The sequence below is a fragment of the Marinobacter sp. ELB17 genome (assembly GCF_000169375.1).
Lineage (GTDB): Bacteria > Pseudomonadota > Gammaproteobacteria > Pseudomonadales > Oleiphilaceae > Marinobacter.
On the sequence record NZ_AAXY01000003.1, the window covers coordinates 230,687 to 286,872 of the forward strand.

Annotated in this window: 58 protein-coding genes and 2 pseudogenes (2 of these 60 running past the window's edge); 20 read left to right on the forward strand and 40 right to left on the reverse strand. The window is 55.7% G+C overall.

Translation table 11 applies throughout. The features are described 5' to 3' along the window. The 3 genes in view from MELB17_RS25395 to MELB17_RS25405 are tightly spaced (each overlapping or abutting the next) and all read right to left on the reverse strand, a layout consistent with a single transcriptional unit that may run on beyond the window. Positions 1 to 136, reverse strand: partial view of a GGDEF domain-containing protein gene (locus MELB17_RS25395; protein WP_007349196.1) — the start only. The gene continues 689 nt to the left of window position 1, outside the view; 136 of the gene's 825 nt are visible here — the first part of the coding sequence; the start codon lies at positions 134 to 136; its stop codon lies beyond the left edge, outside the window. After that, on the reverse strand, positions 136 to 801 hold the full coding sequence (locus MELB17_RS25400) for a PAS domain-containing protein (protein WP_007349197.1): 666 nt from the start codon (positions 799 to 801) through the stop codon (positions 136 to 138). Before MELB17_RS25400 ends, MELB17_RS25395 begins: the two co-directional genes overlap by 1 nt. Beyond that, on the reverse strand, positions 768 to 1,673 hold the full coding sequence (locus tag MELB17_RS25405; protein ID WP_007349198.1) for a cache domain-containing protein: 906 nt from the start codon (positions 1,671 to 1,673) through the stop codon (positions 768 to 770). The genes MELB17_RS25400 and MELB17_RS25405 overlap by 34 nt, the downstream gene beginning before the upstream one ends. Before the next feature lie 350 nt (positions 1,674 to 2,023). On the opposite strand from MELB17_RS25405, the gene MELB17_RS05700 reads away from it, so the two are divergent. Both MELB17_RS05700 and MELB17_RS05705 read left to right on the forward strand, forming a co-directional pair. Beyond that, positions 2,024 to 2,542: an Hcp family type VI secretion system effector gene (locus MELB17_RS05700; RefSeq protein ID WP_007349199.1), complete on the forward strand. Its 519-nt coding sequence runs from the start codon at positions 2,024 to 2,026 to the stop codon at positions 2,540 to 2,542. 132 nt (positions 2,543 to 2,674) lie between these two features. After that, positions 2,675 to 3,382, forward strand: a complete 708-nt coding sequence (locus MELB17_RS05705; protein WP_198136451.1) for a hypothetical protein — start codon at positions 2,675 to 2,677, stop codon at positions 3,380 to 3,382. A gap of 10 nt (positions 3,383 to 3,392) precedes the next feature. Here MELB17_RS05705 and MELB17_RS05710 read toward each other — a convergent pair whose 3' ends face one another. Together MELB17_RS05710 and MELB17_RS05715 are read right to left on the reverse strand one after the other, a co-directional pair. Next, positions 3,393 to 3,797, reverse strand: a complete 405-nt coding sequence (locus MELB17_RS05710) for an NINE protein (RefSeq protein WP_007349201.1) — start codon at positions 3,795 to 3,797, stop codon at positions 3,393 to 3,395. Positions 3,798 to 3,889: 92 nt separating this feature from the next. Next, complete coding sequence (locus tag MELB17_RS05715; protein WP_007349202.1) at positions 3,890 to 4,711, reverse strand: class II glutamine amidotransferase; 822 nt, start codon at positions 4,709 to 4,711, stop codon at positions 3,890 to 3,892. 167 nt (positions 4,712 to 4,878) lie between these two features. Between MELB17_RS05715 and MELB17_RS05720 the strand changes: the two genes are divergently transcribed. Together MELB17_RS05720 and MELB17_RS05725 are read left to right on the forward strand one after the other, a co-directional pair. After that, positions 4,879 to 5,337, forward strand: a complete 459-nt coding sequence (locus tag MELB17_RS05720; RefSeq protein WP_007349203.1) for an NfeD family protein — start codon at positions 4,879 to 4,881, stop codon at positions 5,335 to 5,337. Positions 5,338 to 5,339: 2 nt separating this feature from the next. Next, positions 5,340 to 6,374, forward strand: coding sequence for an SPFH domain-containing protein (locus MELB17_RS05725; protein ID WP_007349204.1), 1,035 nt, complete (start codon positions 5,340 to 5,342; stop codon positions 6,372 to 6,374). A gap of 28 nt (positions 6,375 to 6,402) precedes the next feature. Here the strand turns inward: MELB17_RS05725 and yfbR are convergent, their stop codons facing one another. Continuing rightward, entirely contained in the window at positions 6,403 to 6,996 is a 594-nt protein-coding gene (gene yfbR / locus MELB17_RS05730; protein ID WP_007349205.1) for a 5'-deoxynucleotidase, read from the reverse strand. Between the two features lie 5 nt (positions 6,997 to 7,001). Further along, the gene (locus MELB17_RS05735) at positions 7,002 to 9,737 is read right to left on the reverse strand and encodes a DUF748 domain-containing protein (protein WP_007349206.1); all 2,736 of its coding nucleotides are present in this window, start codon (positions 9,735 to 9,737) and stop codon (positions 7,002 to 7,004) included. Between the two features lie 155 nt (positions 9,738 to 9,892). Here MELB17_RS05735 and pdxH point away from each other — a divergent pair, with 155 nt between their 5' ends. The 4 genes from pdxH to MELB17_RS05755 are packed head-to-tail and all read left to right on the forward strand — an operon-like array spanning position 9,893 to position 12,117. Next, on the forward strand, positions 9,893 to 10,540 hold the full coding sequence (pdxH, locus tag MELB17_RS05740) for a pyridoxamine 5'-phosphate oxidase (RefSeq protein ID WP_007349207.1): 648 nt from the start codon (positions 9,893 to 9,895) through the stop codon (positions 10,538 to 10,540). After that, complete coding sequence (locus tag MELB17_RS05745; RefSeq protein ID WP_157133247.1) at positions 10,541 to 11,302, forward strand: 4'-phosphopantetheinyl transferase family protein; 762 nt, start codon at positions 10,541 to 10,543, stop codon at positions 11,300 to 11,302. It begins immediately after the preceding gene. A 57-nt stretch (positions 11,303 to 11,359) separates the two neighbouring features. Then, positions 11,360 to 11,665 carry a DUF6482 family protein gene (locus tag MELB17_RS05750; protein WP_007349209.1) on the forward strand — a complete coding sequence of 102 codons (306 nt, stop codon included), beginning with the start codon at positions 11,360 to 11,362 and terminating at the stop codon, positions 11,663 to 11,665. Further along, complete coding sequence (locus tag MELB17_RS05755) at positions 11,662 to 12,117, forward strand: DUF3429 domain-containing protein (RefSeq protein WP_007349210.1); 456 nt, start codon at positions 11,662 to 11,664, stop codon at positions 12,115 to 12,117. The genes MELB17_RS05750 and MELB17_RS05755 overlap by 4 nt, the downstream gene beginning before the upstream one ends. Before the next feature lie 106 nt (positions 12,118 to 12,223). Here the strand turns inward: MELB17_RS05755 and MELB17_RS05760 are convergent, their stop codons facing one another. From MELB17_RS05760 to MELB17_RS05770, 3 genes are all read right to left on the reverse strand, one after another. After that, complete coding sequence (locus MELB17_RS05760; RefSeq protein WP_007349211.1) at positions 12,224 to 13,684, reverse strand: aspartate kinase; 1,461 nt, start codon at positions 13,682 to 13,684, stop codon at positions 12,224 to 12,226. 194 nt (positions 13,685 to 13,878) lie between these two features. Continuing rightward, positions 13,879 to 14,394, reverse strand: coding sequence for a diaminobutyrate acetyltransferase (gene ectA, locus MELB17_RS05765; RefSeq protein ID WP_007349212.1), 516 nt, complete (start codon positions 14,392 to 14,394; stop codon positions 13,879 to 13,881). Positions 14,395 to 14,716: 322 nt separating this feature from the next. Beyond that, positions 14,717 to 16,120: a sodium:solute symporter family transporter gene (locus MELB17_RS05770; protein ID WP_007349213.1), complete on the reverse strand. Its 1,404-nt coding sequence runs from the start codon at positions 16,118 to 16,120 to the stop codon at positions 14,717 to 14,719. A gap of 87 nt (positions 16,121 to 16,207) precedes the next feature. Between MELB17_RS05770 and MELB17_RS05775 the strand changes: the two genes are divergently transcribed. Next, positions 16,208 to 16,687, forward strand: coding sequence for a MaoC family dehydratase (locus tag MELB17_RS05775; protein WP_007349214.1), 480 nt, complete (start codon positions 16,208 to 16,210; stop codon positions 16,685 to 16,687). A 184-nt stretch (positions 16,688 to 16,871) separates the two neighbouring features. On the opposite strand, the gene MELB17_RS05780 is transcribed toward MELB17_RS05775, so the two are convergent. After that, positions 16,872 to 17,852 (reverse strand): radical SAM protein, encoded by a 981-nt coding sequence (locus tag MELB17_RS05780; protein ID WP_007349215.1) that lies wholly within the window; start codon positions 17,850 to 17,852, stop codon positions 16,872 to 16,874. A gap of 109 nt (positions 17,853 to 17,961) precedes the next feature. Beyond that, entirely contained in the window at positions 17,962 to 20,112 is a 2,151-nt protein-coding gene (locus tag MELB17_RS05785) for an FAD-dependent oxidoreductase (RefSeq protein ID WP_007349216.1), read from the reverse strand. 208 nt (positions 20,113 to 20,320) lie between these two features. Between MELB17_RS05785 and MELB17_RS05790 the strand changes: the two genes are divergently transcribed. The 3 genes from MELB17_RS05790 (at position 20,321) to MELB17_RS05800 (ending at position 21,604) form a co-directional block, all read left to right on the forward strand. Next, positions 20,321 to 20,941 (forward strand): RNA polymerase sigma factor, encoded by a 621-nt coding sequence (locus MELB17_RS05790; protein WP_007349217.1) that lies wholly within the window; start codon positions 20,321 to 20,323, stop codon positions 20,939 to 20,941. After that, on the forward strand, positions 20,935 to 21,195 hold the full coding sequence (locus MELB17_RS05795; RefSeq protein ID WP_007349218.1) for a zf-HC2 domain-containing protein: 261 nt from the start codon (positions 20,935 to 20,937) through the stop codon (positions 21,193 to 21,195). The genes MELB17_RS05790 and MELB17_RS05795 overlap by 7 nt, the downstream gene beginning before the upstream one ends. Positions 21,196 to 21,292: 97 nt before the next feature. Next, a complete protein-coding gene (locus MELB17_RS05800; protein WP_007349219.1) occupies positions 21,293 to 21,604 on the forward strand; it encodes an EthD family reductase in 312 nt (103 codons plus the stop codon). Positions 21,605 to 21,659: 55 nt separating this feature from the next. Here MELB17_RS05800 and MELB17_RS05805 read toward each other — a convergent pair whose 3' ends face one another. From MELB17_RS05805 to MELB17_RS05815, 3 genes are all read right to left on the reverse strand, one after another. After that, positions 21,660 to 22,604 carry a DUF3179 domain-containing protein gene (locus MELB17_RS05805; protein WP_007349220.1) on the reverse strand — a complete coding sequence of 315 codons (945 nt, stop codon included), beginning with the start codon at positions 22,602 to 22,604 and terminating at the stop codon, positions 21,660 to 21,662. Positions 22,605 to 22,667: 63 nt separating this feature from the next. Beyond that, a complete protein-coding gene (nrtS, locus tag MELB17_RS23180) occupies positions 22,668 to 22,994 on the reverse strand; it encodes a nitrate/nitrite transporter NrtS (RefSeq protein ID WP_007349221.1) in 327 nt (108 codons plus the stop codon). Positions 22,995 to 23,007: 13 nt separating this feature from the next. After that, complete coding sequence (locus MELB17_RS05815) at positions 23,008 to 23,403, reverse strand: hypothetical protein (RefSeq protein ID WP_007349222.1); 396 nt, start codon at positions 23,401 to 23,403, stop codon at positions 23,008 to 23,010. Positions 23,404 to 23,551: 148 nt separating this feature from the next. On the opposite strand from MELB17_RS05815, the gene MELB17_RS05820 reads away from it, so the two are divergent. Together MELB17_RS05820 and MELB17_RS05825 are read left to right on the forward strand one after the other, a co-directional pair. Continuing rightward, positions 23,552 to 23,917 carry a hypothetical protein gene (locus MELB17_RS05820; RefSeq protein WP_007349223.1) on the forward strand — a complete coding sequence of 122 codons (366 nt, stop codon included), beginning with the start codon at positions 23,552 to 23,554 and terminating at the stop codon, positions 23,915 to 23,917. 129 nt (positions 23,918 to 24,046) lie between these two features. After that, positions 24,047 to 24,802, forward strand: coding sequence for a YiiX/YebB-like N1pC/P60 family cysteine hydrolase (locus MELB17_RS05825; protein ID WP_036183660.1), 756 nt, complete (start codon positions 24,047 to 24,049; stop codon positions 24,800 to 24,802). Between the two features lie 37 nt (positions 24,803 to 24,839). Here MELB17_RS05825 and MELB17_RS05830 read toward each other — a convergent pair whose 3' ends face one another. From MELB17_RS05830 to MELB17_RS05855, 6 genes are all read right to left on the reverse strand, one after another. Next, positions 24,840 to 26,978 (reverse strand): putative bifunctional diguanylate cyclase/phosphodiesterase, encoded by a 2,139-nt coding sequence (locus tag MELB17_RS05830; protein WP_007349225.1) that lies wholly within the window; start codon positions 26,976 to 26,978, stop codon positions 24,840 to 24,842. A gap of 198 nt (positions 26,979 to 27,176) precedes the next feature. Next, positions 27,177 to 27,860: a cytochrome c peroxidase gene (locus MELB17_RS05835; protein WP_007349226.1), complete on the reverse strand. Its 684-nt coding sequence runs from the start codon at positions 27,858 to 27,860 to the stop codon at positions 27,177 to 27,179. Positions 27,861 to 27,890: 30 nt separating this feature from the next. Next, positions 27,891 to 28,724, reverse strand: coding sequence for an NRDE family protein (locus MELB17_RS05840; protein ID WP_007349227.1), 834 nt, complete (start codon positions 28,722 to 28,724; stop codon positions 27,891 to 27,893). Positions 28,725 to 28,727: 3 nt separating this feature from the next. Further along, positions 28,728 to 29,291 carry a DinB family protein gene (locus MELB17_RS05845; RefSeq protein WP_007349228.1) on the reverse strand — a complete coding sequence of 188 codons (564 nt, stop codon included), beginning with the start codon at positions 29,289 to 29,291 and terminating at the stop codon, positions 28,728 to 28,730. Between the two features lie 88 nt (positions 29,292 to 29,379). Beyond that, a complete protein-coding gene (locus MELB17_RS05850) occupies positions 29,380 to 29,691 on the reverse strand; it encodes a hypothetical protein (protein WP_007349230.1) in 312 nt (103 codons plus the stop codon). Positions 29,692 to 29,776: 85 nt separating this feature from the next. Then, on the reverse strand, positions 29,777 to 32,200 hold the full coding sequence (locus MELB17_RS05855; protein ID WP_157133248.1) for an amylase: 2,424 nt from the start codon (positions 32,198 to 32,200) through the stop codon (positions 29,777 to 29,779). An 892-nt stretch (positions 32,201 to 33,092) separates the two neighbouring features. Here MELB17_RS05855 and MELB17_RS05860 point away from each other — a divergent pair. After that, on the forward strand, positions 33,093 to 33,983 hold the full coding sequence (locus MELB17_RS05860; protein WP_007349233.1) for a haloalkane dehalogenase: 891 nt from the start codon (positions 33,093 to 33,095) through the stop codon (positions 33,981 to 33,983). On the opposite strand, the gene MELB17_RS05865 is transcribed toward MELB17_RS05860, so the two are convergent. Continuing rightward, complete coding sequence (locus MELB17_RS05865) at positions 33,949 to 34,884, reverse strand: YeeE/YedE thiosulfate transporter family protein (RefSeq protein WP_007349234.1); 936 nt, start codon at positions 34,882 to 34,884, stop codon at positions 33,949 to 33,951. The genes MELB17_RS05860 and MELB17_RS05865 overlap by 35 nt on opposite strands. A 147-nt stretch (positions 34,885 to 35,031) precedes the next feature. Between MELB17_RS05865 and MELB17_RS24480 the strand changes: the two genes are divergently transcribed. Continuing rightward, positions 35,032 to 35,199, forward strand: a complete 168-nt coding sequence (locus MELB17_RS24480) for a hypothetical protein (RefSeq protein WP_007349235.1) — start codon at positions 35,032 to 35,034, stop codon at positions 35,197 to 35,199. A gap of 257 nt (positions 35,200 to 35,456) precedes the next feature. Here the strand turns inward: MELB17_RS24480 and MELB17_RS05870 are convergent, their stop codons facing one another. Further along, a complete protein-coding gene (locus MELB17_RS05870; protein ID WP_007349236.1) occupies positions 35,457 to 36,557 on the reverse strand; it encodes an NADH:flavin oxidoreductase in 1,101 nt (366 codons plus the stop codon). Positions 36,558 to 36,604: 47 nt separating this feature from the next. Then, positions 36,605 to 37,258 (reverse strand): cysteine hydrolase, encoded by a 654-nt coding sequence (locus tag MELB17_RS05875; RefSeq protein WP_036183663.1) that lies wholly within the window; start codon positions 37,256 to 37,258, stop codon positions 36,605 to 36,607. Between the two features lie 740 nt (positions 37,259 to 37,998). Between MELB17_RS05875 and MELB17_RS05880 the strand changes: the two genes are divergently transcribed. Both MELB17_RS05880 and MELB17_RS05885 read left to right on the forward strand, forming a co-directional pair. Then, complete coding sequence (locus MELB17_RS05880) at positions 37,999 to 38,523, forward strand: flavodoxin family protein (protein WP_007349238.1); 525 nt, start codon at positions 37,999 to 38,001, stop codon at positions 38,521 to 38,523. A gap of 264 nt (positions 38,524 to 38,787) precedes the next feature. Beyond that, complete coding sequence (locus MELB17_RS05885) at positions 38,788 to 38,991, forward strand: hypothetical protein (RefSeq protein WP_036183665.1); 204 nt, start codon at positions 38,788 to 38,790, stop codon at positions 38,989 to 38,991. A 33-nt stretch (positions 38,992 to 39,024) separates the two neighbouring features. Here MELB17_RS05885 and MELB17_RS05890 read toward each other — a convergent pair whose 3' ends face one another. The 7 genes and pseudogenes from MELB17_RS05890 to MELB17_RS25415 all read right to left on the reverse strand — a co-directional run. Beyond that, entirely contained in the window at positions 39,025 to 40,005 is a 981-nt protein-coding gene (locus MELB17_RS05890) for an NHL repeat-containing protein (RefSeq protein ID WP_007349240.1), read from the reverse strand. 15 nt (positions 40,006 to 40,020) lie between these two features. Continuing rightward, positions 40,021 to 41,007 (reverse strand): transporter, encoded by a 987-nt coding sequence (locus MELB17_RS05895; protein WP_227498808.1) that lies wholly within the window; start codon positions 41,005 to 41,007, stop codon positions 40,021 to 40,023. Next, positions 40,937 to 41,254 carry a heavy-metal-associated domain-containing protein gene (locus MELB17_RS05900; RefSeq protein ID WP_007349242.1) on the reverse strand — a complete coding sequence of 106 codons (318 nt, stop codon included), beginning with the start codon at positions 41,252 to 41,254 and terminating at the stop codon, positions 40,937 to 40,939. Before MELB17_RS05900 ends, MELB17_RS05895 begins: the two co-directional genes overlap by 71 nt. A gap of 74 nt (positions 41,255 to 41,328) precedes the next feature. Continuing rightward, a complete protein-coding gene (gene merA / locus MELB17_RS05905; protein ID WP_007349243.1) occupies positions 41,329 to 42,732 on the reverse strand; it encodes a mercury(II) reductase in 1,404 nt (467 codons plus the stop codon). Between the two features lie 5 nt (positions 42,733 to 42,737). Next, positions 42,738 to 42,977: a mercury resistance system transport protein MerF gene (merF, locus tag MELB17_RS05910; protein WP_007349244.1), complete on the reverse strand. Its 240-nt coding sequence runs from the start codon at positions 42,975 to 42,977 to the stop codon at positions 42,738 to 42,740. A 2-nt stretch (positions 42,978 to 42,979) separates the two neighbouring features. Then, positions 42,980 to 43,183 (reverse strand): annotated as a pseudogene (locus tag MELB17_RS25410) (cation transporter); the annotation flags it as partial. Beyond that, positions 43,165 to 43,338 (reverse strand): annotated as a pseudogene (locus tag MELB17_RS25415) (mercuric transporter MerT family protein); the annotation flags it as partial. The pseudogenes MELB17_RS25415 and MELB17_RS25410, both read right to left, overlap by 19 nt. 73 nt (positions 43,339 to 43,411) lie before the next feature. Here MELB17_RS25415 and merR point away from each other — a divergent pair. Beyond that, positions 43,412 to 43,840, forward strand: coding sequence for an Hg(II)-responsive transcriptional regulator (gene merR / locus MELB17_RS05920; protein WP_007349246.1), 429 nt, complete (start codon positions 43,412 to 43,414; stop codon positions 43,838 to 43,840). 362 nt (positions 43,841 to 44,202) lie between these two features. Continuing rightward, positions 44,203 to 45,843: an acetolactate synthase large subunit gene (locus MELB17_RS05925; protein ID WP_036183801.1), complete on the forward strand. Its 1,641-nt coding sequence runs from the start codon at positions 44,203 to 44,205 to the stop codon at positions 45,841 to 45,843. 272 nt (positions 45,844 to 46,115) lie between these two features. On the opposite strand, the gene MELB17_RS05930 is transcribed toward MELB17_RS05925, so the two are convergent. From MELB17_RS05930 to MELB17_RS05970, 9 genes are all read right to left on the reverse strand, one after another. After that, complete coding sequence (locus tag MELB17_RS05930) at positions 46,116 to 46,814, reverse strand: SDR family NAD(P)-dependent oxidoreductase (protein WP_007349249.1); 699 nt, start codon at positions 46,812 to 46,814, stop codon at positions 46,116 to 46,118. Positions 46,815 to 46,942: 128 nt separating this feature from the next. After that, positions 46,943 to 47,605, reverse strand: a complete 663-nt coding sequence (locus MELB17_RS05935; RefSeq protein ID WP_007349250.1) for an ATP-binding cassette domain-containing protein — start codon at positions 47,603 to 47,605, stop codon at positions 46,943 to 46,945. Further along, the gene (locus tag MELB17_RS05940; protein ID WP_007349251.1) at positions 47,572 to 49,248 is read right to left on the reverse strand and encodes an ABC transporter permease; all 1,677 of its coding nucleotides are present in this window, start codon (positions 49,246 to 49,248) and stop codon (positions 47,572 to 47,574) included. Before MELB17_RS05940 ends, MELB17_RS05935 begins: the two co-directional genes overlap by 34 nt. Before the next feature lie 29 nt (positions 49,249 to 49,277). Continuing rightward, positions 49,278 to 50,480 (reverse strand): ABC transporter substrate-binding protein, encoded by a 1,203-nt coding sequence (locus MELB17_RS05945; RefSeq protein WP_007349252.1) that lies wholly within the window; start codon positions 50,478 to 50,480, stop codon positions 49,278 to 49,280. Between the two features lie 58 nt (positions 50,481 to 50,538). Then, the gene (locus MELB17_RS05950; protein ID WP_007349253.1) at positions 50,539 to 51,618 is read right to left on the reverse strand and encodes a phosphotransferase; all 1,080 of its coding nucleotides are present in this window, start codon (positions 51,616 to 51,618) and stop codon (positions 50,539 to 50,541) included. Then, positions 51,615 to 52,685 (reverse strand): radical SAM/SPASM domain-containing protein, encoded by a 1,071-nt coding sequence (locus MELB17_RS05955; RefSeq protein WP_036183669.1) that lies wholly within the window; start codon positions 52,683 to 52,685, stop codon positions 51,615 to 51,617. Before MELB17_RS05955 ends, MELB17_RS05950 begins: the two co-directional genes overlap by 4 nt. Before the next feature lie 276 nt (positions 52,686 to 52,961). Further along, positions 52,962 to 53,582, reverse strand: a complete 621-nt coding sequence (locus tag MELB17_RS05960) for a phospholipid-binding protein MlaC (protein ID WP_007349256.1) — start codon at positions 53,580 to 53,582, stop codon at positions 52,962 to 52,964. A gap of 16 nt (positions 53,583 to 53,598) precedes the next feature. After that, positions 53,599 to 56,025 carry an efflux RND transporter permease subunit gene (locus MELB17_RS05965; protein ID WP_007349257.1) on the reverse strand — a complete coding sequence of 809 codons (2,427 nt, stop codon included), beginning with the start codon at positions 56,023 to 56,025 and terminating at the stop codon, positions 53,599 to 53,601. A gap of 33 nt (positions 56,026 to 56,058) precedes the next feature. Beyond that, positions 56,059 to 56,186 carry the 3' portion of a VacJ family lipoprotein gene (locus MELB17_RS05970; RefSeq protein ID WP_007349258.1) on the reverse strand. 547 nt of this gene lie beyond the right edge of the window, so only the last 128 of its 675 coding nucleotides appear in the window; its start codon lies beyond the right edge, outside the window — the gene reads right to left on this strand; its stop codon occupies positions 56,059 to 56,061.

Here is a 56,186-nt window from a genome sequence, read left to right on the forward strand (position 1 = left end):
CTAAGGTATAGTTGCAATCGTCATTATTGATCGACACAAGATCAAAGAAATTGGCCGGTTTAATGATTTCACGTATTCCCAAAAGTTGCAGTGCGGCGTTATTGGCGTAACGGACGGCGCCGGCGTTATCAACCATCAGCACGCCCTCTTGCAGCACACCAATAATACTCTGCGCTGCTCTTCCTCCAGGGCGCTGGCCACGGCCAACTCTTGAGTAATATCCCGCATAGCGGTAATCGTACCCAGGGTGCGCTCGTCGGTTTCGATCACCGCCGACATCATGTCAATCCACAGACCATCTTGCCCGTCAAACGCCTCCAGACGCACCCGGCCATGAAACGTTTTTCTCTCATAGATATCACTCTGCCAGCCGGTAATTAACGTCTTCCGGTCGCTATTTTGCAGGTAACCCATTATCGGCGTGTCAATTAGCTCTGCGGCCGGACGGCCAAGAATCACCTCCAACGCAGGGTTGGCAAACTCAATGCGGCCAAGTACGTCGGTTTGGGCAATGCCAATCGGTGCGCTTTCGGTCAGCGAACGGTAAAAAGCCTCGCGTTCTACCAACGACAGCATCGCGCTCTCACGCTCGATCATCAACGTATTGAATGTAGTGGCTACGCGCTGAATTTCGATGCTGCCGGGAATGGCAACCGGCTGCGAGCGTAAGCCCAGGTGGCGATCCTGTACCTGCTCACCCAGCAGTTTCAACGGGCGCATCAGCATGCGAAAACGCCAACCGGCAATGGGTACCAGCACCAATAAAATCAACAACAGCGTCCAGGCCAGCCCACTGCCCATGCGGCCAATCGGCCAATCGGCGCAAAAGCTTCCTTCGCAGGCCAAACCGCGGCTACAAACCAAGGGGCCTGATCCAGTTGCCGCACCGACATAATGGTTACGTCGCCATCGCCGTTGTCGGTTTTTGCGGTTCCCTCGAATCCATCCATGGCTTGTATCAGTATCGGATTCTCCGATCGCAGGGGCACCATAAACTGCCCGATACGCCCGTTTACCAACGTTGTACCACTGCGGGTAGCAATGCCAATATAACCGGTTTGCGCAAAGCGGATGTTTCCGAATTTCTTCAGAATATGTTCGCCCTCAAGCAGCATAACGCCGCCAATCATCCCGATAAAACGCTGATCATGGTTGAACACCGGCGCACCAATCATAACGGCAGGTTTACCCTCGTAAGAAGATATGTAAGGCTCGCTGATGATCGGCGTCATCAGCGTGGATATGCGTTCAAAATACTCGCGGGTGCTGAGATCCAGCCCCTTGGGCAGGCCAGGGGGCTGGGTTTCCGCCTGCAGAAAGCCGTCAGCATCGAGAATGAACAAGCCATCGAACAGGTAAGACAACGCGGCCTGGCGCGCCAATAACAACTCAGCCCGGTCACGAAACACCCGTTCGGTCATGGTCAGGTTTGTTGCCAAGTGGCTGACAATACTCAGGCGCATGGACAATTTATCGTCCAGTTCGTAGGACACTAAAGCGGCGATGGACTCAACCTGTTCCTCTGCCTGCTGCTCCAGTTCCCGCTGGCTCAGCAGCCCACCCACCAGCATGACCGTCAGCGAAACCACTAGAATCACGACAACGACCAAAGCGGTCGCACGGTCCACCAGACTGCTTAACCAGCGTTTAATCAACACGGTGATATTTTGCACATTTTTGAATGACCGGCACTCATGACCCCATGATCACAGCGTGTTTGTACACGGCACTCAGTTTAACAGACCCGTACACCCACAAAATACATGGAATACTCTTATAACCGCACAGCAGCCCGCGCGTGGCGGCAATACTCATTACACGCTGGCAACAACTTGCCTGGGCCGCAATAACTGGCCCGGACCGCGGGCAGCTCTTCGCCCTGAATATCTTTTGAACCTAACAAAAAACTATAAGCCACTGATATTAAATGACATTAACAATCTGGCACAAGGTTTGACTAGAATGCTGGGTCCACGTTAGGACAGCAGGAATGCCAACCTTTAAACACGTCACGGAGCAGACAATGCCAACTCCTTGTTATATCAATATCGAAGGCCAAACCCAGGGCCACATCACTGCCGGTGCTTTCACCGCCGATTCTGTCGGCAATATTTATGTAGAAGGCCACGAAGATGAAATTCTGGTGCAGGCATTCAGCCACATCGTTACTGTACCTACCGACCCCCAATCCGGCCAACCCTCCGGCCAGCGAGTGCACAAACCGTTCAAGTTCACCTCGGCCCTGAATAAAGCCACACCGCTGATGTACAACGCTCTGGCGTCTGGTGAGATGTTGCCAAAAGTGGAACTGAAGTGGTACCGGACCTCGGTAGAGGGCAAACAAGAGCACTTCTTCTCAACCATTCTGGAAGACGCCACCATCATTGACATCAGCTGCAATATGCCCCATTGCCAAGACACCACCAGCTCAGACTTCACCCAGCTGGTTACCGTGTCGCTGTCATACCGCAAAGTCACCTGGGAGCACGGCGTGGCCGGCACTTCCGGCGCTGACGACTGGCGCACGCCGATCGAAGCCTAGTCCGGCTTTGTAAGTCGCTAATGCCCTGCAGCGAATAACATGCAGCCGCTGCAAGGCACTGGCAAACTGGCCATTGCCCTCATAATCTTGTAAAACTTGCTGTGAATTCATTGCAACGCGCTGCCACTCGTAATGACGACATCTATTTCACAGTATCAGGCCATAAACCTTGGCCGACTTATGTGCCAGGCTACCGACCAAATTTTGTGGCAACCCGCTGCTGGCTGGATTAATGCTCAAGGCAAGGCAAAGTCACTGCTATGCCGTGTGGGGTCCGGGCAGGCTACCTATCACCGTTACGACACCCGCAGCCATACGCATGTCATCAACTACGGACAACGCATGATTTTGGCCAAATACCAGCCGGAAACCGCCGTTGGCTGGTTGTCGGCGCGGGAAATTCGAAAAAGGGGTTATTTTGACGGTGAGGTAAGCCCGCTTAATCTGCTGGCCCATACCTGTTGCCACGAGTTTGCCCATCTGCTGCAACAGGTAGCAGGTCAGCGCCACTTTGGTTCAGTGCACAATCGCCATTTTTACGACATTCTGGACCAGCTGCATAATAGCGGCGCAGCCCAGGGTGCCCGAGTATTTTTACAGGAGAAGGCGAGCGAGCGCGAGCTAAGCCTGCCTGCGCAGCCATTCTCGCCAATCCACGCCGAAGCCGAGGTGTCGCAGCGCCAGTGGCAGGTAGGTGAATGTGTGAGTTTTGGCGTAGGGCAGCGCCAGCGGCAGGGCATTATTATCAGGGTGAATCGCAAGACCTGCACAGTGAAGGGCACTGGTGTCAGCCGCGGGCTGCTCTACCGGGTACCCAAGGTTATGCTGAACGCTCGTTAAAGGACGGCAGTCAGTGAAGCAGGCTGCCGCGATTGCGCTCTGAAATCTGAGTGTTCAATGTCCAAAAATCGTACAGAACACCCACCAGAAAAAGGCCGCCGGTAAGCAGGTAAAGAACTCCGGTTATCCATTTCCCCATGTACATCCGATGCAGACCCAGCAAACCGGTAAACGTCAGCAGTAACCAGCTTATATTGTAACTGACGGGGCCTTCGGCAAAGCGGTAATCGGCTTCTTCATCCATACTTGGAATCAGGAAAAGGTCGACGATCCAGCCCACCAGAAACAGACCAAATGTGAAAAACCAGATGGTGCCGGTAATCGGCTTGCCGTAATAAAAACGGTGCGCGCCCAGAAAGCCAAAAATCCAGAGCAGATAGCCAAAAAATCTACTGTGTGTATCCGGTTTTTGCATAGCGTTCTCGATAGATAGTGCTTTAGACAGCGCTCTAGCAAGCGCTCTCAACAGTGGTCTAAATTGGCATGAACGCTTGATGCCTCGCCCAGTTATGACTCTACATGTGCCTGAGTTGGTGCCGAATCAACCCCCGCCAGAGCAACCACACCGCTCTGGATGACTTCTCCCTTGCGCCACAAACGCCACTCTCCGGGCTGATACACATCCCACTGTTCATCAGAGGTCAGAGGTTCGGTGACCACCACGCTAACGATGTCATTGGGGGTGGTCTCTGCTTCAAAGTCTACGGTCACGTCGGTGTCTTTCAGGCGCGCCGGCCCAAAAGGTGCACGACGGGTAATGCTGGCCATTTTGGTGGAGCAAAAGGTGAACAGCCAATCGCCGTTGCTGAGCAAAAGATTGAATACGCCTTGGCGGGCGTAGGCTGCCGACAGCTGAACCAACTGGTCCACCGTATCCTGCTCGGTGCTGTGGCGGTCGCTGTTATTGCGCAAATGATTTAGTAAATCACAGAACAGGGCTTCACTGTCGGTACTGCCAACGGCCTCATAAAACCCCGGCTTCGCGCTAAAATCCGACAGCTGGCCATTGTGAGCGAACACCCAGTAACGGCCCCAGAGTTCACGCATGAACGGGTGGGTGTTGGCCAGGCAAATGTCACCCACATTCGCTTGGCGAATATGGCACAGTGCCACTTCGCTTTTAATGGGATGGGTTTGTACCACCTCGGCAATGCGGGAATTGGCACTGGCGTCTACATCGTGAAATGCCCGTACGCCCTTGCCTTCATAAAAAGCCACGCCCCAGCCATCTTTGTGGGGCCCGGTGTCGCCGCCACGGCGGGTCAGGCCGGTGAAGCTGAAACACAGATCAGTCGGGGTGTTGGCACTCATCGCCAGCAGTTCACACATAACGCAGTTTTACCCTCGGCAAATCAGACATAATTCAAATATACAGCGTTTGGGCGGCACGCGTCCTGCGAACCCCAATTCATTCCATGGCAGCAGCTCCCAATTTGGGTACAATTAAGACTGATTTACGAATTTACGCTCATAACGCATACCCCACGGAACTCACTATGGAATGGAGTATTACCCACCTTTGGCTGATTCTGGCGCTCTTGCTGGGCCTGGCCGAGCTGACATCCGGCGTTATGGTGCTGTTGGCCCTGGCGATTGCCGCTGCATTTACGGCGGTACTGGCGTTTTTCGGCTTTTCCCTGGAGTGGCAATTGTTGGGAATGGGCTTATTTTCGGGCATCCTGGTGCCCGTTGTCGTTCGCTGGCTGAAGCCGCGTTTCTCGCCTAAAGGCGTAGCCTACGGCACGACCGGCACTGGCGTAGATCAGGGAAAGCAATTCAGCAGTTTGCGCCGTGATTTTGACGACGCCACCGGCATAAAAGTCAACGGTGACTTCTATCGCTTGCGGGTACAATCGGGCGGACAAACCGAACTGCCAGAGGGCACAGCACTTATTTTTGACCACTTCGATGGCACCACCGCCATTGTTGAACTTGCAACCCCCAAGGACCTGTAACTATGGAACAGTTTCTAACCCCCGGGCTGGTTATCAGCCTGATTGTTGTCGCCATTGGCATTTTTATCATTACCAAAGGCTTGGTGATTGTGCGCCAGTCTGAAGTGATGGTGATCGAGCGCTTGGGCTCTTTTAACCGGATTCTGGAAAGCGGCGTGAACATTATTATTCCGTTCATCGAACGGCCGCGCGCCATCACCATGATCCGCTATTTGCGCAGCGGCCAAGATTACCAGGCCGTGATGAGTGATGAGGCACGCATCGACCGGCGCGAAACCGTGATGGATTTTCCCGGCCAGCCGGTGGTCACCACTGACAACGTAACCGTGTCGATCAACGGCGCCCTGTATTATCAGATTATCGATCCGCGCCGCGCCGTGTATGAAGTAGCCAACATGAGCCAGGCGGTGGAAGTGTTGGCCAAAACCACCCTGCGTTCTGTGGTGGGCAAAATGGAGTTGGATAAGCTGTTTGAGTCCCGCGCTGAAGTCAACAACGCCATTCAGGCCGAAATGGAAGAGCCTGCGTCCAAATGGGGGGTAAAACTGACTCGGGTAGAAGTGCAGGACATCAGCATGCCCGAAGAAGTAGAAGAGGCCATGCGCCTGCAGATGGCCGCCGAGCGTAAACGTCGTGCCACGGTGACCGAAGCCGAGGGTGAAAAAACTGCCGCCATCGCCAAGGCCCAAGGCCAGCGCGAAGCGGCCATCCTGAACGCCCAGGGCGACAAAGAATCCGCCATTTTGCGGGCCCAGGGCGAGCAGGAGTCCATTCGCCTGGTGTTGAGCGCCATCGGCGACACCGAAGACAACAAGCAAACCGTTATCGGCTATTTACTGGGGCAAAGCTACATCAAGGTGTTGCCCAATATGGCCAAAGACGGCGAGCGGGTGTTCGTGCCTTACGAGTCATCTGCGCTGCTGGGCTCTATGGGCATGTTCCGCGACCTGGCGGGCAGCCCGGAAGATGCGGTGCGTAGCTCCCTGAAAAAGGATGGCCTGCGCGCCGGAATGCTGGGATCCTCTGGCCAGGCCTGAGGTTTTGTTGCACTTGACTTGTTGGGCCTTAGCCCAGCAGGTTGTCTAACGGCTGGTCGTAGCTGGGGGCAAATACTTCCAGAAAATACGCCACTTCGGGCAAGGTTTCTTCCGTCAGCCGCCGGTGTATCTGCGCCGCGGCTGGCTCGAACTCGCGATTTCCTGCCGCCACTTCCGCGCGGCATTTTAGCCACGCCGATAACCGGTCTGCGGCTTTGATCAGCTTTTTCTCTTCCTCACCTAAAGCAGATTCCTGCACATAGGGCGCAAACACCTTTTGTAAATGTGGCGGCAATAACGCCAGCAGTTCGGCCTCAGCTTTGTGCTCAATGTCTCCAAACGCCTGGCGCATCACCTTCGAGTGGTATTTTACCGGTGTCGGCAAATCCCCGGTAATCACCTCGGTGGCATCGTGGTAAAGCGCCGCCGCCGCAATACGGTCGGCGTTCACCGAACCACCAAACTGTTCATTACGGATCAACGCCAGGGCGTGGGCCAGAGTCGCGACTTCCCAGGAATGGGTAGCGACGTTTTCATCAATAGCGTTACGCATCAAGCCCCAACGCTTTATCCAGCGCAGGCGGGAAATATAGGCAAAAAAGTGGCTCACAGGGCGGTTCATATTGGCTAGCGGGCGTCCAGAGTGAAATTTACGGCAATATTGCCATTGGCATCCACGCTGGCATCGGTTTCGGGTGCGCGCACGAAGATCTGTTTCGGGTTTACACCGTGAGTATTCACCAGTAACTGGCGCAAAGCCATGGCGCGGCTGTCAGCAAGGGCGCCAGGTGACTGTGCACCGGCGCCGGTGTCGACCTCAGGCGCTACTGCGCCGCGAATACTCAGAATAAGCTCTGGTTTCTGGTTCAAAACCTGCGCCAATGCCGCCAGCTTTTGGGTGCTGGCCTCGGTCAGCTCGACACCACCCGGCGCAAAGCTGACCTGTTGCATCTGTTCACCACCCAGACCGGCAATATCTGCCAACGTGCCTATCAGTGCAAACGGCGAGGTGGCCGCTTTTGTCAGCACGTTGACAAAGGCACGCATCATTACCTTGCCCATCTGAAATTCGGGGTCTGCCAAATCGCCGTTTACCGGCACGTTTAATTCAATCACATTATTGCCGTCGCGCAGCAACGCCAGCCCCAGCTTGATGGATACGCCAACCGCCTGCTCGCTGGGCATGGGTTGGCCCAATTCCAAACGGTTCAAAATAATCTGATTTGAGGCATTAATACGGGTGCCCTGTAGCTGATAGTCCAGCTTAAGATCCAGTTTGCCGCCGGCTATGCCGTACCCCAGATAACGGCCGGAATAGGGTGACAGGCGCGGCAACTCCAAGTTTTCCAGATTTAACACCAAGTCACTTTGCTGGTCGGTACCCAATGTGGCGATAGAGCCGCTCATATCGAGATTGCCCACCTGATTAACCTTACCTTTTAAGCTCACCCTGCCCTGCTGTGGCGGAATATTACTCAAACCACTGAGGTTGCCCTGAAGCTGCCCGAAGCGGGTAGTCAGTTCGGGTTTCAGAGTGCGGTCGGTGTAGTCCACATCGGCGTTGTCTAACTGCAACTCGCCAATTCGAAATATGAAGCCCTGGTTTTCATTAGCATCCGCAGCAGCCGGCTTGCCTGCCGGAGCCAGCGTTAACAGATTGGTGATGTCGTGACTGCCATCGTCGTTGCGAATGATGTTCGCGGCAAGGTCGATCAGCGTTACGCGGCCAATTTCCAGGCGGGCCGGGTTCACGTTGTACTCAATGGGCGCCAACTGCAGCGTCTGCCAAGCCAGCAGTGGTTGGCTATTGCCGGGCAACCGGGTTTCCAGACCGGTCACCGAAGCACTGCCGTTAAAAGTGCCGGTCAGAGGTAAACGTTGCTGGTCCAGATTCAGGCTGCCATCGACTGACAGCAGCCCCGCCGGTAACTCTAATGCCATGCGCTGTTGCACGTAAGGCGCGAACGCAGGCAGTGCCAACTCAGTGCCCACAATGGCCATTTCCAGATTAAATGGCCGCGTGGTGAACTGGCCATTCACCTCCAGACTACCGCCGCTGGCCAGAACGGCTTCTGCACGGTAATTTACCGGCTCGTCAAAGCGGTCCGTAAATGGCCCCAGGCTCAGGTTCAGGCCATTCAGTTGCAACTCTGCAGCATTAGCAGGCACTTGGTCGCGCCAGCTTAACTGACCATCGCGAATGTCCACTCCGGCCACCAACCAGCGAAATCCCGGGCCGCTGTCGTACTGCCCAGAACGGCTAGCCAAGCCGTCGCCCGCGGGCCGGACGCCAGCAACCAGCCAGTCGATGTCACCGTTGGCGCTGCGGTTCAGGCTCAGTTCCGACCCGTCGAACTCGATCTTGCCTGCCTTTATTCGCCTGGCGGCAAGATCAAAACGAATCTGGTCGACAGTAAGGGCACCGCTGCGGAAGGCTACTTCACTAGGCTCGGCCGCTAAAGCCAGGGTCGCATCATCAAAAGTTAGCTTGCCGTGCTGGGTCAGCAACTCCATGGGCTGCGCTGCCTGCCATTGGTAATCGGTACTAAGGCTGATTCGGCCGGACCGCAACTGGTAGGGCATATAGGGCGCTAGCAGGTAAGACAGCACGCCCGGCCCCAGGTTATCAATACTCAGACTGCCGCGGGAATACATCGGGTCTACCTCAAAACTGCCCTGCCAGCTCAACGCTTGTTGGTCCAGCACGGCCTCCAGCCGATATTGGCCAATATCGCCGGGCCGGACCCAGGTCGCCAAATTCTGCAAACTGAAGGTAAGCGGTGTTATGCGAAACTCAACGCTGTCGTTCTGGCTGTTGTTTTGACTAAAGTCACGCAACACCAGCGTGCCCGCACTCAAGTCACCCTGCTGCAAATAGATGCGAAGACTGCTCGGCCCGGTATCGCTCTGAATATCAGGAGTGTCTGCCGGCTGCCCGGCGCGGGCTGGAGCTTGTTGCCAGTCACGCAGCAGGTTCAACTGCCCGCTTGCCAACACATCCAGCCGCAACATGGGTTGTTCCAGCTCGACAGCCTGAAAACCGGTGGTACCGTTAAACAGGTCAAACGCGTTCAGATTCACATAAAGCCGCTGAAAGGCCAGCACTGGCTCGCCGCTTGCGTCGTTGGCCTGAAGATTCTGCAGCTCTGCACTGAACGTAAAGGGATTGGCGTGTACCTCGCCTACCGTTGCCTGCCAGCCCAGCTGCTGCTGGGCGTAGTGCGGCAAGTTTTTCTGCACCCACCAGGGCAACAGCAGAAAACCGCCCAGCGCGTAACACAGCAACAGAACGATCAACACAACCACAGCCAACCTTGGCCACAGTCTGTGTTGACGAATCTGGCGAACAGGGCGCTCGGCCACAGAGGTCTCCTTGAAAGAAATTCGATGTATTGGAAGGATAGACGCCAAACAGGTCCTTTGTCAGCTCTCGTGAACCCGATAAGGTCCCGTTTCGTATACGTCCTGCGATATAATGCCGGCAAGGCACACGCACACACGCCAAATGAGGAAGGTTGATGGACATCGGAGATATGCGCCGGGATTTCGAAAGCGACGGTCTGGATCGGGACCAACTGGATGACAACCCTATCCAACAGTTTCAAATCTGGTTTGAAGATGCTCGGAAAGCTGACATTCTGGAACCCAATGCCATGTCGCTAGCCACCGCCGGCAACGATGGCCTGCCCGATTTGCGTACCGTGTTGCTGAAATACTTCGACGACAGCGGTTTTGTATTCTATACCAATTATGGCAGTCGTAAGGCTCGTGAAATGGAGCAGAATCCACAAGCTGCCCTGTTGTTTCCTTGGTTGGGCCTGAATCGCCAAGTGCGCATTCAGGGCAAAGTCGAAAAAGTCAGCAAAACCGAGTCCTTGCGTTATTTCGCCTCGCGCCCCCGCGGCAGCCAGATTGGCGCTTGGGTGTCAGAGCAAAGCAAGGCCATTACCTCCCGCGGGCTGCTGGAGCAGAAAGTCGCGGAAATAAAACGCAAGTTTAGTGACGGTGAAGTGCCACTGCCTAATTTTTGGGGTGGTTTTCGGGTGGTGCCCCACAGTATCGAGTTCTGGCAGGGTCGCCCCAGCCGCCTTCACGATCGGTTCGAATATAACCGAACTGAACAAGGCGGTGATAAAACTTGGACCATCGAAAGGTTGCAACCCTGAGTGACACCGACTGTATGGCTGTGCCATCAAACCACCAGCACTCACCTGGAACTGCCATCTTGGTTAAATGCCGGTGAATATAACAGGGCTGTGCATTGTAGCGACGCTCGGCGTGCCGAGTTTCTCAGTAGCCGTTGGTTGATTCGTCAGGCACTGGCGGGTGCCAGCGGCGAAACGCCTAGTGCGTGCTCCCCATGTATGGGGCGACCTACAGAATCGCAGTACCCTCCTGAATGGCGGCTGTCGCTCAGCCACAGCAACGGAATAGGGGCCTGCGCGACCAACCTGCAAGGAGAGGTAGGCCTGGACATTGAGCCCTGTCAGCGCCGCCCAAACTGGCAGAAAGTCGTGCAGCGCTGGTTTTCACCGGTTGAACAGGAATGGCTGCTGGCCCAAGACGACGCCTTGGAATTTCTGAAAGTATGGACGCTGAAAGAAGCCTGGCTAAAAGCCACCGGCCGCGGCATTGCCGGCAATCTGCAAACCCTGGAGGTGCGCCGCGGGTTCGAAGTTTACGGCGACCGGTGCGACAACACTCGGCCATGGCAGGCCTGCTGCATCTATGTAGACGGCTTTTTGGTCACTCTGGTGTATCGCCGATTGGCGGTAGAGGCACCTGAAACGCCCCTTACCTGGCCTCCCATCCTCTTGCTGGAACCGCCCCTGGATGACTACAGGCTCACGCCGGCCGATACTTTGGGCTCCATCTGGGAACCCCTGCTCCAGCGCCCAATACGTTCTATGGCGTCTCGCGGCAGCTGATCTTAAACAACTGATCCTGCGTATCTAATCCGGAAAGAAGTAAACCGGAGAGTCACTTTGCGTATTACCCTAGAACAACTGAAAAATCGCAACAATGCTAGCATCGAGCTGATGGAAATACTTTCGCTGGAAGGCCAGAGCTACATGGCTCGGCTTACGGTAGATGACCAACAAATGATTCTGTCTGATGAGCGCGGCACCACCATGCAGTTTCGCAGCACGTGGCACGCCCAGGACATACTGGGCAGTTTCCACATACTTGAAACTCAAGTGGTTCATGTATCGGCATACAATGAAATGGTGGGCATGGAACCTAGCAGCGCTGAACCGCTGAGGGTTCGGGTACAGAGGCAAAAGCCGTGATTGCGGTGGCCCGACTGGCCATCTTTGTTGGCTTGGCCGGCCTGGTTCCTTTCATCAGCGCGGTTCTGGCGCTGTTTTTTATGCCCCATCACAGCCTATTGGTCAGCAGCTGGTTTTACATGTATAGCGCCGGGATATTGGCCTTTATGGCGGGCGTTTACTGGACAATCGCGCTGCAGCGTGAAGATCGCTGCTACCCGATGTCGCCGTTAGTGTCGATGTTATTCAGTCAGATATTTTTTATTGCGGCAGGCGTGGGTTTATTAGTGTCCTCGCCGTGGAAAGCGGTACTGTTCACACTGGCATTTTTGGGGTTGTATCTGGTAGACGCACGCTGGATGAAGATTTACTGGCCAGCGTGGTATCTTCGCTTGCGCTTGGGGCTAACGCTGACAGTGGTGGTATGTCAGGTGATCGTAGCCACCTGGTTCTTCGCCGTGCATTACGGCTAATTTCCCAGAACCAAGTGGTTCACTTCGCAGAAAAAGATCTGCGCTAACTTTCTCATCAACCCGGGGCACACTTTAACTCAGAGCATATTTTAACCCACAGCGCACTTTAACCGAGAGCGCACTGCTCGGCCGAGGCAATCGCGTATTCGTGATTATGCGGTTCTATCAACGCAGCATGCAGCGCCACAATAGTAGCCTTATAGTTGTCTTCATCAATCACGAATTGAATATCTACCTGGCGCATGCACTGGTGCAACGCCAGCACACTGATTTCTGCATCGGCCAGCGCTTTTACTGATCGCGCCAGAATGCCAAGCGCTTTCATGTCGCTGCCAATGGCCGATACCAGCGCCACTTTGCGAGTATGCACCTCAGCATTGGGAAAGGTCTCTTTCAGCGCGTTCACCACCCGCTTTACGTGTTTCAGCGTGGTACTCACGTAATGGGTAATGGTGTTAGCGTTGGTGTCTTTTGACACAAAGCGCACCTTAAAGCGGGTCAGCACGTCCAAAATCTTGCGGTCTGAACCTGGCTCGCCCTGCATGTCTTGATCAAACAATTCAATAGCAAAGATGCCCTTGGCACCGGCGATAATTTCTACCTGAGATTTTTCACTAACGTAGTCCTTAGTGATCAGAGTACCGGTATGTTCCGGTTCAAAGGTGTTCATCACCCGCAGTGGAATATCATTCTGACGCAGGCCTTTACCGGCACGTGGATGAATGGCTTCCATACCCAGGTTGGCCAGTTGGTCGGCCACGTCGTAGTTGGTGCGGCCCAAAGGTACTACCTTATCGGCACCCACAATGTTGGGGTCGGCCGAGCTCAAATGGTATTCCTTGTGAATAACGGCTTCACGGGCCTCGGTGATCACCGCCACCCGGCTGAAGGTCATTTCACTGTAGCCGCGATCAAAGGTACGCATCAGGCCTTCCTTGCACTGCGCATAACCGGTAGCAATGGGCAGTTCACGGCTGAGGTCTACCGCATCGAACGCCTGTTTAAGCTTTTCATCCAGCGGCAACAGTTCTGCATCGCGCCAGCCGGTTAAGTCTACAAAGCGGGCGTTGATACCTTCCTGCTGCAGTTTCAATGTCGTGTTGAACGCACTGTGGGCTTCGCCGATACCGGCCAGCATCTCACGCACCGTCAGCAAGTGTTCTTCAAGCTGAAACTGACCATAGGAACACAAGCGCTGCAGGTCGATCAGGCAGCCTCGCACGCCTTCAACCCGATCAATAATGAACTGGTCGGCTTGCTGCTTTAACATCGAGTCTTCAAACATCTCGCCGTTGATGTTGGTAAGAAAGCGCACCAGCTTGGTGAGATCGTCGCCCCAGGCCCAGTCCGATTCCGCATCGGCGAACAAGGCGTAAACGCCCGGCTCACCCGTTTTTTTATGCTCTAGTAACTCGTTGGTGACACCTGCGTAGGCCGACACCACAAAGATGCGCTGATACAGCTCGTCTTTGCTGCGATTACCAATAATGATGTTGTCGCGTACGGCCTCGTAGTTGGTCATGGAGGTGCCGCCGATTTTTTCAACGGTATGTAATTGCGCAGTCATAATTTCGCCTTTGCTATCGGTTCTTTGGTGCGATTACAAACCCGTGAAAGCACGGCTATAGACACGCGCTTCAGATTCGACGGTTTTGAATAATCCCATGATTTTACCTCTTTGCACGTCAGATTTCAGACGGCACGCTGTGGCAAGCTCATCCATTGGCTTGTCGGCTAGCGCATTTACTCGGGCCTTCGGGCTCAGCCAGGCTTGGTAAAGGGCCCAATGCGCAGCAAAATTTCGGAGTCGTGCTGACCGCCAAAGTGCACGTCTTTTGTGAAGTGCTCCTCAAAGGTCAATTCGGCGCCCATGTCGCGGGCAAACGAGCGGAACAGCGCCCAGGAAGCGTCGTTATCAGCGGTAATGGTGGTTTCCATATGGCTAATGTGGCTAAGTTCTTGCCGTGCAACAATCGCCTTCAGCATACGCTTGGCAAGCCCTTGACCTCGACCTTTCTCGTGGACCGCAACCTGCCATACAAATACTGTTTCCAGCTTCTGGGGGGGGATATAACCGGAAATAAAGCCTACAAGATCGCTGTCTTTCTCCGCAGCCACTGCCGTGTCGGCAAAATCGCTGCACTGCAAAAGATTGCAGTAAATTGAGTTCGAATCCAGCGGTGGACATTCCGTTACCAGCTGGCTCAGCCCGAAGCCATCATCCTTCACAGGTTTGCGCAGGTTAATGGCGGTGGTATTCGATCCTTCTGATGTCATAACGAATCTGTTTACCTTGAAAATTTAGGGTTAAATTATATAGACCACAAATTAAATTTCAAGTTTACTCAAAAGATGACAGGGGAATTGGCGACTTAAAACAGCATAATCCATCAGAATAATAGCCGTCAATACCGAGATTCAACAACAAGTTTTGATTACTTTTTGTACGGAATTGACGGACTCGGGAGCTTGACGGTGCGCCAAGGCAAAAAGCTCCAGAAAAAATCGCGGATGGGTTTTGAAAACACATTCTTAGGCCTCGAAAGACCCATTACTAACGGACTTAGCCAGGGGCCTGAAACAGTGTGGAACGGATCAATCAGAAAGACGACACCGCTAAGGGCTGGCGACGCCATCGAGCCACCAATAAGGGCGCAAAGAAGCCCGACGTACAAAGTACAAAGCCCCAGGCATTAACACCCAACAACAGCCCGTACTTACCGTCGCCAATGCCCCAACTTGCGGGAATAGCACCTACGGCCAAGGCCAAACCTAGCGCAAGGCCGGTCCAGAAACTCAGGTGAAAACTCCACGGCGACCAACGGGTAAAGCCGTAAAACAGGAACACCGGCGCCAGCCCCATCACCATGGTGCCGGAAATGGTGGTTGCCGCCAGAATATCCGTGCCAGCGAGCATGGGCAGATTCCCCAAGAGCGCAAACACCACCATCACCACCGCTCCCAACCGCATACTGGGCAGCCGATTTGCTGCACGGCGCGCCAACCGCGGCAAGTCTACCGCCAGCGACTTGGCCAGGGAGGTAAAGGTGGAGTCCAGGGTTGAGCCGGCTGAAGTCATCATTACCACGCTCATAAAGAACAGCGCTGCCAAACCCAGCGAACGGCCGACTGCAGCCGGTGCGTTACCCATGGCGTCGATACCGTTCAGACGCGCATGAACCCCCACCAAGCTAAAGATAAACACCGCCACAAAGCCCAACAAACCAGCCACCACAAAGCTTTTGAGCATCGTTTTTTCACGATTTACAAAGGCTCGGTCTGTCAGCACCGGATCGTGGAACGGGTAGCTAAACAGTTGCAACAGCGCCACTAGCAGCAAATCCAACCCCGCGTCCAAGCGGAAATCACCTTCACGCAGCATCACTCCCGCATCGTTTGCGGGCAAGATCATAAACAGCACCGCGCCAAGAAAAAACACAAACACAAAGGTCTGAATAACGTCGGTAAAAATCGACGAACGCAGCCCGCCTTTCAGGCTGTAAGCCAAGGTAAACGCGGTAAACACCATGGCAGCGGTGTAATACTGCCACTGTCCGGGTGAACCAAAATAACCGCCTACCACGGCCGTATTGCTCCAGATCTCATTGTACAACCGAATCAGAATCGCCGCCGCAAACGCCAGCGATGCCAACCGGCCGAAGCGAGAGGTCAAAAACTCCTGCAAGCTACGGGCACCGGTCTGGCAGCGAATACGATAAATCACATAACCCGCCACCGGAATCGACAGCCAATAACTGGCGTAAGCCAGGCCACCCACAACACCGTATGCCGCCCCCAGATTGGCCGCGTTGGTCACCGACTTGGCGAAAATCCAGCTGATAAAAATACTCGCCGTCAGCGACCACTGCCCTACCGGATTCCCATGGTCGTCTGTGCCCTTATAAAACGATTCCGGATTCCGGCTTTTCGGCGACAAAACGTACATAATCACGCCGTAAGCCAGAAGAAAGCCCCAAAATAGCGTGGCTTCGGTGATGTTCATTGTTTGTTTATTCCTTGCAGTTCTGATTTTTAGGTGGGGTTGATACCATACAGTCCAGCGGGTTCAGCCTCATAAGGAAAACAAGTCATGCCAGACAAGCCCCAGATACTCATCACAAACATCCGCCAGCACGCTGCCGAAGGGCTAAGTGTCGGCGATCGCTTTACCATAACCCGCTGTTTTAGCTCCGAAGACATCGCATCCTTCGCGACTCTTTCGAGAGACTACAATCCGGTCCATTGCGACAGCCATTTTGCCAAGCTAAAAGGCCTGCGCAAACCTATTGCTCACGGCCTCCTGACAGCAAGCCTGATCACCGAAATCGGCGGTCAGATTGGCTGGTTTGCATCAAGCATGTCATTCAAGTTCAAGCGACCGGTCTATGCCGGTGAAACATTGACCTGCAGCTGGGTCATCCACGAAATCGACGAGCGGAAACGCGCAAAGGCAGAAATCAACGTCATCAATGGTGACGGAGTCACCGTTCTGGAAGCAGAAATAACCGGTGTCCTACCCAATAAAAATGAGCGACAACGCTTGGCCGAATTACTCAACGAAGGGCACTGATGGCGAACTTCAAGCTTTCCAAAATACCGAAATCAGGTCCGTCAGGCTGGGGGGGGGGGGCTTTCTTTCCGCCCGGAAAAGGTGTCTGAGCGCAGCGAGTTCTTTTCCCAGGAAAGAAAGCCCCGGCGCCCAGGCCGTTAACTCCAACGCCAGAATGAACAAGCCCCAAAACCCAAAACCAAACCTAAGCAGGCGCCGAACAACTGGCCCCATAGCGATAACAAGAAAAGCACCGGTGATGGCGCAACATAACGCGCTCCTCCATACTCTGGGCCAGCGACCCACCCAAATCGTACTGCGGATCATCATCCACCAACGTACAGGCATACACCCGCACATCGTCACCCTTCTTCACCAACATCCGCGTGTACGTGCACATAAAGTGCGCGCGGCTATCAACGGTGGGGTATTTCTCCATGCAGTTTTCAGTAATCTCCGGACTACCGTCTTCCGAACCCGGCGTACCCAGGTCTGGAAACGCGGTAAACGCCAGGGTTTCGGGAATGCCCCATTCGCGGAAAATCTCGCGGAACGCAGCCTCTACCTTGGCCGGCACTTCGTTGACATCGGTCTGGCGCGCAATAGACACCCTAAAACCCTGTTCAACCAGCCAGTGCACGCCCTCTAGTGCCTGATCAAAACTGCCTTCACCGCGGTCTTTGTCGTGGCGGGCGCGGTTAGGAAAGTCCAGGCTAACGCGGAAATGAATGGGGTAAGGATTGTTCAGCAGCGGTAGCACCTGATGTCGGCGTTTCAACAGCGGCTCGGTGGCGTTGGTCAATACAAAACATTGCCGGTGCTGGCTAGCGTAATCCAGCATATTCACAAAATCCCGAATCACAAACGGCTCGCCGCCGGTGAACGAAAACTGTTCCACGCCCATGTCCATAGCTTCGTGGATAAACGGCTTCACATCGCTCAGCTTCATCCCGGGAATGCGGCCATCACCGGGATGACTGCCTTCCAGACAGAACGGGCAAGCCAGGTTGCAGGCGGTGCCGGTGTGAATCCACAGCTCTTTTAGCGCGTTCGCATCAATATATCCGCGAGGATCGCCGTTGCGAGTATGAGTCCAGCTGTCAGCCGCACGGGGCTCTAAAACTTCCACCAACGGGATGCGCGTGCGGGTCGCCTTAACCGGCGTGCTGGCTAGGGTGGGGGGCATAAAGGCTCCATAATTAAAAAATTCGACACTCGTTATACTTAGTATTCAGACAGCATTGAGACAGCCGTCAAACAGCAGCAATCAGACCGGCGCTGACGCCGGACGTGTCTTAACCGCGACGCCAGCTGTGAATCTTTTCCACTATGGCCAGTAAACGCTGGGGCGCATTGGCCCGTTTCCACTGGCCCGCAGCGGCTTTGGCCGCTTCATTCCAGGTTGGGTAAGGGTGAATCGTGCCAAGAATTTTATTCAACCCCAGGCCGTGCTTCATCGCCAGAGTGAACTCCGCCAGAATTTCGCCGGCGTGGGAACCCACCACCACCACGCCAAGGATTTTGTCTTTGCCCGGCGGCGTCAGCACCTTGATGAAACCAGAGTCTTCGCTTTCAGTAATTGCCCGATCCAGGTCGTCCAGACCGTATTTGGTGACTTCAAAGGCAACGCCTTTCTCCCTGGCTTCGGCTTCACTCAGCCCAACGCGGGCCACTTCCGGCGAGGTGAAAGTGACCCACGGCATAACCCGGTAATCTACCTTGAAGCGTTTAAACTGACCAAACAGGGCATTCACCGCGGCATACCATGCCTGGTGCGCCGCGGCATGGGTAAACTGATAGGGCCCGGCAACATCGCCACAGGCGAACACATTCGGATAGCGCAGGCTCATGTCTTCTTCCACCGGCACGGTTCCATTGGGCAGGGTTTCGACGCCGATTTTGTCAAGCCCCAGGCCTTTGGTGTTTGCGGCACGACCCACCGCGACCAGCACCTGATCAAAGGCAATACGAACCCGCTCCCCTTTGTGCTCGCAGTAAACCACTTTCTCGCCTTCTTCGATGGCGAACTCTTTGGCCGCATGTTCCAGACGAAGATCAACACCATCGTTTTCAAATTGGACTCTCACCAGTTCAGATACATCGCTGTCTTCTTTTGCCAACAGCCGATCTCCCATTTCCACCTGAATCACCTGGCTGCCCAAGCGGGCAAAGGCATGGGCCAGCTCGGAACCAATGGGGCCTCCACCCAACACCAGCAAACGCTCCGGCTGCTCCTGCAACTCCCAAAGGTTGTCAGAGCTCAAAGGCTCCATATCTTCAAGCCCTGGAATCGGCGGCATGGCCGGCTTGCCGCCGGTGGCGACAATAATACTTCGCGCCGTCAGCCGCTCGTTGTGACCATCGTTGTGCCTGACCTCCAGTTCCCAAGGAGAGACAAAACTTGCCTCGCCAGCGATGCAATCCACGCCCAGATCCCGGTAGCGCTCAGGAGAATCATGCGGCTCGACTTTGGCAATCACGTCTTTGACACGGTTCATGATGTTCCGGAATGAGCCTTTCACCGCCACCGATTCGAGGCCGTAACGGTTGGCATGGCGCAGTGTATCCGCCGCCTTCGCGCTTCGAATGAGTGCCTTCGAAGGTACACAACCGGTATTCAGGCAATCGCCGCCCATTTTGTGTTTTTCGATCAGCGCCACTTTCGCCTTGACGGCCGCCGCAATGTAGGCAGATACAAGACCCGCCGAGCCAGCACCAATCACCAGCAGATTGTAATCAAAGCGCTCCGGCTTCTTCCAGCCGGCATAGACCTTGCGACGACGAAGAAAGCCCACCACAATTTTCGCAACCAGCGGGAAAAGCCCAAGCAAGGCAAACGACAGCAGCAAATCCGCAGAGACGATATCGCCAGTGGACTGAATCTGACCCAACTGGGTGCCGGCATTCACAAAAACAAACGTGCCCGGCAACATGGCAATCCAGCTGACCAGTGCGTAGGTCCGCAGCTTCATCCCTGTGAGGCCCATCGCCAGGTTGATCAGGAAGAACGGGAACACCGGCACAAGACGCAGGGTTGCCAGATAGAACGCACCATCTTTTTTGATTCCACGGTCCATTTTGGCGATGGTTTCCCGATAGCGCTCCCGCAGGGTGTCACGCATGAGAAATCTCGCCACCAGAAACGCCAGAGAAGCCCCCAGCGTTGAGGCAATGGAAACCGCCGCCAAGCCATACAGGTTACCGAAAAAGGCACCGCCGGCCAGTGTCATGATGGTCGCCCCCGGCAGGGACAGAGCTGTGACCACCACATAAATTGCGGCATAACCGACAACGGCTATCAGAAGGTTCTGGTCAATCCATTGCGCCAGGGCACCTTGATTCGCCTGCAGGTTCTCCAGAGTCAGCAGCTTGTGCCCGTCGAAGCCGAGAAAAAAACCAACAATCACGGCGATAACTAAAATGAGTAAAAGCTTGCTACGCGTCATATCCATGCCTTTTAAGATGTATAAACTAATACTTAAGATGTATAAACCAATACGCTGTTCACGCTAAGACACGATCACCGACTGGATGTTACATAGCGATTGAACTAAGGTTTTTGAACATTCGTTCCAGAATACTGAAATTTTCCCTTAATCCGAAACACTACACAAACATAACGGCCAAACCCAGACTGATAAGGAACGGAATCCCATGAACACCGCAGTGCATCCGGACCCCCAAGGCTCGCTGATCGAAGACCTGAAAAGAGGCGATTCATCTGCCTACAAAAAAGCCGTTCGGGAATATTCCCCAGGTATGTTGGCCGTCGCCCGGTTTTACCTGGATTATTCCAGTGCTGAAGAAATTGTTCAGGATTGCTGGGTGACGGTGATCGATGCCATTCACAAATTTGAAGGCCGCTCCGGCCTGAAAACCTGGTTGCACCGAATTGTCGCCAACCGCTGCAAGAACAAGCTCCGATCCAGCAAACGGGAAGTAGCCATTGATTTTTCCGAGAGCCTGGAACCGGAGCTTGCCAACCGCTTCAATGCAACAGGCCGCTGGGACCTGCCGCCATCACTTAAGTTCCATGAGTCCGCAGATACCTTAATGGAGAATGACGCGCTCAGCGATTGCCTGGACAAACACCTGTCCGCGCTACCAGAAACCCAGCGCTCAGCCCTGATGCTGTACGAAGCCCACCAACACAAATCCGAGGACGTCTGTAACATTCTGGATGTCAGTGCCTCTAACCTTCGTGTCCTTTTACACCGTGCCAGGCAGAAGATCTTTCTCATGGTGGAAACCTTCCAGGAGACGGGCGAATGTTAATGTGCAAGGATCTGGCCGGAATCGCTAGTGATTACATCGATGGTGAGCTGACCGGCCGGCGGAATCTGTCTGTGAAAATGCATCTGATGATGTGCAAGCACTGCCGCTCGTTTATCGGTAACCTTCGTGCCAGCACCGATCTTATGAAGGCGCACTCCTCCAGCAAGCCGGACGGGGAATTCATACGTCGGATTGATGAACGGGTAGCGGAAGCGCTCAAGACACGAAAACCCCGTGATGGGGATAATGAGTGATTGTTCAAATTTCGTTCTAAAGTGCCATTGGCCATGTGCTGCGGATGCGGTTCACTAAAAGCTTTATATCCTAACTTCAAAAAGTGAGACCCTAATAATGATAAAAGTCAGCGTACTCTACCCCAAGGCTGCAGATAGCACGTTCGACATTGCCTATTACCGTGACACTCATATGGCGCTGGTTCGTGAAAAACTCGGAGACGCCTGCAAGCGAACAGCTATCGAATCAGGCCTTGCAGGAGGCACGCCGGGAGAGGCGCCCACCTACATCGCCATGGGGCACCTTTATTTTGACTCCCTCAGTGACTTCGAGGCGGCGTTCGGGCCCCACGCCAAAGAGATCCTGGGGGATATCCCGAATTTCACCAACGTACAGCCGACGGTTCAGATCAGCGAAGTCATTGAGTAAACGCATGTGGCCTCTGGAAGGAAGACTACTTGCCAGATGAAGTGGACCTTAAACGTCAGTTCGCTTCAAAAATGCCCGTGTCAGGGTAGAAAGTGTACCAGGCAAACCAGAAAGCCCTGGTGGCGGGCAACAGTTGGCCGGATTCATCACGCAATTCGGCCGAGGGTACATCCGGATTATAATGAATGCTAACGGTCTTGCCGCCTACCCGATCCTCAAGAACGGCGCCATGATCTGCCAGTTCTGGGAATGGCCAGGCCTTGCGCTCCCCATTGTGAGTCCAGCCCAACACCCAGGTTTTCGGGTGATATTTTCGGCTGGTGTGGGTTACCGGAAAATAGAGTCGTTCGGAGTGGTCATAGTCACCGTAGGGCGAAATCCGGTAGTTCCTGCGGTTGCCAGTGTCTGTCGAAAGCACCTGACCAGCAGAGCCAACCCGCTCCTGCCAACGTTGCCAGAGTTCGTGCCGAATGGCGACAGGCTCCAGTTCCCTACCTGCGAAGGGACCGGAAACCGCCCGCCCCTCAATCTGTGACCATAGAGATTCGGTCTGGTGGTCGTACATCAGCAAGTCACTGTTGTAGAGCAGGCCCGACACACCAAAGGTCAAATGCCGGCCATCCACCACTGGGTCGAATGCCATGCCGGTGCCACAGAGCGGGCAGAAGGTGATCAATACCGGTTCGTCGTCAATGACCTGATTGACGATTTCATGCCAATTCAGAATGCCGACTGGGTAAGCAAACCGTGTTTCCCCATGGTCGTAGGTCAGCATCAAATCATCAGCACGCCAGGGCAAGGTTTTCTTGAGGTGCTCAAATATTGGGTCATCTATTGAGGGGATGCCATCACGGGGCGGACCTCCACGGAGGATTTCATCAACCGGCACCCGTGTGTTGCTGATATCAAATCCGTTTTTCTGCTCTGCTATGAGCGGCTGTGCCGCGGCCAGGAACACTGCGATAACAATTATCCGTGTCGGTATGGTCAGCATTTCCATAATCACCACCTCCTCTTAAGCATTACGGCTTACAAGGTGTGAGACCCGTGAACAACCAAAGTGTTACAAAGCGCCTTTCTGAAACCGTATTTTTTGTGCTTCCTCGTGCGCCCTCTGCACTGCGGTCTCGGCTTCCCGGCGCAGGTGCAGATCCTTGCTGACGCTGGTGTACGTCGACACCATGTAGGGAACGCAATACGTCAGCGCCACTTTTACCCAGTCCATTGAACCCGCACCAACGACCGCTTCCCACTGATTGATTATGACCAGAAGCGTGCCAACGACTGCCGCCAGCTTTGCGGCACGGCAGGGCGCGCCGTGACCCACCGCCAGTTCACAGACCTCCCTGCACTGTCGAACCGGTTCACGGATAATCCGGGAAAAAGACATCAATGCCTCACTATTATTTAAGAAAGCCCTGAATCAACTTTTCAGTGGCGGGCAGCTTAAGATCGTCGGGGTGCACGATCAGAATATCACCTGGCTTCCCTTCCGAGGGGAAACCGATCTTTTTGCCCGGAAACACTTCCGCCAGCTCCTTTCCCAGTGACTTTCTAGCCATGTCGGGTTTCAGCAAAGTGGCCACAATCAAAGGAGCATCAGCCCAAGTTTTCCTGACGGTTTTCAGGACATCCTGAAAACTGCCTGCCTCAGACGTCACACTACTCGAGACAATCACACCTGCAGGCTTTCCGGACGTAAGCTCAGTCACCGGGGTATAACCCAATTTAGCAAGCAGCTCGGTCATAGGCTTGCGGATAAACGGATGGGGCCGGGCGAGAACAACTTCTTTCGACATAACAGACTCCTGACTTCTCAGTGATAAGGTTACCGCGCTACTGACACAGATCCTCACCAGGTTGTTACAAAGCCGGACATCTTTTTCGAAACTATCGAATAACACCCTCGTCTCTGGAACGACCATTCAAAAACCAACGGATAGAGAAATGCCCAAACAGTTACCCCTCGCCCTTTTGCTACTCAGACTCGGTGTATTTATCGTGTTCCTGGTCTGGACTCTGGACAAACTGCTCCAGCCCGAACACGAAGCTGAAGTCTTTGCCGCGTTCTATGGGTTGGGAAGCCTCGGCGAAAGCGCTTTTTATGCGATAGACGCCGCCCAGCTTGTGCTGATTCTTGCATTCGTCGGGGGACTGTTTAAAACCTGGATCTATGGCGCGATCCTGATTTTTCATGGGGTATCTACCCTCTCGGCATTCGGCAAATACCTCCAGCCCTTCGATAACCTCATGTTCTTTTCTGCCTGGCCAATGCTGGCCGCCTGCGCTGCGCTGTTCCTTTTGCGTGAGTAGACACGCTGACACTTTTGCGGCAACCCGTTCCAGCCACCGCCTAGGCACTATCAGCTGGTACTGTAACAGTATTCGCGGTTGTTTGTCTGTGTTATCACTATAAACAAAGACAAACAACCGGGGTACTGCATGCTACTGAATTGGCTTTCGAGGCGCCTGGCCGCTTACCTTTCGAAGGAAATCTCCCAGCACTCCATCAGAACGTCCACCTGGGGCGCGATGGTGAATACTCTCCAACCCGGAGACGTTCTGCTGGTAGAGGGCAACACGCGGATCAGCGTTGCCATCAAGTACCTGACTCAGTCCACCTGGTCTCACGCTGCGCTTTACCTTGGACCGGATGCCGGACTTGGAGTATCGGACGATGGTGAAGCTCACGTGCTCATTGAGGCGGACCTTGAACACGGTATCCGTCCGCTGCCACTTTGCTATTACCGTCACGCCCACACCCGCATCTGTCGCCCGGTCGGGTTAAGCGACAAGGACCTTCGAACGCTTACTGAATACGCTTTCAGCAGACTCGGCCATCAGTACGATATGAAAAACGTGTTTGATCTGGCCCGTTACCTTTGGTCAACGCCTCTGGTGCCAACCCGCTACAGACACAAACTGCTGGCATTCGGAAGCGGCGATCCCACCCGAGCGATCTGTTCAACGTTCATTGCCGAAGGATTCCAGCAGCTGCGCTATCCGATTCTACCGGTGGTGAAAACACTTCCCGCCAACGATCCTGACTGTGCCGATTGCGTGCATGAACGTTTCCGGGTGCGGCATCATTCCTTGTTCACCCCGAGGGACTTTGATGCCTCACCCTATTTTCGGATTATAAAACCCACCATTGAAGGCGAATTCGATTACCGGGCCATCGCCTGGGAGGACGATTAATCCTGAGGCTGCCAGCAACCCTGATCCTGTGTCGAACTCAAGAATTGCGGGAATAGCCTTTCAATGCGGGCCTGCCGAGTAGGAAACCTTGCATCTCATCACAACCGGATATCGCCAGCCAACCCGCCTGGGCTTCGGTTTCAACCCCTTCGGCAATGACCTCAAAACCCATGTTGTGAGCCAAGGTGATGATGGTTCTGCACAAAGCTTCATCTTGATCGTTATCCGGCAAACCGGTCACGAAGGCCTGATCTATCTTTACGCGCGAGACCGGCAAGGCCTTGAGATAAGCCAGCGAAGAGTACCCTGTGCCAAAATCATCCACCGCCAGGGTCAGGCCCAGATCGCGAAAGCGCTTCAGGGTTGCCATTGAACGTTCGATATCGTCCATCAGAGCAGTTTCGGTAATCTCCAGTTCCAACTGGCCGGCACTGACGTCAAATCGTTTCAGCATGTCATCGATCCGTTGACTCAAGTCCCGATCTGACAGCTGCAAGGCCGATACATTAACCGCAATCCGTCCGGTAAATCCTTCATCGGTCCAGGCTTTTAACTGACTGATCGCCTGCTCCAGAACCCAGTCACCGATGCCGGTAATCAGTCCGGTTTCCTCAGCCAGCGGAATGAATTCTGCCGGCGACACCAGCCCATGCACAGGATGATGCCAGCGCAGCAGCGCTTCATAACCGACACAGCGCCTTAGTCGATCGAACAGAGGCTGGTAATACAGCTGAAACTGATGGTTCTGAACAGCGAGTTTCAGGTCCCGAACCATTTCCTGCCGGCGACGCACCTGGTCACCAAACTCCGATGCGAAGAACTGAACCCGCTCACTGGGCGTTTTTTTAGCACGGTGCATGGCGATTTCTGCGTGACTCAACAGCGTTCGGGCATCGCTTCCGTCCAGAGGCGTAATAGCAACCCCTGCGCTCACCTCGCATTCGTAGGTTTTCTGGCCAATACGCACGGGCGCTTCACAGGCTTCAATAACTGCGGAAATACTGGCTTCGAGGCTGTCAGCCGGCCCCCGGTGCCCTGCGGCGACCAGTAACCCGAATACGTCACCCCCGAGCCTGGCCACGTGACCATGATCAACAACATGGCTAGCTATTCGACGCGCAATTTCCTGCAACACGCGGTCTCCGGTCTGATGGCCAGCCAGACCATTGAGAGCCTGAAAATCATTCAGGCCAAGAACGAGGACCGCCTCACTGCCAGCCGGTTCCAGATCACTACGATTTAAATGGCGATCCAGCTGTTCTTCAAAAAGATTGCGGTTTGCAAGGCCGGTTAACTGATCGTAAAGCGTTCTTATCTCCAGCTCCTGTTCGGTCTTGCGCAGGGAACGGGTACGCTCATCGAGTAACTGGTCCAGATTTTTATTCAGCATCTGCATCCGTGACAGGTATGAGGCATTCTGGGTCAGCATGTCGTTGAATGCGCTTTCTACTTCCCCAAACTCGTCACTCCGCTCCGGAGGTGCCACGTATTTCCCAGGGTGCTCTGCATCGTCGCCAGCCCTGGCAATTCGCTCCCGAAGTTTAAGTAAGGGCGACAGCATCATTCGGTCGACCACAGCCATAGTAACCACAGTGACAAACACCGCGATAAGAAGTGAGAGGCCCAGAATACGAAAAACAAACGCGATCAGCTTGCCCGACACATCGCTCACATCTGCCCGGGCCAGAATTTCATAATCTGACAGTCCGGGACTCGTACTCCAGGATAGGTCAATGACCCCTTCAGCCGGCCGTACTGCACCTCGAAGATCGCCGTTCGCAGGTTGTGGATGCGTAACCGGCTCACCCGCTTCAATGCGGGTGCCTCCCGCTATCATGGAAATACCGGTCAGAGAGCTATTTGCCAGAAGCACCTCAAGTCTGCCGGGGGTAACCGCCTGCCCGCTTTTGCTGTGAAGAAACATGGTTATCGCCTGGATGGCAACCTCAGCACGCTGGTGGAGCAGATCTTCCTCGTAATTGCGATAGGAGGGGATAAGAATCGCCACTTCAATGGTCAGAATAGCGGCGAAAGCCGCGAGAGTAAGGTTCCTGCAAAGACGGCAACCAGCAAGCTGCCTGGCCCACTCTCTGAAAGAGCGCCGCAGCTCCAGATTAGCGACAGTTTTCGACACGTCAGCAATCAATTCAGCCTCTGTTCCCTCTCCGGATTTCATGGGCACCCCACAGACTCTTAATTCGAACATTGCTAAACAGACACGGTAAATACCGAAAAATTACACCAAAACGATCCGTTTGGTGGGTTTTCTTGCGCGAAAGAATCAGCACCCACTCGAGGGTCCTTTGCCATCACAAAAAAGCGGGGCGCGTGGCCCCACCCAAGATCGACAATGGAATTGTCAATGCAAACAACGCTACTGTTTGTCGATATACTTCTGCTGCTCCTGCAGAGTGTATTCGGTCAATGCTGCCAACTCCTTGGAGTCCCATTCAAGAGGCTCGGCGGCCATCGGTGCCACCATGCATATCTGGACCATTTCATCCAGGTGCACCATGTCCATACCGAAGTCCCGCTTGCCCATGGCAACAAAATGCGGGTACTGATTCTTGAAAGTGTCCAGGTAGACCATGCCGTTCGTATGACAGGTGGCACAGGACAAACCATTGGAGGACAGGCTATTGTCGTTGAACAGCTTTTCGCCCAAGGCTCTCAGTTCCGCAACATCACCCTGGTAGGGCGTGTAACCTTCGGGGCGGCGCACGGCTTTCTTGAGGCTCGCTGATACGCCTTCTCCCTCTGCTTCGCCTTCAGCCTCTCCTTCAGCCTTGCCCTCGGCTTCTCCCTCGCCTTCGGCGCGACCTTCAGCTTCGCCCTTTGCTTCCCCTTCAGCTTCGCCCTGTGCTTCCCCTTCAGCTTCGCCCTTTGCTTCCCCTTCAGCCTCTCCCTGCGCGGCTTCCGCAGAGGGAATCAGGCCAAGATTAGAGCCTGTGTGTATGTTGAAACCTGCCACAGCCACCACGGTCATCATGGGTACGGATATCATGAGATTTCGCGACAGCTTGCTTAAAAGCGCCTTTCGTTTTTTTTCTTTGGACATGTCAGCAACCTCCGGTCGTGTTTTCGTTATTCAGGGTGTAGACCCTTCATGCAGGTCTTTGAAGCACGGACACCCTTGCCGCGCGTTTGTTACAAACGGTTCTGTCCCAACCGATCGGTTCGACGGAGAACAACCCCGGGTGAGAATCGTTTCTTGCGGTTCCCGGGAGGCCGATTCCGATGGATGCCCAGGCCAGTAACGCATGGCAATGTCATCCGGTGTGACTCGGACATGAGTCAAACTGACGGTGGCGCTGCCTTTTCGCTTCATGGCGACGGTAACAGTGGCTGGCCAGGGCCGACTGGCGCGATGCAATGCCAACAAGGTTGAGGCTGTCCGATTCCGATCAGTGCGCCGGAGTGCCCGACGCATCAGATATTGCCGTAAGGCTGGCACCAGTCGGGGCATCAGAGATGATGTACTTATGGGCGACTCCACCATGTCCCAGGTTTCTTTCAGTGTTTCCCCGTCCCACTCCCACTGAACAGGCCCCCGCTGGCAATCTTCGAAGACAAGCAGAAAAAAGGGCGGATAGAGAGCGAGAATTTCATCAGCCAGAAACTTGCGTACGCCCGCAATGCTCTCAAGGGCGCTCAGGCGCCGAACCAGAAGTCCTCTACTTAGCGCCTGATCCGAGGAAATTTTTGTCGGGTACCGGTAATTATTGAGCAATGCCAGAATCAGCCCCCGGTTGTTCGCCGCCAGCCAGGAGCCTCCTCCCACCGGGTCCCGAGGCATCAGGGTATTGACATCGCCCTGTTGCTCAACAACAGGCGGCTCTGCCTCGGGCCGGGTCAGAGACTCATCCCGGTTGAAAAACAGATCTAGGCCTCGGTCCGAAAAGTGCCAGCTGACCGTACACATGGTTCAGGCACTTCGGGCCAGGCCTGCAGCCTGCCCTTCCAGATATCGCAGCGTTGAGGGATGAACGCCAAAATCAGAGCTGACCTTCACCCCGGCCTGTTCGGCCAGCATGCCGACGATGGCCATATGGTGGATGGTGTGGCTGGCCAGAAACACCAGTTCACGTTCCACGCTTGTCTTCACAGTCTGATGCTTACCGGCACTGTTATGGCGCATGCTCAGCTCATCCGCACAGGGTCCTTCAAATCGACTGCGAAGGACCCCAACGGTCTCCTCCAGGCAATCCCGTGCCGCCCGTCTGTCTTTTTCCAGGGACAGATCCCGGTTGCGGTTCTCGTAGTCAAGCAGACCGTCAACACCAGAAGTGGCTGTCAGCAGCGCGCTGTAGTGATCGATAATGTGCCGGACATGCTTGCCGATAAAATGTTGATTTCTCGCACCAAAGCACTGTCGGTACAAAGTTCCCGGGATCTGGTCAAGCAGCTGGACAAGCTGCCCGATCGCATGAACATTTTCATCAACGATCTGGCCCAAGGCCCGGTTATTGTCTGAAACTGGCTGTTTCATCGCATTTATCCGTTTTACGTTGTTCTTTACGGCGCTGTTAACGGCCGTGTGGACACAAGACGGACTCATGCCCACACGTGTTCGCTCATCAGCCCTTGGCTTTACCTTCTGCTTCGCCTTCGCCTTCGGCCTTGCCTTCTGCTTCTCCTTCGCCCTTGGCCTTGCCTTCTGCTTCTCCTTCGCCCTTGGCCTTGCCTTCTGCTTCTCCTTCGCCCTTGGCTTTACCCTCGGCCTCTGCTTCGCCCGCAGCGACCATCAGATAGTTAGCGTCAAGGTTGGTTTCGGCGGCCGATACATTGAACGCCGAAGCGCCGACAATGATGGCAAAAACGGGTCCTGTGTACGCGATACCCCGCGCGAGCTTGCCAAGCAATCGCTGTTTCTGTGTTTCTTTGGACATGATGTATCCCCTTCCGTTGTTTCACATTACCGCCGGGCGGATTGCCCGGCCTTCTTTATACCCGGAGCCAGAGGCCCAGCGGACCTCAAAGGCTCCCGGATTTTTGCGGCTGTGCTGTAGAACACCGCTTGTTGAGTGCCGCGGCAGCGACCTCAATATTGTTCATATCAACCAGGTACCGATCGCAGGTTTCCAGCCACTCCGCGAGCCGGGTAAACCCATGGGTATCGAGCGGCTGGCCACCAGCGGAACAACACTCCGAAATAAGCTGCCTCAGCGTCTCATTGACCGGAATTGACCGTAAGCCGTCCTCTTCCCGGAGCCGGGCCATACTGGGAATAAGCACCGCAGACACCGTGTAGCGACTACCGGTGATAGCCGAAGAAGCCGGCACAAAACAACCCTTGCCAGACGCCGGCGACAAACGGCCACCAATACCCTGATCGCCAAAGAAGCTTTCGGATAAACCCTCCGAAACCTGCAGCGGTAACCCCAGGGCCGAAATCTGGTAGTCGGTGCCCAAAGGCAGCAGCGCGCCGCGGCTATGGTCAGCCTTCAGACAGGCCGACAACGCCAGCGTCAGGGCATCATGGACGGCTGGTTCGGAGTTGCCGACCAGAAACACCTGCCCGGCCAGGGTCGGGCCCGCAATCAGACCGGCGTCTATGGCAATTTCCTGCGCTTCGGCGGCATGCGTCGCCAGGCAGGCCATGAGCGCTGAGGCAACGCCAGACAGGGGCAGACGGGAACGAAGCACCCTGCCCTCCAGAATCAGGGTGAAACCCGGTGTATCGCGCACGATTTCCAGCCTGGGAAGCAACCCGGTCTCGGCGACACCGGCAACCGCCATAGGCTCAAGCAAGGCTTCGATCCGGCCAATCAGCGGCGCACTGTCCGTGAACAACCGCACCCGGAAGCGTCCGCAGTCCAGTACTCTCGAAAACGGCGTGGATTCAGGGCTCGGCGAGGTTGCCGGTGCTGCCGGCTGGCTAGCGGATGCGTCGGACTGGATCAGGAATCGGTTATTCACCCAGTCGCCGAGGGTATTCCAGATATCGTTGCGGATTGCCCAGGCGTCCGGAGCGGCGGTCATACTGCGGCTGGCCGATTCGTAAAGGGCTGCAGCAATGTCGTCCGGCCCTGCACCTTCGGTGGCCATTAGCCAGATCAGGGAAGCGGTTTCGTTCAGACCGCTCAGGTGGCCGAGGCGGGTGTCATATAGATACACCTGGTCTTCACTGAGGGTGTCTTCCGCCACCCAGCGTTCAAGGCGTGGTTGCTGTAAGGAACGATCAGACAATGCCTGAGCCACCACCCAGTCGGACAGCCGTGGCAGCGCCATGAAAGGCAGATACGCTGCCGGGTCTGCCCCGGGCACCAGGTTCTTGAAGCCGCCGCTGCGGGCTATTTCATCTTGGGATTCCCGCACCAGACGCTCAACCACAGAGCCGGTTTCCAAAGCAACAGGCTTGCTATTGAGGCCCACGATTTCAACCATGTCGGCAACCAGTGAGCCCTTGATACCCTCCTCAATATCGCCGCCGCTTTCCGGCCCGGCGCACACTTCCAGGGAGGGGCTCAGGTTGCACTCCAGCACCCAGGGTTTGAGCTTTTCATCCACCAGGCAGTCAATACCCATCAGCTCGTAACAGCCCCGGGTGTCCGCACCCACCACCCTTGAGCGTTCACGCATGGGTTCCAGGGCTGCCAGGCAGGTCAGGGCCACCAGGTCTTCAATTTTGGCAAACAGGGCCTTGTCATCATGGCCCTGTTCCCGAAGCCACTCCCGGTAACGGTCAAAGTCCACGAACTCCACCGGCACCTCGGCATCCAGGTTCAGGGCATTAACGTCCGGGTTGGTCAGATAGCTGTAGGGATTGTTTGCGTTTTCCTCGTTATAGGGCGCGGAAGCCAGCTTGGCAAAACCCTGCCGGTAGAGATACACCCGAAAGGGCGACACCGAGGACACCAGAACATAAAGACGGAGAACATACTTCCGGCCATGCATGGTGTGGGGGTTTTCGAGGTATTCCTGAACCATCCAGGAGGATTCCAGCGGCACATCGGCCGGGTCCCCAACCAATTGGATACCTTTACCTCGCGCGGCGTTCTTCGGCTTCAGAATCCAGCGTTTACCCGGATTGTCCAGCGCTGCCTGCTGGAACGCGTGGTAGTCTTCCGGCATAGAGAAGACTCCTGGCACAAACGCGAGGCGATCGGTCAGGTGTCCGCTCCCTTTGTCCTGTCGTTCAACCCGCTCGCGCAGGTCCATCAGGCTGCGGTAAAGGCGGCTCTTTACTGTGAGCGCATTGTTGCCCGGAATGTGATTGATTTTCCGTTCCGGCCCAACCTCGCTGAAGTCGTTCTGATCCGGCATGCCGGTATACCAGCAGGCGTCCCACTTCTCAGCACTTTCTGCCTTTTGCCACTGAGATTTGTCCAGCGATTGCTCAAAGAACCTGTCCTGCTCGTAGGACCTGTTGCCACCCATCCAGTAGTACCGAGTCATCGTGCCGCGCTCTCCGTTCCGATTGGCCACTGCCTCGACGCTTTGCAAGACAGTGATTTATTGGCTTTTCGAGGATAGTGACACATGTGAGTTGCAACTGTTACAGCGTCAACTGAATTTTTTTAGTTACCTGTTCGAGTCTGGCTGGCAGGCCATCTTGGCCGTTATGATATGATTGCTTTGGTCAAAAGTTCGTTAACAACAAAAAGATGAGGAGATGTGCCCCGAACCGGAACTCTGGCGGTTGTGGGCTCAACAGGACGCCATAAGGATCTCCGGGTTATACAACCTCGATTCGCCTGACCGGCCAACTCCGCCTTCACAAACCGAGTTTTAACTGCGGCGGTCCGGTTACTTGAGGCGGAACAGGCGGACGACGGGCTGCTCTCGGCTGCCCGCTGGAGGTGTTCTTCTCTATCCGCAGCCCTTATTCCTACCTCGGTCTGGAACGGGCAATCACTCTGGCTCGCAACTGGAATATCCCCCTACGGCTGAGGCCGGTTCTACCGATGCTGATGCGTGGGCAATCGGTACCTGATGCCAAAAAGGGTACATCTTTCATGACACCAAACGGGAGGCTCTCAAGCTGGGTATACCCTACGGCTTTGTCGCCGATCCTCTGGGGCCGGGCGTGGAAAGGTGCTATGCACTGTTCGAATACGCCCGGTCACTGGGCCGTGGAATCGAGTACATACGCAGCTATGCCCGGGCCGTCAGCTGCTGGGGCCGGGACCGGCTGTGGTTGATAGAAGATGAGGTTAAAAAAAGCGTGGAGACCAACCACCTCGTTTCATAACCTACTGACTTGGCTGCCAGGAACCTTGAACTTCAAGGCGCGGCATGGCTTGATTGGCCAAAGGCGCTAAACTTATCCTCAACAGGAGCCCAAACCATGACAACGCAAAAGCCCGCAGACTTCCCTTACCCGTCACACTTCGCGGATGTACTGGGTTCGCGCATGCACTATGTGGAACATGGTAACGGCGACCCTTTACTCTTCCTGCACGGGCAGCCCACTTGGTCTTACCTTTGGCGAAAGGTTCTGCCCGAACTTGAGGGCAAGGGTCGCCTGATTGCCGTTGACTTGATCGGCTACGGGATGTCTGACAAGCCCGATATCCCCTACGACATTGACGACCACATTCGTTACCTTGACGGCTTTATTGAGGCCCTGGGCCTGGATCGCATCACCATTGTCTGTCACGACTGGGGATCGTTTTTCGGCTTTCACTACGCCCACCGTCACCCCGAGCGCATCAAGGGGCTGGCGTTCATGGAGGCCATGCTGAATCCAATACCGGGGTACGACGCATTTGATCCCCAAACCCGGGCGTTTTTCCAGACCCTGCGTTCATCGCAGGCCAATGCCGAGCGAATGATGATGGACGAGAATCAATTCGTCGAGAATATCCTGCCCGCTATGATCTGCAGACCTCTGGAACGGCAGGAGCTTGATGCCTATCGCGCTCCCTGGACAGATCGGCAATCCCGCAGGATTCTTTGCACATTTCCACAAAATCTTTGCATCGGCAAGGAGCCGGCGTCTGTCTACCGGATGCAAACGGCCTATATAGAATGGCTTGGGCAAACGGACCTGCCCAAGCTGCTGATTCACGCGGAACCCGGGTTTCTGATCCCAGCGCCGGCTGTGGACCAGTACCGCCAACAGTTACCCAACCTGGAAACAGCGTTTGTGGGGTCTGGCCTGCACTACATCCAGGAAGACCAACCACAGAAAATTGGCCAGGCTATCGCTCAATGGATGGACCGTTGCGGGTTGTGACGGACTGGCCGGTGCCCGTTAACCTGGCCCCGAGCCAGATCCCTGCCAGCATACCTATCAAGGCGGACAGGCTGGCCGGAGACAGGGCGGGCAAAGCCAGCAACAACTGGAAATCGTTACCCCCTAGCGCAAGCGCTGCCCCGACGCCCATCAACAGGCCACTGCCCAGGTGTTTGCCGGTTTCACCAAAGGCTGGCAACACCCACCGGAAACGCCCGAAGCGCCAGGCGCCCGCCGCCATGCCCAGCACCATGGCGACCAGAATCAGTACCCGAGAGAGCGAAGGCGGTGGCGATGTACCCGTCATCAGGTTCAGACCGGCGTCGCGGACAAAGTCACTGGGCGACCAGGCCGGCTCATAGAGAAAGAGCGCGCCCGCAAAGATCCCCACCAGCATGATGCCGCTCCAAAGGCGCCAGCGGTAGCGAAACTTCCAGTAAACCAGTGCCGAGACCAACACCAGGCTACTCACGCTAAACCAGGGCAGCAGCCCGAGCTGGTAGGGCGTACTCCGGAGGTCTGGCTCGATGTCCGCCACGATCAGCAATAGCCATCCGGCCAGCCAGCCAAACATGGTCAGCAGCATGCGCAAATCTCCGCTGGAGAGACGGGTTGCGGTGGAGATGGAACAGGCGCCATTGATCGCTGAACCAATGCCGAACACAAAACCACCCAGGGGAATAGACCAGTGAAACGGGTAGACGGCCAGAAAGGAACGATCGTGATACGCAATCAGAGGGGTAAACAGATAGATCCAGAACCCGGCCATAAGGATGGCGGTCAGCCGCAAACGTCTGCCTCTGACCCAGTCGCTGACGCCACGGACCATGCAGAGACCGGTTACCTGGGCGGTGTAGCCAATCACCGCAGCAATGGCCAGTGCTATCACAACTGCAAACATGAGTACCCTCCGCCCGTATCCTGATGATCAGGACACGGAAACAGAGTAAATGTTACCAAAAGGGACTCTGTAACATCTGCCACAGACCAGTGTCAGTGTGGATGTACTGGCACTTCGGAAAACCTCACCAACAGTAAGGAACCGGCTATGAAACATTCGAAAGCTCTGCTGACCTTCATTCTGCTGTTTACCAATAGCCTTCTACCGCTCTTACCAGCCTACCTCACGGGTTCCCATTTCTCGACCTGGTTGTCGGCAAAGTTCACGGCCCACACTGTTCCGTCACTCCTAATGGCGACTGCCATCCCGGTATGACCGGGGTTATCCGGTACGCTGCCGAATGCGGTGAGATAGTCCCCTTGCGCCGTGAACTTCTGGATACGGTCGTTATAGAGGGCTGGCCATGACTCGAGACCACCGATATTGATTTGGAAGAAAATAATAAAATTGATTGTATTTTTGCGCTCAATAGGTAAAGACTATGATATGGTCAATCGCGCCTAACAGGTAAGTCAAATCAGTCCGGATCGAAGCCCCCTAAGCAGCAACTCGGGGGTTCGGGGAGATCTGGTTCAGACGACCTGTTTGCGGCGCCATGCGAGTTCGTTAGGAATCGTGGCCTTGGGCTGAAGCATGGCAAAGTCCATATCATCAATCTCTTTGCCATCTTTCAGTCGCTGAACAAAGTCGGGGTTGGCCAGCGCTTTCTTGGCGACTGCCAGCAAAGCTTCTGGGTAGTCAGCGGCAAAATCCTGATAGTTGGTCTCGTCGATGCCGCCATTGATGATCAGTTCAAGGTTATCCACTTCAGCGACAACATCGGCAAGCGTCTTCGTCCCTTCGATGAAGGGTGCGCGGCGGACATGCCCGTCGGTGGTATGAACGAAGTCAGCACCGGCATCGCGTACCGCTTCGGCGATCTGGCGGAAGCCCGCTTCACCTTCCGGGAATTGATAGTCCGGATCGGTCACCGTTACCTGTGACAGGCGAATACCGAGCGTGAAGTCGTTGCCTACCGCTTCCCGGACGGCTTTGATGGTTTCAACCACAATACGCAGACGGTTTTCGAGATTGCCACCGTAACGGTCATCGCGCTGGTTAAAATGGGTGCTCAGAAACTGATTCAACAGGTAACCGTTTGCACCGTGCAGCTCAATGCCGTCAAATCCGGCGGCTTTGGCATTAACCGCCGATTGAACAGACCCAGTGATCGCGAACCGGATGTCCGCCATGGTCATGATCTTTGGCGTTTTCCATTCCGTCTGACCGCCATAGAAACCGAGTGGCGCGCCCTTAGGTTTGACTGCGCTGGGGGCAGCAGGTTGATTGGTATACTGGTTCGCTTGGAATTGTGCACCAGCATGCATAAGCTGAACGAAAATTTTGCTGCCCGCTGCGTGGACGCGGTTAACGATGGCTTTCCAACCTTCAATATGGGTGTCGTTGATAATGCCGGGCTGGTTAGCGTAGCCCTGGCTGGCACCGTCATCGGTATACGTACCTTCTGTAATCAGCAGGCCAAAGCCACCTTGGGCATAGGCTTCGTAGTGATCGGCCATTACGTCATTGGGCGTGCCGTTCGGCTCAGCGCTGATCCGTGTCATGGGCGCAAGCGCAAACCGATTGGCCAGTATCTGATTGGTAAATCGGGTACTCTGCATTACGTCGCTCATGTGATTAACCTCTTCCCAGTCCTGATTGAATATTAAAGTCCGGACGATCACATGTTGGAGATGGCGCTTGTTGCGTCATCGGTCGATAGTACGTCGCTAGCGATATAGCGGAAGTTCACCATTGCTGCTTCATAGCCATCGCCCATATCAGGATGTTTGGCGGCTGCGGTAGCGTCCTTGACCACTGCCACTTCAAATCCGCGCTCAATTAGATCGCGCAAGTGCGACTCGACGCACAAATTGGCGGACATACCGGCAAGAATGACTTTGCCAATGCCATGCTTGCGCAACTGAAGCGCGAGATCGTTATTTTGCGGCCCGTAAATCTTGTGTGGTCCAGTGACAATAGTACTTCCGTCCTCAATATAGGGCTTAAGCTGATCCAGCCAGTCGGCGCCGGATTCCTCGAAGCCCTCGAGGCTAAGCGGCCCTTTGCGATCGAACATACCGATCTCGTGCATCTTCTTCTCGAGCGTGCCGCCAAACTCCCAGTCATGGTCGGCCGGATAGTAATAATGCGGTGATACGAAGACCTGCATGCCGGCGGCCTTAGCCGCACCTAACAGCTTGTCGAGGTTGCCGACCGTGCCGTTTTCCTCCACGCTTTCGCCAACAAGGTTCCAGGCGGCGCCCCGCTTGCTCAGAAAATCATTCTGCGGATCGGTTACGACCAATGCAGTATCACTTTTGCTAAATTTCATATTGAACTCCAATTTTAAGGTCGGGAGGTCGAACTGTGTATCCTCTGAATAATTCACCTGATCGGGCATAATTCAGCTAAATAATCGGCAGCAGCAATTGCAGCTTACAGTGCAGCCCTTGCATCAATGTAAGGGGTAGCAGCAGTAGGTTCAGGCGTCACTGATGCTCGATTTGAATTCTCTTCGTTCGTCATTGCGTGCCCTTCCCACCCCCGATTGTGCCTTCAAGTGAAGTACATCCGATCCTACGCCAATGTCTTCCTGCCTTCGGTGCGTTAGCCAACACAGTTCCACCGTTCTACGAGCGACGCCTAACCCCTGAAAAAAGGGAAAAAATTTACCGTACAGGCAAGGTAAGGCCAAAAGCAAGACTGACCTGACCTGCTCCCAACTTCGCATTGCCCCTATCTTTGCAAGCGAAGGGTTAGGAATCACTCGGCGGCAAAGCGCTGCAGTATGGAGTTTCGCAGGCGACCTCATAGGGTGGTGCGTGCGTTAACGAACAGACAGACGAACGTAGGGCCATACACAGTTGCAGCTGTTCTCAACAGCTTTCTTGTTGCTGGGCACAGTATCTGCCCACGCACATGAATTTTGGCTGGAGGCGTCGGCCTATCATTCTGATATGGGCCGAGCCGTTGGATGCTGACTTCATTGGCTCATTGACGAGAAGCCCGCTGAAATCGGGGATCGCATCAATCAATTTCTCGCAATCCCACCAACTTATCCGGAGACATACCATGGCTGATTTCGCAGATATTAGCGCCCTCTTCGTTAACACGTCTCTACAGAACAAAGAAGACGAAAGCCACACCAGGTTACTCCTCAACGCTTCTGCTGCCATCATGAAGAAGAACGGTGTTGCTGTCGAACACCTGCAATTGGCTGCGCACGAGGTTCCACCTGGTGTCTATCCTGATATGTCCGAGCACGGAAGGGCCATAGACGAGTGGCCTGCGATCTGGGAGAAAGTAAAGGCGGCCGACATTCTCATTGTGGGAACCCCCCTTTGGCTGGGGGAGGAAAGCTCGATATGCCGCGTACTGATCGAACGACTCTACGCAATGTCTGGACAGCTCAACGAGAAGGGGGCAATCAATATATTATGGCAAAGTCGGAGGATGCGTCATCACCAGCAACGAAGACGGGATCAAGCACACTGCGATGACAATCGGATTTGCGCTCAACCATTTGGGTTACACAATCCCACCCCAAGCCGATTGTGGATGGATTGGCGAGGCGGGTCCTGGACCCTCCTATGGTGACGAGATTGAAGGTTGCGGTCGTGCGGGTTTCGACAATGACTCTACGCAACAAAATGCCACGATCATGAGCTGTAATTGCATGCACCTCGCGCGGATGCTGAAGGAGGCTGGTGGAATCCCGAACGAGGGAAATGACCGCGAGGCATGGACAGTCGGGGAGCGATTCGGCTTCGAAAATCCAGTTGGAAATGCGGTATAACAAACTGGGCAGCAACCAACTTCACATGATATCCACGGGTTTGGAGCGCCGAAGGATTCCAGCAGTTGCGCTATCCAATCCTGCCGGTCGTGAAAACACTTCCCGCAGACGATCCTGGTTGTGAAGACTGCGTGTATGAGCGTTTCCGGGTCCGGCATCATTCTCTGTTCACCCCGAGGGACTTTGATGCCTCACCCTATTTCCGGATTATCAAACCCACCATTGAAGGCGAATTCGACTACCGGGCCATCGACTGGGAGGGTCGGTAACCTTCAGGCGGCCTTTCGCTGGAGGACGCGAGATCAATGCTTCTGAATGGGCTGCCACTTCTCGACCCGGTTGTCGGCAAAGTTCACGCTCCACACTGTTCCGTCACTCCCAATGGCGACGGCCATCCCGGTATGACCGGGATTATCCGGTACGCTGCCGAATGCGGTGAGATAGCCCCCTTGCGCCGTGAACTTCTGGATACGGTCGTTATAGAAGTCAGCCACAAAGACATTGCCTTCAGGGCCGATGGCAATGGATGTTGCGGCGGTGAACCAGCCTTTGAATGGCCCGTAGAGACCCAAGGCAAAGGGTCCACCCCACTTGAGCAGAAAGTCGCCTTTGGTATCGAATACCTGGACACGATTACCATAGCCATCTGCCACGTAGAGAGTTCCGTCATCGGCGAGCGCCACATCGGTGGGATAGGTGAATTCACCGGCGCCTTTTCCCGCCTCTCCAGTTGTTCCCCACTGCTTGACGAAGGAACCATCCGCCCTCAAGTGCTGCACGCGCTGATTGTAGAAGTCCGTTACGAACAGGTCGCCATTGTCGGCAACGGCAACACCTCCCGGGGCATTGAACTGCCCGGGTCCCTCACCGGGTTCACCAATGAGTTCCAGGGGCTCGCCAGCCAGGCTGAAAACCTGAATCCGGTCGTTCATGTACTCGGGAACATAAAGCTTTTCGTCGTGGATGGTCAGGTTCATCGGCCGCCCGAGCTCGCCGATGCCATCGCCGGTGGAACCGAATTCCCGCTTGAATTGCCCTTCGTGATCAAAGACCTGGATCCGCCCGTTGCGTGCATCGGATACAAAGACGTCGGTGTCCGTTACGGCAATGCCGGTGGGGTCATTAAGCTGCCCCGGCCCGCTGCCTTTTTCACCCCAACTCTGAGCCAGAGAGTAGGGCGGTGCCTGGTTCCAGTTGATCGCTCCGCCCACCCAGACGAGCAGGGACAGTATGGCCGCGAGACCGAGGACGCTGTAACCCAGCCATTGACCGATTTTTTTCATGATCTGCCCCGGAAACTAGAAGTTGCGACGGAAACCGACACGCACAATGTACTCGTCTTCGATGGCGTCACCATGGGGATCTTCGGCGACGGGCAGTTGTACCGTGCCTTCGACGATCCAGCGCCGTGTTACGTATTGCAACCCCGGCGCGAGCAGCCATTGAGTGCCGCCGGAATTGGCATCAGTACCGCTGCCCAACTGATCGCGCTCACGATGGACGAGATTGGATTCCAGCAGAGCGTAGACGAAGCCCGGCGTGCCGGAGACACCCTGCATGCTTCGCGGCCAGATCCGGTACTGCAGCGAAGCGTCGAAGCGCGTCTCGTCGCCTCGTGCGAAACCGTCGTGACGCCCGTTTTCACGGTAAAGCAACTGCCCATCCAGCTGGTACTGCAGGGTCTGATATGTGGTTACCACACCACCGAAGCCGTCCCATGCGCCATCGCCGGCTTGCAGCGAGCGTGGCAATTCGCCAAAGCGATCGCTGTCGTTATCGTCGCCGGTGGGGGCGGTGAGCCCGAACACCGGTGCTACGCGGAAGGTGCTGCCGGTGAAATCCTTCTTGTAAAGTGTGTAGCGACCAAACAGCGACAGGTCGCCAAAGCCGCTGGTGTCACGCTCGATCCGGTCCATGGGTCCCATGGGCATAGCAACGTCCAGCTCTTTATTGAAGAAGTAGGGGACCATGCCGAACACTGCGATGTTTGAAGTGACGCCGTAACCCAGCACGCTGACCAAGGCCTGTACCGAGACGTCGCGATCCATGGGTCCGTCGTCGGAGCGCTCCCGCAATACAAGCTGCTCACGCCAGATAGTTTGGCCCTGGGCCACCGGCAGGGCGGTATTGAAGGTGTTGGGTGCGGCTTGCGTCATTGTTCCACCCGTTAGCAGCAAACTGCCAACCAGCACCGACACCTTAACTGGACGACGACTACTGTTCATCGCCATCACCTGTTTCGCCTTCGGCTTGCGAGTAGGATCTGAGCGTAAACCCCGCCTCATCAACGGCCTGGCGCGCCCGCTCCTCGGTGAGTGTCTTGCCCTCTTGAAGGGCCACTCGCACCACGCTTTCGCCAACATCGACCTGCACGTCAGTGACACCGTCGATCCTGTTCAGACGTTTTTCGATACCGTAGGCACAGAACGGGCAGGCCAGACCATCCACTCCCAGAACATATCGATTATCGGCCGCCAGCACAGCCATGCTGAATATCAGAGCCGATAGCAGCAGGGTAAGTTTTTTGACCATGACAATGTCCTCGTTTGGGTCGTACCAGCCTAAAACCTTGAACCCGCTCCCAGGTCAAGGTGCAACCCCCTTCGTCAGGCGGCACAACAGGACAACTGACTAACGTCCTTGGTAAAAGTCTGAGCGCAGAGCTTCAGCCCCTCCACCATGGTGAGATAAGGAAACAGCTCGTCGCCAATTTCCTGCACTGTCATGCGCGCACGCATTGCCATCACCGCCGTCTGGATCAATTCGCCCGCCTCGCCGGTGATCGCCTGGACACCCAGTAACCGTCCTGAATCACGCTCGGCCACCATCTTAATAAAACCGCCAGTCTCGAAATTCAGCAGCGCCCGTGGCACGTTTTCCAGATTGAGCGAACGGGTGTCCACTTTGAAGCCCCGCCTGATGGCCTCGGTTGCGGTCAGGCCGACAGTAGCCACCTGGGGGTCGGTAAAGATCACTTCCGGCATGGCGCTGAGATCCAGCCGTGCATCGCCACCGGTCATATTGACGGCGGCCCGGCTGCCACCGGCGGCGGCTACATAAACAAACTGGGGCTGGTTGGTACAGTCGCCAGCGGCGTAAATGCCCGGCACCCGAGTCTGGAGTTGCTCGTTCACGATGACGGCGCCGTGATCGGTCTCTACGTCGATCGCATCCAGGTTCAGCCCTTCAGTGTTCGGGGTGCGACCCACCGCCACCAGAAGTCGATCGGCCCGCAGCTCCCCGGCATTCGAGGCGACAATGAACTCATCATTGGTATAGCTGACCTGGCTCGCTTGCGTGTCATTCAGGACGCTTATACGCTCAGCCTGGAACGCTGTTTGAATGGCTTCTCCAACAGCGGGGTCTTCACGAGATAATAGCCGGCTACGTGCCAGAATCGTCACCTCGCTGCCCAGCCGGGCAAACGCCTGGGCCAGTTCCACCGCCACCACCGAGGCCCCGATGACAATCAGTCGGTCCGGAAGGGTGTCACTGGCAAGCGCCGTGGTGGAGGTCCAGTACGGCGTACCGGACAGGCCCGGAATCGGGGGAATGGTTGGCCGCGCACCGGTACCAATGAACGCACGGTCAAAGCCGATCTCGTGTGCCTTGCCGTCAGTACCCTTGACCAACAGCGTACGGGCATCCATAAAACGAGCCTCACCCTGCACGACCGTGATATCAGGATTGTCTTCCAGGATCCTTTCATACTTGGCGTGCCGCAGTTCATCGACACGGGCCTGCTGTTGGGCCAGCAAAAGGGACCGGTCGACCATGGGTTCAGTTGCCGTGATGCCCTCATCGAACGGACTTTTGCGGCGCAAATGAGCGATGTGGGCTGCCCGGATCATGATCTTAGAGGGCACACAGCCAATGTTGACGCAGGTTCCGCCGATGGTGCCGCGCTCGATCAGTGTCACTCGGGCACCGCGTTCAGTCGCCTTCAGGGCGGCGGCCATGGCACTACCGCCGCTGCCAATCACTGCAATGTGCACGTTGTTGTCACTCATAAACGTTACTCCTTAGTCGATGGGCTATCGCAGCAGGCGTCGTGTTTCCTCTTGCGCCATACGGCATAGCAGGTCAGGCCAATAAAAAAGGCGAGCGCGGGCAACAGCACGTAGTCGAGATAACCGGTCAGTGCAGCCAGGCCTAACGTCCCAAGCAAAATCACCAATATCGGCGTAAAGCAGCAAAGCGCAACCAGCACGGTGCCAATAACACTCACCCGCAACAGGGTTTTGGGGTTGTGCATGGTTACTCCTGTGTCGCCTGGATTTGTTTCAGCGTGGACGGATAGCCTGCGTTAGTCGTGGCTTGAGTCAGTGCCTCAACGGAGGTTTTCGCATCGTCGAAGGTGACCGTAGCATCACGTTCTTCATAACGGACATCGACAGCGCTCACTCCCTCGACCCGGTTGAGAGCAACTTTGACGGTGATTGGGCAGGCCCAATGAACCATGGTCGGAAGGGTTCCAGGGCGGCCAGGTTGCCGATCCAGGCGCCGGAAATGCTCAGTGTGATTAACACCAAGGGGCCAAGACAGCAGGCGGATGCCACGACAGCGGCAAGGCCCCCAGCAATCAGCGAACCGCGACCTGCTTTGGATTCTGACATTACAATGGTTCCTTTCATGACATGATTGACTGCCGTAAGGTTACTCCCGTAGTCAGCTACGGAATCAAGCCCTATGTCTGAAAAACAATGCTCAATGACTATCGGTGTACTGGCCAAGGCCTCCAGTATGGGGGTGGAAACCATCCGCTATTACCAGCGCAGGGGGCTGGTAGCAGAACCTGAAAAACCCTATGGCAGCATTCGTCATTACGACGAGCAGGCATTGGCACGCCTTCACTTCATTCGAACCGCCCAATGGTTGGGGTTCAGTCTGGATGAAATCGGAGAGTTGCTTAAGCTGGAAGACGGCGCCCATTGTGATGAAGCTCGAGCCCTGGCTGAGCGCAAACTGGATGATTTGCGACGCAAGATCGCCGCCTTGCGACAGATGGAATCCACTCTGGATAGCCTAGTGGAACGTTGCCGGTGCAGTGAAGACCCGCAGCGATGTCCGATCATTCATTCGCTGCAGGGTAAACGTGATGTCCCGCGAGCTGATTAAAAGAGCACAAAGTAATTTTATTAACATCAAGTTCTGAAGCTGTTCATCCTCGCGTTAAACATCGGGTCATCCGGGTGCCTTCATGCTGGGCATAACATAGCAACCGGACCTGGAGTAGGCCGAGGCTTCCGTGCGTCTCTACGACGCAATCCATTAACGCGCCCGCTTTTACCAGATCCGTTACACTAACTTTGTCTTCTCTCTTGGCAGTTGGGGAGACCAGCGTGGCAACAACAGGTATGACGACTATCAACAACCGAAGATAGCACTCAACCAAAACGGAGAAAGCGAGACCAGGGCCGCCTAACGGCGACGTGCTATCCCTCCCCGACCTAATGGACGGGGTATCTCGCGCAAAACTGATGAAAGCATCTGACTTATTCGTAAAAGCGTTGGAAAATGAGGGAGTCCAGTACATTTTTGGCGTTCCCGGCGAAGAAAATCTCGATTTACTGAATTCATTAAAGAACTCGAGCATCCGCTTGATTCTCACCCGCCATGAACAAGGCGCGGGTTTCATGGCCGCCACCTATGGCCGTTTAACCGGTCAGCCCGGCGTCTGCCTGGCAACCCTTGGGCCTGGTGCAACCAATCTGATCACGCCGGCGGCTTTCGCCCAATTGGGCGCCATGCCGATGTTCATGATCACCGGACAAAAACCGATCAAAACAAGCAAGCAGGGTCGTTTTCAAATCCTCGATGTGGTGGATTTGATGCGCTCGGTCACCAAATTCACCAAGCAGATTGTCAATGGCAACACCATCGCCTCACTGGTGCGCGAGTCGTTTCGCCTGGCCATCGAAGAAAGGCCGGGGGCGGTGCACCTGGAATTACCGGAGGACATTGCCAACGAGGAATGTGCAGAGACGGTTTTTCCGCCCATTGGTCATCGCCGCCCCCACGCCACGCAAGACGTACTGCGCGAAGCAACCAGCATGATTGAGGCGGCAAAAAGCCCGCTACTGTTGATTGGAGCAGGTGCTAACCGCAAACGCGTCAGCGAGGCATTGACGGCATTCGTGGAGGCCACCGGCATGCCGTTTTTCACGACCCAAATGGGCAAAGGTGTTGTCGACGAACGCCATCCCCTTTACCTGGGATCAGCCGCCTTGTCCGACCACGATTTCCTGCATTGCGCCATTGACCGAGCGGATCTGATTATCAATGTGGGCCATGATGTAGTAGAAAAGCCCCCGTTCTTTATGGAGCATGACGGCCAGCAGGTCATACATGTGAATTTTTCACCTGCCGAGGTGGACGCGGTGTACTTCCCCCAGCTCAACGTGGTGGGGGATATCGCCTTTTCCGTGCAGCAACTGGCGAAGCTTATTGAAAACAAAGACCATTGGGACCTGTCCTTTTTCAAAACCATCAAAACAGAAGTAGACCAGCATCTGTCGAAGTATTTTTTCGATACCCGGTTCCCGATGCTGCCGCAACGTTTAGTACATGTGCTGCGAGAAACCCTGGCGGAAGATGCAGTGCTTAGCCTGGATAACGGCGTTTACAAAATATGGTTTGCCCGCAACTACAAATGTTATTCCCCCAACACCATGCTGCTGGATAATGCACTGGCTACGATGGGCGCGGGCCTGTCCAGCGCCATGATGGCTAAAATGCTGTACCCCAATACTCAAGTCGTGGCTGTTTGTGGTGATGGCGGTTTCATGATGAATTCACAGGAGCTGGAAACCGCTGTTCGCCTGAAGCTTAATCTCGTGGTGATCATCGTCAACGACAATGCCTACGGCATGATTAAATGGAAACAGCATGCCATGGGTTTTGACAATTTTGGCTTGGATTACGCCAACCCGGATTTTGTTACTTACGCCCAAAGTTACGGCGCCCACGGCTACCGGATACAAAACGATGAGCACTTTCAACAAACTCTGGACATCTGCTTGGCGTCTACCGGGGTTCACGTCATTGAACTGCCCGTGGATTACTCACTCAATCACGAAATCCTCAACGTCATGCTTAAGGAGAAAACATGCCAACTGTGAACACAACGAACAGTTTGCAAGTGTTGCGGCCTTATGACCAAAGGGTGATCCACGAGATCCCCATGGACTCGGCGGAAACGGTCATGGGTGCCCTCGCTAAGGCGCATCAACTCTTTCAGGATCAGTCGCACTGGCGGAGCACCCGATCAACCTATTGAAATCCTCGAGCGCGCGGTCGCGCTAATGCAGGAACGGGTCGAATCACTAACGCAAACCGCATCGCGAGTGTCAGACGCCCTCGGACTGAGCCTTAGACTGCAATCTCGACACCGTTACCAGTTTTCCCCGAACGGTCGTATGTCCAGTTCGAAGGTCCAGGCCGAAGGATCCTGGTGACACAGGGTCCAAATGGCCTCCGCCACGGCAGATGGGTTGACGAAAAAATCATCCGTTTTGTCATGCAGCCACTCACGGGTACGTGGCAAATCCACCACGCCGTCAATCACCACGTTGGCCACATGAATTCTTTCCGGCCCCAACTGCCGGGCAAGGGATTGCGCCAGGCTGCGCTGGGCCGCCTTGGCCGAAGCGAAAGGCGCAGAATTTGCCCGCCCCCGGGTCGCAGCAGACGCACTGGTCACCACAATACTGGCCGTGTCGTGCTGGCGCAGTTGCGGCAAAACTGCCTTGGTGGCCGCTACAAGGCCTTGGACGTTGGTGCGCCAGCTGGCCTCGAAATCGTCGAAGCTGGCCTCCTCCGCATTCTTGAAAACACCAGCCCCGGCATTGTAGAGCAGCACCGATACCGGGCCGAGTGTCTGCTCGATCGCCTGGAACGTTGAATTTACGCTATCAATCTCTGTGGCATCGTACTCATAGGCATGGGTATTCGGAATCTGTTGCGCCAAGGATTCAAGGTAATCCCGGCTGCGCGCCAGCATCGCCACCTGGAAGCCGCCCTCACTGAAACGGCGGGCCAATGCTTCACCGTTGCCGGGTCCCACACCAATAATCACGCACACTTTGTTCATTGATCACTCCTTTTTTTCGACCATTTTGGACATCGTCTCATTACAAATTACAGGTAACGGCTCGACTAGGCCACTAGCAGTTGCAAGCTTCGTTGCATTGCCCGTGCTGCATGGCAAGGCCCAACAGGTCAGTCGATCGTGACAACAATACCGCCAGCCGCGTCGGCATCTTCCTGATCGTGTGTTACCAGCACCGCAGGCACATTCTGTTGCTGCAGGTGCTCAAAAACGACAGCGCGCAATTCTCGCCGCAAGGGCGCATCCAGCTTGGAAAAGGGCTCATCCAGCAGGATTGCCCGGGGGCGGGAAAGGATCAGCCGAACCAGCGCGACTCGCGCCCGCTGTCCACCTGAAAGCGTCTCAGGGTCGCGATGTCCGAACCCTGCCAGGCCAACGCTGTCAAGCGCGTTTTCTACCCGCTCGGCTACGTCGTCTTTTCCACCACGAGCGCCAAATCTTACGTTGCCGGCAATGGACAAATGCGGAAACAGCAACGGGTCCTGGAACAGCAGACCAACCCCGGTCTTTTCTGCCGGTCGGCCGGTAATATCCTCACCATCCAGAATGGCCCGGCCGGTCGCGTGAAAGCTTGGCGACATGAAGCCGGCAATCCAGGCCAGCAGCGTCGACTTGCCAGAGCCGGAGGGACCCATGACGGTCAGCACTCCGCCGGGACTGATGGTTTCGTTCAGATGAAGCAGATGGTGCCCATGTAGCTCCAGGGCAACGTCTTGCAGTTGTAAGCAGCCAGCCTCAGCTAAAGGGCCTGCATGCCCCGACGTTCTTTCCATAATAACCTCGGAATCAGAAGTGCCAGCAGAAAGCCGATGAAAGGTGTGATGGCCTGCACCATGGCCCAGACCCCAATAAGGCGGCGATCCCCGCCCGATGACAGTGCCACCGCCTCCGTCGTCACCGTGACGATGCGCCCACCCCCCAGCATCTGGGTAGGCAGGTAAAGACTGACGCTGATCGCCACGCCCAGAGCCATCGCGGTCAGCACCGGCCTCAGCATCATCGGCAATCGAATGCGCCAGAAAGCCTGATTGACCGAGAGCCCCAACGATCGGCCCAGAATGACCCACCGGAAATCAAAGTGACGGTAGGGCTCCACCAGCGTCAGATACACGTAAGGCAACACGAAAAGCAGGTGGGCCCAGACCACCACCCAGAGCGCCGGAGCCTGCCCCGCCATCTGGCTTAGCACGGTAATGCCGGACAGAAAGCCCACCTGCGGCACCAGCAAGGGTAGATAGAGCAACCAGAGCGCACGGGTAGCCGGTCGGTTCCGGCGCTGCTCATGCTCCAGCGCAGCGAGCACCATGGCCACCGCCAGCACAGATGCCGCCGTCGCAATGACCATGGTCATCCAGAACGGCCGGGCTAAATCCGGCAGTGCCTGCAGCCAGTGGCTCAGGGTCATGGACCCTGGCCAGGCGTCGGGAAAACGCCAGAAGCCGGCGACGGAGTTGAGCGCGAGGGCGAACAGTCCCAGCACCGGCAACAGCGTTGCAATCAACATGAGTCCCCGCCCGGCCAGCCATAACGTGCCGTCAAATCGTTGCCGGTTGCCGCCGGCTACCCAGGCATCGAAACCCGTGCCAATCAGTTTCTCCAGCCCCCACCAGACTGACAGCGCCGATGCGGTCACCAGAAGCTGAAGCAACGCTCCAGCCGAGGCCAGAAAACGGCGGGAAAGGTCCGGATCATTGAACCAGTGCACCACCTGAACACTCAGGGTGGAAGGTAGATTGGGCCCCAGAATCATCGCCACATCCACCGTGGACGTGGCAAACGCCAGCACCGCATACACCGGCAGGCGGATCAGCGGGTACAGCGCAGGGGCCACCGTTTTGAACCAGGCAACCCGCGGCAGGTAACCAAGGGAACGTGCCAGCATGACTCGCTGACCTGCATTGAGCTGGGGCAAGCCGGCCAAGCTGACCAGCAGCAGGAAAGGAATTTCCTTGACCACCAGGCCGCTGATCAGAGACACGCCGAAAGGATCGCTCAGCAACAGCCAATCCGGTGGTCGCTCAAACCCGGTCAATGACGGGGACAGCCAACGCAACAGCAAGCCGGACGGCGCAATCAGAAAGGCAAACCCGAACGCCGCAGCGGCGTGGGGAATCGACAACAGGGGAGAAATCAGCCGCTGGATCCAGCGATCAAACCGGGTATTGGCAATGGTCGACAGAAACAGGAAGACTATGATCAGCGCCAGGCCGGTCGCCAACAGGCCACTACTAAAACTCACGGCAACCGACCGCAGGATGCCGGGCGTTGCCGCCAGCTCAAGCCACGGACGAAACGACCAATCATCGCCCCCGAGTACAGGCAGGTAGCCAAAAGCCGGTGGCACGATAAACAAGGTGCCTCCTACCACCGGCAAGACCAGACTGAGAACAATAATCCAGGGTGCAAGGCGCAGCATTGGCAAGCTCAGGTCATCATCAAATGGGGTCAGTTGCCGCTGTATCGCTCAAGCCAGGCGGTTTCCAGGGCCTCAACCCAGCTGGAATGAGGTTCCTCCACGACCTGCTGGAGCTCTGCCGGTGTCACTCCGCCCTTAGGCGACGGTAATGCTTCGAACAGGGCTTTCTGCTCGGCGCCCAGTTGATCCATGGACAGCACAGTCAGGAAGCCCCAGTTGTCCGGATGCTGCGCGTAGGCTTGGGCCTCCGGGGACAGCAGAAAATTCGCCACCACCATGGCGGCTGACTTATGCTGCGCGTTGAAGGGTATGGCAAGAAAGCTGACGTTGCCGATGGTGCCCCCGTCCAGCACATAGCTCTCCACCGTTGGCGGCAGCTCGTTGTTGGCGATGGCGGCTGGCACCTCGGCGGGCCAGAAGGAGAAAGCCAAGCTGAGCTCGCCATCCCCCATCAGGCGACGCAGGGACGGGCCATTGTCGGGAAAATTACGGGCGGATCGCCACAGGTGTGGGTGAAGCTGGTCCAGAAAATTCCAGAGTGGCGCTGTAACCGCCTCGAAATCTGCCTCGGCAACCGGTCCATAAAGCGCGTCCCCATCGTCTGTGAGCTCAATTAAAGCCTGTTTCAGGAACGTGGTGCCCAGAAACTGAGGCGGCTTGGGATAGGAAAACTCACCGGGATTTTCCTGCGCCCATTCAAGCAGCTCAGGCATTGAGCCCGGAGGGTTGTCAGTCAGCGATTTGTCGTAGTAGAACACCACCTGCGCCTTGCCCCAGGGCGCCTCCATGCCCTCCACCGGCACGGTAAAGTCGATCGTTACTGCGGGGTTGTTTTCGGGGTCTGTCAGGCTGAAGTTCGGCAGTTGCCCGACCCAGGGGCCAAACAGCAGGCCAGCCTCCTTAAGCATTGCGAAGTTCTCGCCGTTGATCCAGATCAGGTCAACAGCGCCTTCGGAGGTGTTACCCCCCTGCTTTTCCGCAACGACCCGAGAAACGGCCTCGGCGGTATCACCCAGTTTCACGTGGACAAGGTCGATACCGTAACGTTCCTCGACCTGCCCCGCGGCCCAGCGGATGGTGTTATTGGTGTTCGATTCTCCGCCCCACGCGTTGAAATAGACCGTTTGTCCGCGCGCTTGCCCAACGATGGCCGGCCATTCATCGGATATTGCGGCATGGCTGCCCAGCGGCAGCGCCAGGCTCACGGATAACGCCAGTAAAGTAGACTTCATCAGGACCTCTGTTTGTCGTTGTCGTTGTTACTTGGTTAAAAGCCGTGCAGGCCACCGCCTAAGCCAGCAGCCGGTCCAGTTCATCGAATTCCGATACGATGGCGTCAATGACCGCTGGTTCCAGGTAATGGTTCGCCCGGTCCCGCACATGGGCATTGAGGGCATCTTCATTATTGGATTCAGACCAGTTCTGGCCCCTGTCCGGCCCGGATGTATCCCCGGACAATGCCAGCCACTTTGCGCACCAGGTCGTTGACCACAACCACATGAGTCGGCGAAGCGGCACATGCCAGCGGCGGTGATCGGCTCCCCTGACACCAAAAGCCTGCTCCCACGACTGATACGCATAGGCGATGTCGTCGACCGTCAGAACGGCGTAAGAGTTCATGTCCCAGGTGGTCGAGGTGTACAGGGTACTATGGGCCAGGTCGAAGCCCGGGTAGCTGATGCGACACTTTTCAAGGTCCACCATCCAGGCGGCGCCTTGTTTGTCGACCAGAAAGTTGCCGGGGTGGGCATCAAAGGTGATCAGGCTTTCTGGCGGTCGCTCATCCAGGCCGACCAGTCTGGTGGCGATCTCAAGCTGCCCCTGCACCCGGGCCTGAACGTCGGCGGACACCCCGGCGCGCGCCAGGAATTCCGCCTGGCTCCGGATTTCCTGAATCATGCTGACCAACGGATCTTCAGGAAGGCTCAGGCGCCGGTGACTCGCTTGCGGCACATCAACACGATGTATCCTCGCCAATGACAGGCTCAGAGGCGTCAAATGCTCAGGCAACGCCAATGGCACACCCTCCACATAATCCAGCACCAGAGCACCCCGGGGCAGCGCCGGGCTGACCGGTAACACCTGATGCAATGCTGGGGTCACCAAAGAGGGCGCCGCCGCCTGAAAACAACTTGCTTCGTGGGCCAGATGCGGTTCCGGGTCCAGGCCCACCTGGCTTTGTTTGGGAATACGCAGTAACTGGCCGCTGTCGCCAAGACGCACATGGGCGTGGGCCAACCCGGTGTCCGGGAGGAAGCGCAGGGATTGTCCGCGCCAAACGGTGTCCGCAAGGCGCTTTTCAAGGCCCGTTTCCGATACGCCGAGGGCGTGGAACAGTCCGCTTTGCCCGTGGTTCAGATTCCGGGTCATGATACTGCCACGACGCCATGTCGGCTGGCACGCCGCTGATTGCGCAGATCATCCAGCACCGGGCCGAGCACCTGGGCGAAATAGCGGTCACAGCCGATACAGAGATTTTGATAGGGCGAACCATCCGGCATTTCTGTGCGGGAAGCCTCAACAAAACGGTCAACGCTCCAGCCTTCGGTGATGCCCATACGCTCCGGCTTGCCGGCGTTGATTGCCTCCAGGGCGGGATGGCCTTTGAGGCTGTCGAGTATGTCGTATAAAGGTTCTTCCACCAGGTTGCCGATGGGGCTTTTGGTCTTCAGGCAACAGGGGTAAACATCCCCGGTGGGATCAATGGACACTTCGGAACCGGAACGGCCATATTCAAGAAAGTTGAGGCCGCCGGACCAGGCATTGCAGAAATTGTCGGTGAAGTTGGCCTTGGACAGACTGTTTTCCCAGGCTCGCCCCCGGGGCCAGAGTTTTCCGATCCAGGCATCATCGGTGGCGCCAAACGCGCTGTAAACGGGGCCTTCCTCGTCCATCCACTCACGATGGTCGGACTTCAGGCCCGAGCGGTGCATACCCGCTGCCTCGAATTCGCGGATAAGGAAGTCCAGCAGCGTGTCCTTGCGATCGCCTGCCATACCCACGTGATAGTCGTCGAGGCCGGACACCGAGATCATCCATACACCCCGGTCCAGGAGTTCACGAATGATTTTCGGCGTCAGCAGGTCTCCGGTAGTCTGAACCACAATGTTTACGCCGCCACGGTGCTGGCAGCGGTCGGTGATTCTTTCGAGGGCCGGGTAAAGCAGACGCTCCCGCACCGGGTCGGTAAGCACATCGCCGCCGGAGAGAATAATGCGGCTGCGCCGCCTGGGAATCGTGCCGTCAGGCATTGGGTTGCGCCAATCCTCATAGGCTATCTCCCGGGGAAGATGGTCCACAATCTGAGGCATGTTGCGCTCGGCCTCTTGCAGAACATCCTCCAGCTCGTCTCGAACGTAGGGGCGGAAGCGGGTTTCGTAGCAGTGTTTGCAACGTCGGTGACAATGCCAACAGAGGACGTAATAGATGGATTCCACGGTCTTCAATCCTTGCTTGGTCAGAAAATTCGGCAACTTCAGCCTTCAGGACACAAGATTTTGATGAAAGTTACAGAAACCCCCGAAAATAATGGAAACGTCCTCAATGCGTTGGCACGTTACCAACATCGCATCCCACATGCTCAATCCCGTGTTGACGGACACGGTGCCCCACAGTGTGCTCAGGCTGGTCGAGGCACTGCTGAATCGGACCGTCAGCACTTCTGAGTCAAACTCCGGCCTGCGTCTGAATATTCCGAATCCAGTGCCTCAGTATCATCCGGTCTTGTCGATAACCTCGGACCAGTCCTTGATCACTGCATCAATATTACCGTCGTGCGTTCGCATCAGTTCACTGAACTGATTGCGATAGGTGAGGCCGAGATTGACGCCGTTGAAGATGAGGTTGCGGACCTGCCACTTGCCGCTATCAGCGGCTATTGAAAACGAGATTTCGAAACTGGCGCCTTCGGCAGTCTGCACCACTGCAGGAACCTGCACCCGCACATCGTCGCCGCGAACTTCTCCCACAGCCAGCGAATAGCTCCTGAGATCGGCCAGCGAACGTGCCAGAAGCTCGCCGAGCGACTTGCGGAAAACTCTGGAAAACGCTTCTTTCTGGCCCTCACTGAACTGATTGTGATATTTCCCGGCCACGCCTCTGCTGATAGTCGGCCAGGCCACCGCGTCAGCCATGATGCTGTCTATCTCCGGAAACAGCTCTCTCCAGGTACCAGCTGCGTCGGCATGCTCATCTTGGTGGGTTCGCGCCTTGTCGAGCAGGTCCTGTGCAACGCGCTGGACAAAATCCGCAGCGCCCTCAGTTACCGCGCCGGCAGAGCTGCCGGCCATCAGCAAGGCTGCGAGTATCAGGTGCCTGAGTGAAGTCCAGATCATGTCATGTAGCCTTGTTTCAGACTGTCTGTTGCAATGCATACGCACCTCCAGCACGTTTATCGGTAAGAATGAGTATGGCCGGCAGCAGCGCAAGGTTTGCCACCAGAGCGAGCCCCATGGCAATTGCCGCCAGTGCGCCAAAGTAGACCGTCGGCATGAAGCGTGACAACAGCAGCACAGAGAATCCAGTAATGACGATCAGTGACGTGAAGTACAGCGCCTTGCCAATACTGTCATGAGAAGCCAGCACAGCCTCACGCGAGGACAGGCCCTGCTGGCGCTCATTTTCATAGTGGTGGAGATAGTGGATAGCATCATCGACGCCGATACCAATGACGATTGCGGCGATGGTGATCGTCATCATATCAAGCGGAATACCCAGAAAGCCCATGACCGCCAGTATGCCTACCGCAGCGAGCGCGTTCGGAAACACGCCAACGATACCCAGATATGGAGATCTCAGCAGCAGCGCAAACATGATAAAGGTCGCCAGCACGACAAAACCAAGCGTCGACAGTTGGGAAGACAATAACTGGGTCAGCATGCCGTTGAAGAGCACGGCGACTCCAGTTATCCGTATCTCGTCAGGTGCGAACCCAACAGTATCCACCGCAAAACGCTCGATATCGCCAATCAGTGAATCAAGGTCGTACTGCTCACCGGTTTCATGAAGCCGCGAAGATATCCGTACTTCGCCAGTAGAAGGCGACGCATAAGGATCGATGAAAGCCGCACGGACAGATTCGGGCACCGCACCAAGTATGGCTGTCAGCTGCAGATAGGACAGCGGCTGATCCTCGTTGAAGCCACGGCCAACTCGCTCCAGGCTGGCCAGCGAGACGCTCTTTCCGACGGCCTCCCTGCCGTTCAGATACTGTTGTAGCTTATCGATTTTCGCTATCTTCTGGGGAGAGAACCAGAAGCGCTCCGGGAAGCTATCGGGCTTCGCATCTGATTCGGCAGCAAAATCATCAGCAAAGGGATCATTCTCAGCCGCCGGGGCGAGCGCCTGGAACGGATCGAATTTGAGCACAATGTCGATCGGAATGGTGCCGCCAAGCTCTCTGTCGATGAAATCCAGCCCCTGGCGGATCTCTGTATCGGCCCTGAAGTATTCGACGATCCGGTTGCCGAGCGTCAGTGAAGCCAGACCTGGAACCAAGACGACCGCCAGCACGAACGTAGCCGCAATCACGCGCCACGGGTAACGGGTGACTACTGCGGAGAACCAGGCGGTGAGGCCGGGGGTGGACATGACCGATTCGCAGGACTCGTTTTTCGGCAGGAGTACCAGCACGCTGGCAAAGAAGCTGTAGGTGATCAGCAGCGAGATCGTAATGCCGATGCACATGATCCAGCCGAAATCGATGACCGGTACGATGTCACTGGTCAGCAATGAGGCGAAGGCGACCATTGTGGTGAGCGCAGTGTAGAGGCAGGGCATAAACTTGGAGCGCATCGTCTCGAACACGATAGAACACTGCGACTCTATCTCGGGGCGAGCATAGACCCCCCGGTAGCGATTGATAAGGTGCACGGTAAAGGAAATCGTGATTATGGAGATGAGTGCAACGAAGCTCGACGAAATGGTTGTTGCTGGCTGACCTATGGTCGCCAGCACGCCAGTGGTGATGAGTAGCGTGACCGAGGTCGTTGCCAGCGGAATCAGAACCCAGCGTAATCGTCTGAAAAACAGATACAGTGCACCAGCCAGCAACAGCAATATGACACCGCCAAACGCCGCCATGTCTTCCTTGACGAAAGTCACCATGTCCGCCCTGACCATTGGCACACCGCCAAGGTAGAGTCTGGCATGCCCGGCATAGTGCTGGCGGATCGTCCGCACGGCTTCGATGACGCCGGCTTCAAGCGCCGCCGCCCTGTCCTTGGCTGCTGCATCCAGAGCCTGGCCAGAGTCAGCAATATCTATCCGCACGGCAGTGCTGGTGCCGTCAGCAGATACGAGCAGCTCACTGAAGAGTGCGCTCGAGGTCAACTCCTGTCGCGCCAGATTCAGATCGACATCATCCGAGGCTAGTGTGCGGAACTTGCCGTCGGCAAGATCATCGAGCGGTATCGGCGGGGAGCGCAACAGTGGCGCATCGAAAAGCGAGGCGACATGGCTGACGTCCGGCACCGCCACGAGCTCGTCAACGATCGATCTGAGTAGTTCGAGACCTCGTGGCGAGAACAGCTCATAATCCTCCGGCGTAACGGTGAGCACCAGAAAACTTACGTCACCGAAAGTTTGGGTGATCTTGTTGTAGTACTGAAGTTCGGGATCGCTGCGCGCGATCAGGGTGTCGGCCGAGGCGTCGAAGCGGAAACTCTGAACAGCGTACAGTGCCCACACGCACACTGCGATCAAGACGCCGATGATCAGCAGCGGCTGCTCGAGACAGCGGCGGTAAATGAGGCTCAGTCCAAATATTCTGAAAGTCATGACGCCCGTCCTGTATGGCTAGCGTTGCAGCAACTAGAAGTCATCGTTGAGAAAGGGATCGGCCTGGACCTCGCCATCGTTGATGACGTGGCGACGCTGCTGCAGGTAGGCGTTGCGGATGAACACATACTTGTCCCCGACAATCAGATTCTCGCCGGGTA

Coding starts and splice junctions, on each gene's coding strand:
- MELB17_RS25400 (WP_007349197.1), bottom strand. CDS start 801: ATGGGCAGTGGGCTGGCCTGGACGCTGTTGTTGATTTTATTGGTGCTG.
- MELB17_RS05700 (WP_007349199.1), top strand. CDS start 2,024: ATGCCAACTCCTTGTTATATCAATATCGAAGGCCAAACCCAGGGCCAC.
- MELB17_RS05705 (WP_198136451.1), top strand. CDS start 2,675: ATGACGACATCTATTTCACAGTATCAGGCCATAAACCTTGGCCGACTT.
- MELB17_RS05710 (WP_007349201.1), bottom strand. CDS start 3,797: ATGCAAAAACCGGATACACACAGTAGATTTTTTGGCTATCTGCTCTGG.
- MELB17_RS05715 (WP_007349202.1), bottom strand. CDS start 4,711: ATGTGTGAACTGCTGGCGATGAGTGCCAACACCCCGACTGATCTGTGT.
- MELB17_RS05720 (WP_007349203.1), top strand. CDS start 4,879: ATGGAATGGAGTATTACCCACCTTTGGCTGATTCTGGCGCTCTTGCTG.
- MELB17_RS05725 (WP_007349204.1), top strand. CDS start 5,340: ATGGAACAGTTTCTAACCCCCGGGCTGGTTATCAGCCTGATTGTTGTC.
- yfbR (WP_007349205.1), bottom strand. CDS start 6,996: ATGAACCGCCCTGTGAGCCACTTTTTTGCCTATATTTCCCGCCTGCGC.
- pdxH (WP_007349207.1), top strand. CDS start 9,893: ATGGACATCGGAGATATGCGCCGGGATTTCGAAAGCGACGGTCTGGAT.
- MELB17_RS05760 (WP_007349211.1), bottom strand. CDS start 13,684: ATGACTGCGCAATTACATACCGTTGAAAAAATCGGCGGCACCTCCATG.
- ectA (WP_007349212.1), bottom strand. CDS start 14,394: ATGACATCAGAAGGATCGAATACCACCGCCATTAACCTGCGCAAACCT.
- MELB17_RS05770 (WP_007349213.1), bottom strand. CDS start 16,120: ATGAACATCACCGAAGCCACGCTATTTTGGGGCTTTCTTCTGGCTTAC.
- MELB17_RS05775 (WP_007349214.1), top strand. CDS start 16,208: ATGCCAGACAAGCCCCAGATACTCATCACAAACATCCGCCAGCACGCT.
- MELB17_RS05780 (WP_007349215.1), bottom strand. CDS start 17,852: ATGCCCCCCACCCTAGCCAGCACGCCGGTTAAGGCGACCCGCACGCGC.
- MELB17_RS05785 (WP_007349216.1), bottom strand. CDS start 20,112: ATGACGCGTAGCAAGCTTTTACTCATTTTAGTTATCGCCGTGATTGTT.
- MELB17_RS05790 (WP_007349217.1), top strand. CDS start 20,321: ATGAACACCGCAGTGCATCCGGACCCCCAAGGCTCGCTGATCGAAGAC.
- MELB17_RS05795 (WP_007349218.1), top strand. CDS start 20,935: ATGTTAATGTGCAAGGATCTGGCCGGAATCGCTAGTGATTACATCGAT.
- MELB17_RS05800 (WP_007349219.1), top strand. CDS start 21,293: ATGATAAAAGTCAGCGTACTCTACCCCAAGGCTGCAGATAGCACGTTC.
- MELB17_RS05805 (WP_007349220.1), bottom strand. CDS start 22,604: ATGGAAATGCTGACCATACCGACACGGATAATTGTTATCGCAGTGTTC.
- nrtS (WP_007349221.1), bottom strand. CDS start 22,994: ATGTCTTTTTCCCGGATTATCCGTGAACCGGTTCGACAGTGCAGGGAG.
- MELB17_RS05815 (WP_007349222.1), bottom strand. CDS start 23,403: ATGTCGAAAGAAGTTGTTCTCGCCCGGCCCCATCCGTTTATCCGCAAG.
- MELB17_RS05820 (WP_007349223.1), top strand. CDS start 23,552: ATGCCCAAACAGTTACCCCTCGCCCTTTTGCTACTCAGACTCGGTGTA.
- MELB17_RS05825 (WP_036183660.1), top strand. CDS start 24,047: ATGCTACTGAATTGGCTTTCGAGGCGCCTGGCCGCTTACCTTTCGAAG.
- MELB17_RS05830 (WP_007349225.1), bottom strand. CDS start 26,978: ATGAAATCCGGAGAGGGAACAGAGGCTGAATTGATTGCTGACGTGTCG.
- MELB17_RS05835 (WP_007349226.1), bottom strand. CDS start 27,860: ATGTCCAAAGAAAAAAAACGAAAGGCGCTTTTAAGCAAGCTGTCGCGA.
- MELB17_RS05840 (WP_007349227.1), bottom strand. CDS start 28,724: ATGTGTACGGTCAGCTGGCACTTTTCGGACCGAGGCCTAGATCTGTTT.
- MELB17_RS05845 (WP_007349228.1), bottom strand. CDS start 29,291: ATGAAACAGCCAGTTTCAGACAATAACCGGGCCTTGGGCCAGATCGTT.
- MELB17_RS05850 (WP_007349230.1), bottom strand. CDS start 29,691: ATGTCCAAAGAAACACAGAAACAGCGATTGCTTGGCAAGCTCGCGCGG.
- MELB17_RS05855 (WP_157133248.1), bottom strand. CDS start 32,200: ATGACTCGGTACTACTGGATGGGTGGCAACAGGTCCTACGAGCAGGAC.
- MELB17_RS05860 (WP_007349233.1), top strand. CDS start 33,093: ATGACAACGCAAAAGCCCGCAGACTTCCCTTACCCGTCACACTTCGCG.
- MELB17_RS05865 (WP_007349234.1), bottom strand. CDS start 34,884: ATGTTTGCAGTTGTGATAGCACTGGCCATTGCTGCGGTGATTGGCTAC.
- MELB17_RS24480 (WP_007349235.1), top strand. CDS start 35,032: ATGAAACATTCGAAAGCTCTGCTGACCTTCATTCTGCTGTTTACCAAT.
- MELB17_RS05870 (WP_007349236.1), bottom strand. CDS start 36,557: ATGAGCGACGTAATGCAGAGTACCCGATTTACCAATCAGATACTGGCC.
- MELB17_RS05875 (WP_036183663.1), bottom strand. CDS start 37,258: ATGAAATTTAGCAAAAGTGATACTGCATTGGTCGTAACCGATCCGCAG.
- MELB17_RS05880 (WP_007349238.1), top strand. CDS start 37,999: ATGGCTGATTTCGCAGATATTAGCGCCCTCTTCGTTAACACGTCTCTA.
- MELB17_RS05890 (WP_007349240.1), bottom strand. CDS start 40,005: ATGAAAAAAATCGGTCAATGGCTGGGTTACAGCGTCCTCGGTCTCGCG.
- MELB17_RS05895 (WP_227498808.1), bottom strand. CDS start 41,007: ATGAGGCGGGGTTTACGCTCAGATCCTACTCGCAAGCCGAAGGCGAAA.
- MELB17_RS05900 (WP_007349242.1), bottom strand. CDS start 41,254: ATGGTCAAAAAACTTACCCTGCTGCTATCGGCTCTGATATTCAGCATG.
- merA (WP_007349243.1), bottom strand. CDS start 42,732: ATGAGTGACAACAACGTGCACATTGCAGTGATTGGCAGCGGCGGTAGT.
- merF (WP_007349244.1), bottom strand. CDS start 42,977: ATGCACAACCCCAAAACCCTGTTGCGGGTGAGTGTTATTGGCACCGTG.
- merR (WP_007349246.1), top strand. CDS start 43,412: ATGTCTGAAAAACAATGCTCAATGACTATCGGTGTACTGGCCAAGGCC.
- MELB17_RS05925 (WP_036183801.1), top strand. CDS start 44,203: ATGAAAGCATCTGACTTATTCGTAAAAGCGTTGGAAAATGAGGGAGTC.
- MELB17_RS05930 (WP_007349249.1), bottom strand. CDS start 46,814: ATGAACAAAGTGTGCGTGATTATTGGTGTGGGACCCGGCAACGGTGAA.
- MELB17_RS05935 (WP_007349250.1), bottom strand. CDS start 47,605: ATGGAAAGAACGTCGGGGCATGCAGGCCCTTTAGCTGAGGCTGGCTGC.
- MELB17_RS05940 (WP_007349251.1), bottom strand. CDS start 49,248: ATGCTGCGCCTTGCACCCTGGATTATTGTTCTCAGTCTGGTCTTGCCG.
- MELB17_RS05945 (WP_007349252.1), bottom strand. CDS start 50,480: ATGAAGTCTACTTTACTGGCGTTATCCGTGAGCCTGGCGCTGCCGCTG.
- MELB17_RS05950 (WP_007349253.1), bottom strand. CDS start 51,618: ATGACCCGGAATCTGAACCACGGGCAAAGCGGACTGTTCCACGCCCTC.
- MELB17_RS05960 (WP_007349256.1), bottom strand. CDS start 53,582: ATGATCTGGACTTCACTCAGGCACCTGATACTCGCAGCCTTGCTGATG.
- MELB17_RS05965 (WP_007349257.1), bottom strand. CDS start 56,025: ATGACTTTCAGAATATTTGGACTGAGCCTCATTTACCGCCGCTGTCTC.